This window comes from Methyloversatilis discipulorum (genome assembly GCF_018780585.1).
GTDB classification, from domain to species: Bacteria; Pseudomonadota; Gammaproteobacteria; order Burkholderiales; family Rhodocyclaceae; genus Methyloversatilis; species Methyloversatilis discipulorum_B.
Window position 1 is genome coordinate 1 of sequence record NZ_JADMJL010000065.1, and the last position, 46,143, is coordinate 46,143.

The 46,143-nt window shown below is 67.5% G+C and carries 50 protein-coding genes; 32 read left to right on the forward strand and 18 right to left on the reverse strand.

Translation table 11 applies throughout. The features are described 5' to 3' along the window. Nucleotides 1-202: 202 nt before the first annotated feature. Nucleotides 203-1,333, reverse strand: a complete 1,131-nt coding sequence (locus IV112_RS20530) for an aminotransferase class V-fold PLP-dependent enzyme (RefSeq protein WP_304006872.1) — start codon at nucleotides 1,331-1,333, stop codon at nucleotides 203-205. A gap of 766 nt (nucleotides 1,334-2,099) precedes the next feature. On the opposite strand from IV112_RS20530, the gene IV112_RS20535 reads away from it, so the two are divergent. From IV112_RS20535 to IV112_RS20690, 32 genes are all read left to right on the forward strand, one after another. After that, the gene (locus IV112_RS20535) at nucleotides 2,100-3,188 is read left to right on the forward strand and encodes a hydrogenase small subunit (protein ID WP_304006874.1); all 1,089 of its coding nucleotides are present in this window, start codon (nucleotides 2,100-2,102) and stop codon (nucleotides 3,186-3,188) included. Nucleotides 3,189-3,212: 24 nt separating this feature from the next. Next, on the forward strand, nucleotides 3,213-5,069 hold the full coding sequence (locus tag IV112_RS20540; protein WP_304006875.1) for a nickel-dependent hydrogenase large subunit: 1,857 nt from the start codon (nucleotides 3,213-3,215) through the stop codon (nucleotides 5,067-5,069). Nucleotides 5,070-5,104: 35 nt separating this feature from the next. Beyond that, a complete protein-coding gene (locus tag IV112_RS20545; RefSeq protein WP_304006877.1) occupies nucleotides 5,105-5,695 on the forward strand; it encodes a HupE/UreJ family protein in 591 nt (196 codons plus the stop codon). A 25-nt stretch (nucleotides 5,696-5,720) separates the two neighbouring features. After that, nucleotides 5,721-6,449 (forward strand): Ni/Fe-hydrogenase, b-type cytochrome subunit, encoded by a 729-nt coding sequence (gene cybH, locus IV112_RS20550; protein ID WP_304006878.1) that lies wholly within the window; start codon nucleotides 5,721-5,723, stop codon nucleotides 6,447-6,449. Between the two features lie 4 nt (nucleotides 6,450-6,453). Next, nucleotides 6,454-6,879 carry a HigA family addiction module antitoxin gene (locus IV112_RS20555; RefSeq protein ID WP_304006879.1) on the forward strand — a complete coding sequence of 142 codons (426 nt, stop codon included), beginning with the start codon at nucleotides 6,454-6,456 and terminating at the stop codon, nucleotides 6,877-6,879. Nucleotides 6,880-6,903: 24 nt separating this feature from the next. Beyond that, on the forward strand, nucleotides 6,904-7,578 hold the full coding sequence (locus IV112_RS20560) for a HyaD/HybD family hydrogenase maturation endopeptidase (RefSeq protein ID WP_304006881.1): 675 nt from the start codon (nucleotides 6,904-6,906) through the stop codon (nucleotides 7,576-7,578). A gap of 3 nt (nucleotides 7,579-7,581) precedes the next feature. Further along, nucleotides 7,582-7,923 (forward strand): HypC/HybG/HupF family hydrogenase formation chaperone, encoded by a 342-nt coding sequence (locus IV112_RS20565; protein WP_304006883.1) that lies wholly within the window; start codon nucleotides 7,582-7,584, stop codon nucleotides 7,921-7,923. After that, nucleotides 7,920-8,414, forward strand: coding sequence for a hydrogenase (locus IV112_RS20570; RefSeq protein ID WP_304006885.1), 495 nt, complete (start codon nucleotides 7,920-7,922; stop codon nucleotides 8,412-8,414). Before IV112_RS20565 ends, IV112_RS20570 begins: the two co-directional genes overlap by 4 nt. A gap of 14 nt (nucleotides 8,415-8,428) precedes the next feature. Next, on the forward strand, nucleotides 8,429-9,304 hold the full coding sequence (locus tag IV112_RS20575; RefSeq protein WP_304006886.1) for a hydrogenase expression/formation protein: 876 nt from the start codon (nucleotides 8,429-8,431) through the stop codon (nucleotides 9,302-9,304). Between the two features lie 2 nt (nucleotides 9,305-9,306). Then, the gene (locus IV112_RS20580) at nucleotides 9,307-9,528 is read left to right on the forward strand and encodes a rubredoxin (RefSeq protein WP_020162830.1); all 222 of its coding nucleotides are present in this window, start codon (nucleotides 9,307-9,309) and stop codon (nucleotides 9,526-9,528) included. Nucleotides 9,529-9,561: 33 nt separating this feature from the next. Further along, nucleotides 9,562-10,068: a [NiFe]-hydrogenase assembly chaperone HybE gene (gene hybE / locus IV112_RS20585; protein WP_304006888.1), complete on the forward strand. Its 507-nt coding sequence runs from the start codon at nucleotides 9,562-9,564 to the stop codon at nucleotides 10,066-10,068. Then, the gene (locus IV112_RS20590; RefSeq protein WP_304006890.1) at nucleotides 10,065-11,156 is read left to right on the forward strand and encodes a hydrogenase formation protein; all 1,092 of its coding nucleotides are present in this window, start codon (nucleotides 10,065-10,067) and stop codon (nucleotides 11,154-11,156) included. The genes hybE and IV112_RS20590 overlap by 4 nt, the downstream gene beginning before the upstream one ends. Next, the gene (gene hypA / locus IV112_RS20595) at nucleotides 11,149-11,493 is read left to right on the forward strand and encodes a hydrogenase maturation nickel metallochaperone HypA (protein ID WP_019916015.1); all 345 of its coding nucleotides are present in this window, start codon (nucleotides 11,149-11,151) and stop codon (nucleotides 11,491-11,493) included. The genes IV112_RS20590 and hypA overlap by 8 nt, the downstream gene beginning before the upstream one ends. Before the next feature lie 189 nt (nucleotides 11,494-11,682). Further along, entirely contained in the window at nucleotides 11,683-12,651 is a 969-nt protein-coding gene (gene hypB / locus IV112_RS20600) for a hydrogenase nickel incorporation protein HypB (protein ID WP_304006892.1), read from the forward strand. Continuing rightward, entirely contained in the window at nucleotides 12,648-13,793 is a 1,146-nt protein-coding gene (locus IV112_RS20605; protein WP_304006894.1) for a Kae1-like domain-containing protein, read from the forward strand. The genes hypB and IV112_RS20605 overlap by 4 nt, the downstream gene beginning before the upstream one ends. Continuing rightward, a complete protein-coding gene (locus tag IV112_RS20610) occupies nucleotides 13,784-14,026 on the forward strand; it encodes a HypC/HybG/HupF family hydrogenase formation chaperone (protein ID WP_304006895.1) in 243 nt (80 codons plus the stop codon). Before IV112_RS20605 ends, IV112_RS20610 begins: the two co-directional genes overlap by 10 nt. Then, nucleotides 14,023-15,162: a hydrogenase formation protein HypD gene (hypD, locus tag IV112_RS20615; RefSeq protein ID WP_304006896.1), complete on the forward strand. Its 1,140-nt coding sequence runs from the start codon at nucleotides 14,023-14,025 to the stop codon at nucleotides 15,160-15,162. The genes IV112_RS20610 and hypD overlap by 4 nt, the downstream gene beginning before the upstream one ends. Further along, nucleotides 15,159-16,235, forward strand: coding sequence for a hydrogenase expression/formation protein HypE (hypE, locus tag IV112_RS20620; protein ID WP_304006898.1), 1,077 nt, complete (start codon nucleotides 15,159-15,161; stop codon nucleotides 16,233-16,235). Before hypD ends, hypE begins: the two co-directional genes overlap by 4 nt. 6 nt (nucleotides 16,236-16,241) lie before the next feature. Next, entirely contained in the window at nucleotides 16,242-16,703 is a 462-nt protein-coding gene (locus IV112_RS20625) for a hypothetical protein (RefSeq protein WP_304006900.1), read from the forward strand. Beyond that, a complete protein-coding gene (locus IV112_RS20630; protein ID WP_304006902.1) occupies nucleotides 16,700-18,445 on the forward strand; it encodes an enoyl-CoA hydratase-related protein in 1,746 nt (581 codons plus the stop codon). Before IV112_RS20625 ends, IV112_RS20630 begins: the two co-directional genes overlap by 4 nt. Beyond that, a complete protein-coding gene (locus IV112_RS20635) occupies nucleotides 18,442-19,890 on the forward strand; it encodes a sigma-54-dependent transcriptional regulator (protein ID WP_304006904.1) in 1,449 nt (482 codons plus the stop codon). The genes IV112_RS20630 and IV112_RS20635 overlap by 4 nt, the downstream gene beginning before the upstream one ends. Next, nucleotides 19,890-21,722 carry an NAD(P)H-dependent oxidoreductase subunit E gene (locus tag IV112_RS20640; protein WP_304006905.1) on the forward strand — a complete coding sequence of 611 codons (1,833 nt, stop codon included), beginning with the start codon at nucleotides 19,890-19,892 and terminating at the stop codon, nucleotides 21,720-21,722. Before IV112_RS20635 ends, IV112_RS20640 begins: the two co-directional genes overlap by 1 nt. Then, complete coding sequence (locus IV112_RS20645; RefSeq protein WP_304006907.1) at nucleotides 21,719-22,411, forward strand: 2Fe-2S iron-sulfur cluster-binding protein; 693 nt, start codon at nucleotides 21,719-21,721, stop codon at nucleotides 22,409-22,411. Before IV112_RS20640 ends, IV112_RS20645 begins: the two co-directional genes overlap by 4 nt. Then, nucleotides 22,408-22,956 carry an NADP oxidoreductase gene (locus IV112_RS20650; RefSeq protein WP_304006909.1) on the forward strand — a complete coding sequence of 183 codons (549 nt, stop codon included), beginning with the start codon at nucleotides 22,408-22,410 and terminating at the stop codon, nucleotides 22,954-22,956. Before IV112_RS20645 ends, IV112_RS20650 begins: the two co-directional genes overlap by 4 nt. A gap of 4 nt (nucleotides 22,957-22,960) precedes the next feature. Beyond that, entirely contained in the window at nucleotides 22,961-24,481 is a 1,521-nt protein-coding gene (locus IV112_RS20655) for a Ni/Fe hydrogenase subunit alpha (RefSeq protein WP_304006910.1), read from the forward strand. Then, nucleotides 24,478-24,972 (forward strand): hydrogenase maturation protease, encoded by a 495-nt coding sequence (locus tag IV112_RS20660; protein ID WP_304006912.1) that lies wholly within the window; start codon nucleotides 24,478-24,480, stop codon nucleotides 24,970-24,972. Before IV112_RS20655 ends, IV112_RS20660 begins: the two co-directional genes overlap by 4 nt. Next, on the forward strand, nucleotides 24,969-25,964 hold the full coding sequence (locus IV112_RS20665; protein ID WP_304006914.1) for a HupU protein: 996 nt from the start codon (nucleotides 24,969-24,971) through the stop codon (nucleotides 25,962-25,964). The genes IV112_RS20660 and IV112_RS20665 overlap by 4 nt, the downstream gene beginning before the upstream one ends. Continuing rightward, nucleotides 25,961-26,224 (forward strand): hypothetical protein, encoded by a 264-nt coding sequence (locus tag IV112_RS20670; RefSeq protein ID WP_020162848.1) that lies wholly within the window; start codon nucleotides 25,961-25,963, stop codon nucleotides 26,222-26,224. Before IV112_RS20665 ends, IV112_RS20670 begins: the two co-directional genes overlap by 4 nt. Nucleotides 26,225-26,255: 31 nt before the next feature. Beyond that, entirely contained in the window at nucleotides 26,256-27,719 is a 1,464-nt protein-coding gene (locus tag IV112_RS20675) for a nickel-dependent hydrogenase large subunit (RefSeq protein WP_304006918.1), read from the forward strand. Nucleotides 27,720-27,825: 106 nt separating this feature from the next. Next, nucleotides 27,826-29,238 carry a Fic family protein gene (locus IV112_RS20680; protein ID WP_304006920.1) on the forward strand — a complete coding sequence of 471 codons (1,413 nt, stop codon included), beginning with the start codon at nucleotides 27,826-27,828 and terminating at the stop codon, nucleotides 29,236-29,238. 1 nt (nucleotide 29,239) lies between these two features. After that, nucleotides 29,240-29,740, forward strand: a complete 501-nt coding sequence (nikR, locus tag IV112_RS20685; RefSeq protein ID WP_304006922.1) for a nickel-responsive transcriptional regulator NikR — start codon at nucleotides 29,240-29,242, stop codon at nucleotides 29,738-29,740. 149 nt (nucleotides 29,741-29,889) lie between these two features. Continuing rightward, nucleotides 29,890-32,016 (forward strand): TonB-dependent receptor, encoded by a 2,127-nt coding sequence (locus IV112_RS20690; protein WP_304006923.1) that lies wholly within the window; start codon nucleotides 29,890-29,892, stop codon nucleotides 32,014-32,016. A gap of 366 nt (nucleotides 32,017-32,382) precedes the next feature. Here IV112_RS20690 and dbpA read toward each other — a convergent pair whose 3' ends face one another. From dbpA to IV112_RS20775, 17 genes are all read right to left on the reverse strand, one after another. Further along, the gene (gene dbpA, locus IV112_RS20695; RefSeq protein ID WP_304006925.1) at nucleotides 32,383-33,789 is read right to left on the reverse strand and encodes an ATP-dependent RNA helicase DbpA; all 1,407 of its coding nucleotides are present in this window, start codon (nucleotides 33,787-33,789) and stop codon (nucleotides 32,383-32,385) included. Between the two features lie 98 nt (nucleotides 33,790-33,887). After that, on the reverse strand, nucleotides 33,888-34,400 hold the full coding sequence (sodC, locus tag IV112_RS20700; protein ID WP_304006927.1) for a superoxide dismutase [Cu-Zn] SodC: 513 nt from the start codon (nucleotides 34,398-34,400) through the stop codon (nucleotides 33,888-33,890). 103 nt (nucleotides 34,401-34,503) lie between these two features. Then, complete coding sequence (locus IV112_RS20705; RefSeq protein WP_304006928.1) at nucleotides 34,504-34,980, reverse strand: pyridoxamine 5'-phosphate oxidase family protein; 477 nt, start codon at nucleotides 34,978-34,980, stop codon at nucleotides 34,504-34,506. 4 nt (nucleotides 34,981-34,984) lie between these two features. Further along, nucleotides 34,985-35,353: a cupin domain-containing protein gene (locus IV112_RS20710; protein WP_304006930.1), complete on the reverse strand. Its 369-nt coding sequence runs from the start codon at nucleotides 35,351-35,353 to the stop codon at nucleotides 34,985-34,987. A 99-nt stretch (nucleotides 35,354-35,452) separates the two neighbouring features. Beyond that, nucleotides 35,453-35,857: a cupin domain-containing protein gene (locus IV112_RS20715; protein WP_304006932.1), complete on the reverse strand. Its 405-nt coding sequence runs from the start codon at nucleotides 35,855-35,857 to the stop codon at nucleotides 35,453-35,455. An 87-nt stretch (nucleotides 35,858-35,944) separates the two neighbouring features. After that, nucleotides 35,945-36,415, reverse strand: coding sequence for a DM13 domain-containing protein (locus IV112_RS20720; RefSeq protein WP_304006934.1), 471 nt, complete (start codon nucleotides 36,413-36,415; stop codon nucleotides 35,945-35,947). 48 nt (nucleotides 36,416-36,463) lie between these two features. Then, complete coding sequence (locus tag IV112_RS20725; RefSeq protein WP_304006936.1) at nucleotides 36,464-36,892, reverse strand: hypothetical protein; 429 nt, start codon at nucleotides 36,890-36,892, stop codon at nucleotides 36,464-36,466. Nucleotides 36,893-36,936: 44 nt separating this feature from the next. Continuing rightward, nucleotides 36,937-37,215 (reverse strand): hypothetical protein, encoded by a 279-nt coding sequence (locus tag IV112_RS20730; RefSeq protein ID WP_304006938.1) that lies wholly within the window; start codon nucleotides 37,213-37,215, stop codon nucleotides 36,937-36,939. 393 nt (nucleotides 37,216-37,608) lie between these two features. Continuing rightward, nucleotides 37,609-38,307 carry a class I SAM-dependent methyltransferase gene (locus IV112_RS20735; protein WP_304006940.1) on the reverse strand — a complete coding sequence of 233 codons (699 nt, stop codon included), beginning with the start codon at nucleotides 38,305-38,307 and terminating at the stop codon, nucleotides 37,609-37,611. Nucleotides 38,308-38,700: 393 nt separating this feature from the next. Next, nucleotides 38,701-39,177: a DUF695 domain-containing protein gene (locus IV112_RS20740; RefSeq protein ID WP_304006941.1), complete on the reverse strand. Its 477-nt coding sequence runs from the start codon at nucleotides 39,175-39,177 to the stop codon at nucleotides 38,701-38,703. 58 nt (nucleotides 39,178-39,235) lie between these two features. Next, nucleotides 39,236-39,793: a hypothetical protein gene (locus IV112_RS20745; protein ID WP_304006943.1), complete on the reverse strand. Its 558-nt coding sequence runs from the start codon at nucleotides 39,791-39,793 to the stop codon at nucleotides 39,236-39,238. Between the two features lie 426 nt (nucleotides 39,794-40,219). Further along, nucleotides 40,220-41,536 (reverse strand): DUF2254 domain-containing protein, encoded by a 1,317-nt coding sequence (locus IV112_RS20750; RefSeq protein WP_304006944.1) that lies wholly within the window; start codon nucleotides 41,534-41,536, stop codon nucleotides 40,220-40,222. 78 nt (nucleotides 41,537-41,614) lie between these two features. Continuing rightward, complete coding sequence (locus IV112_RS20755; RefSeq protein WP_304006946.1) at nucleotides 41,615-41,941, reverse strand: hypothetical protein; 327 nt, start codon at nucleotides 41,939-41,941, stop codon at nucleotides 41,615-41,617. A 10-nt stretch (nucleotides 41,942-41,951) separates the two neighbouring features. Continuing rightward, nucleotides 41,952-42,404, reverse strand: coding sequence for a hypothetical protein (locus IV112_RS20760; RefSeq protein WP_304006948.1), 453 nt, complete (start codon nucleotides 42,402-42,404; stop codon nucleotides 41,952-41,954). Nucleotides 42,405-43,039: 635 nt separating this feature from the next. After that, nucleotides 43,040-44,578, reverse strand: a complete 1,539-nt coding sequence (locus IV112_RS20765) for a transposase (protein ID WP_304006950.1) — start codon at nucleotides 44,576-44,578, stop codon at nucleotides 43,040-43,042. 155 nt (nucleotides 44,579-44,733) lie between these two features. Then, nucleotides 44,734-45,711, reverse strand: a complete 978-nt coding sequence (locus IV112_RS20770; RefSeq protein WP_304006953.1) for a hypothetical protein — start codon at nucleotides 45,709-45,711, stop codon at nucleotides 44,734-44,736. A 123-nt stretch (nucleotides 45,712-45,834) separates the two neighbouring features. Continuing rightward, nucleotides 45,835-46,143 (reverse strand): Imm32 family immunity protein (locus IV112_RS20775; protein ID WP_304006955.1); only part of this gene is annotated, 309 nt, incomplete at its 5' end.

Sequence of the window (46,143 nt, forward strand, 5' to 3'; positions counted from 1 at the left end):
TATGTCCCGAAACAGCACGAAAACGCTTGCGCCGGAACATAGAATCTCCCACGAATCCCGGCTTCCGCCGCCGATTGCGCGATCCCTGTGGGAGCGGCCTTGGCCGCGACGCAGCCGCTGCGGTCCGCAGGCTTCGGTGCAGGCTGCTGTCAGGGTCAGACGACCCCGCCCACAGAACCCGACCTCGCCTGCGGCCGGGTTCTCAGCCGGCGACCTTGTCCAGCGCCGCCTTGAAGCTCTGCACGGTGCGCTCGACGTTCTGCAGCTTGTCCAGACCGAACAGGCCGACGCGGAAGGTGCGGAAGTCGGCCGGTTCGTCCACCTGCAGCGGGACGCCGGCGGCGATCTGCAGGCCTTGCGTCGTGAATTTCTTGCCCGACTGGATATCCGGATCGCTGGTGTAGCTCACCACCACGCACGGCGCCTTGAAGCCTTCGGCGGCGACGCTGTCGAAGCCCTTGGCTTCCAGCAGCGCGCGGATCTGGCGGCCCAGTTCGATCTGGTTGGCCTTCACCTTGTCGAAGCCGTAGCGCTCGGTTTCCAGCATCACGTCGCGCAGTTTCGTCAGCGCGTCGGTCGGCAGCGTCGCGTGATAGGCGTGGCCGCCGTTCTCGTAGGCTTCCATGATCTGCAGCCACTTCTTAAGGTCGGCGGCGTAGCTGGTGCTGGTGGTGCCGTCGATGCGCGCACGGGCGCGTTCGCCCAGCATGACCAGACCGGCGCAGGGCGAACCGCTCCAGCCTTTCTGCGGGGCCGACACGACGATGTCGATGCCGAGTGCGCCCATGTCCACCCACAGCGTGCCGGCGGCGATGGCGTCGACCACGAACAGGCCATCGACCTCGCGCACCGCGGCAGCGACTTCACGCAGGTAGTCGTCCGGCAGCAGCATGCCGGCCGAGGTTTCGACCTGCGGCGCGAACACCACGGCGGGCTTCTGTTCGAGGATGGCGGCGACCACTTCCTTGACCGGCGCCGGCGCGAACGCCTTCTGCGAACCCGGCTCCGGCTGGCGCGCCTTCAGCACGATCTGCTCCGACGGGATGCGGCCCATGTCGAAGATCTGCGTCCAGCGGAAGCTGAACCAGCCATTGCGGATCACCATCACCTTCTGGTCGGTGGCGAACTGGCGCGCCACGGCTTCCATGCCGAAGGTGCCGCTACCCGGCACGACGACGGCCGACTTGGCGTTGTAGACCTGCTTCAGAACGCGCGAAATGTCCTTCATGACGCTCTGGAAGGCGGCGGACATGTGGTTCAGCGCACGGTCGGTATAGACGACCGAATATTCGAGCAGTCCCTCGGGATCGACATTGGGCAGAAGGCCGGACACGGTGATCTCTCCGTTTCAGTGGGGTAGACGACAGATTTGCACCCCCGCTTGTGGCGGCGGCTGGACAGAACCTGCGGGTGTTCCGGGCGGACGGGTCCGTTCGGAGGGTCGGGATTCTAATCCACTGAGGCAGCTTGCCGGTATGTCGGGTTTCCGCTGTTGCCGCCCGGGCTGCCTTCGCCGATGGGGCGGCCGACCTGTCGGCGCCAGCGCCGGTTCTCTGTGGGAGGGGTCTTGACCCCGACGGCGGCGCATAACGAAGCCGGCGGACAGCGGAGGCCCTGTCGCGGCCAAGGCCGCTCCCACAGTGGAGGGCGCACGACTTTCGGCCGGAGCTCGGGCCAAGGTTCTGTGGGAGGGGTCTTCTGACCCCGACAGCGGCCTGAAGTGAAGCCGACGGACGGCAGCGGCCCCGTCGCGGCCAAGGCCGCTTCTACAGTGGAGCGCCCGGTGGAAGCGTGCTTGCCAGACGCTGGCGGAAATCGGCAGATCTGCTTGCAACGCCGCCCGTCGACGCCCCGTCGCACCGTTCTCTCCGCGCATATCTTTTCCGATGCAGATCAATGCTTTGATCTGCATCAATATTTTTGCTGCGGCGCAGAAAATCCGGCTGGCCCGCAACTTGTTAGTAGCCACCACCCACCCGTGCGAATCGACGGTTCGTCCGAGGTGTTTCGAGGTCCGTGAGCACACGGCTCGCCGGAAACATGGCGTGCGGCGCAGGCGAGGGGCCCCAGACAACAAGAAGCACAGGAGAGAGACCAGGATGGAAACCTTCTATGAGGTGATGCGCCGGCAGGGCATCTCGCGCCGCAGTTTCCTTAAGTACTGTTCGTTGACCGCCACCTCGCTCGGCCTCGGCCCGGCCTTCGTGCCGCAGATCGCCCACGCGATGGAAACCAAGCCGCGCACCCCGGTGCTGTGGCTGCACGGGCTGGAATGTACCTGCTGTTCCGAATCCTTCATCCGCTCGGCCCACCCGCTGGCGAAGGACGTGGTGCTGTCGATGATTTCGCTCGACTACGACGACACGCTGATGGCCGCCGCCGGGCACCAGGCCGAAGCGATCCTCGAAGAGATCATGACGAAGTACAAGGGCAACTACATCCTGGCGGTCGAGGGCAACCCGCCGCTGAACCAGGATGGCATGAGCTGCATCATCGGCGGCAAGCCCTTCATCGACCAGCTCAAGCACGTCGCCAAGGACGCCAAGGCCATCATCTCCTGGGGTTCCTGTGCCAGCTGGGGCTGCGTGCAGGCGGCCAAGCCGAATCCGACGCAGGCCACGCCGGTGCACAAGGTCATCTTCGACAAGCCCATCATCAAGGTGCCGGGCTGCCCGCCGATCGCCGAGGTGATGACCGGCGTCATCACCTACATGCTCACCTTCGACCGCATCCCCGAGCTGGACCGCCAGGGCCGGCCGAAGATGTTCTACAGCCAGCGCATCCACGACAAGTGCTACCGCCGCCCGCACTTCGACGCCGGCCAGTTCGTCGAGGCCTGGGACGACGAGTCCGCGCGCAAGGGCTACTGCCTCTACAAGGTCGGCTGCAAGGGCCCGACCACCTACAACGCCTGCTCCACGGTGATGTGGAACGAGGGCACCAGCTTCCCGATCAAGGCCGGCCACGGCTGCATCGGCTGCTCGGAAGACGGCTTCTGGGACAAGGGCTCGTTCTACGACCGCCTGACCGACATCCACGCCTTCGGCATCGAAGCCAACGCCGATGAGATCGGTGGCACGGCGGCCGGTGTGGTGGGTGCCGCGGTCGCGGCGCACGCCGCCATCTCGGTGGCCAAGCGGGCACGCGACAAGGCCGTCGAGGCCAAAGCGGCGTCCACCAACAGCTGATCCAGACACACGAGGAAGAACACCATGGGTGCTTACGAAACACAGGGCTTCAAGATGGACAACACCGGCCGGCGCATCGTCGTCGACCCGGTCACGCGCATCGAGGGCCACATGCGCTGCGAGGTCAACCTCGACAGCAACAACGTGATCCGCAACGCGGTCTCCACCGGCACCATGTGGCGTGGTCTGGAGGTGATCCTCAAGGGCCGCGACCCGCGCGACGCCTGGGCCTTCGTCGAGCGCATCTGCGGCGTCTGCACCGGCTGCCACGCGCTGGCCTCGGTGCGCGCGGTGGAAGACGCGCTGGACATCCGCATCCCGCTCAACGCGCACCTGATCCGCGAGATGATGGCCAAGACGCTGCAGGTGCACGACCACGCGGTGCACTTCTACCACCTGCACGCGCTGGACTGGGTCGACGTCGTGTCCTGCCTGCAGGCCGACCCGAAGAAGACCAGCGACCTGCAGCAGATGGTGTCGCCCGCGCACCCCATGTCGTCGCCCGGTTATTTCCGCGACGTGCAGAACCGGCTGAAGAAGTTCGTCGAGAGCGGCCAGCTCGGCCCGTTCGCCAACGGCTACTGGGGCTCCAAGGCCTACGTGCTGCCGCCCGAGGCCAACCTGATGGCCGTGACCCACTACCTGGAGGCGCTGGACCTGCAGAAGGAATGGGTCAAGGTGCACACCATCTTCGGCGGCAAGAACCCGCACCCGAACTACCTGGTCGGCGGTGTGCCCTGCGCCATCAACATCGACGGCGACGGCGCCGTCGGCGCCCCGATCACGATGGAACGCCTGAACTTCGTCGAGGCGCGCATCAAGGAAATGATCGAGTTCAACAACAACGTCTACATCCCGGACGTGCTCGCCATCGGCACGATCTACAAGCAGGCCGGCTGGCTGTACGGCGGCGGTCTGGCGGCGACCAACGTGGCCGACTACGGCACCTACGAGAAGGTGCCGTACGACCACAGCACGCATCAGCTGCCGGGCGGCGTCATCCTCAACGGCAACTGGGACGAGATCCACGAAATCGACCCGCGCGACCCGGAGCAGGTGCAGGAGTTCGTCAATCACAGCTGGTACAAGTACGCCGACGAATCCAAGGGCCTGCACCCGTGGGACGGCGTGACCGAACCGAACTACGAGCTCGGCGCCAAGACCAAGGGCACGCGCACCAACATCGAGGAGATCGACGAGAGCGCCAAGTACTCGTGGATCAAGTCGCCGCGCTGGCGCGGCCACGCAGTCGAGGTCGGCCCGCTGTCGCGCTACATCCTCGGCTACGCGCACGCCGCCAAGGGCAACAAGTGGTGCCAGCGCGTGAAGCAGCAGATCGACGAGTCGGCGGTGGCGATCAACAGCGCCATCCCGAAGGCGCTCGGCCTGCCGGAGACGAACTTCAGCGCCAAGCAGCTGCTGCCCACCACCATCGGCCGCACGCTGGCGCGCGCACTGGAAAGCCAGTACGCCGCCGAAATGATGATGGACGACTACAAGCAGCTGATCGGCAACATCAAGGCGGGCGACACCAGCACCGCCAACGTCGAGAAGTGGGACCCGAAGACCTGGCCGAAGGAAGCCAAGGGCGTGGGCACCGTCGCCGCACCGCGCGGCATGCTGGGCCACTGGATCCGCATCAAGGACGGCCGCATCGAGAACTACCAGTGCGTCGTGCCGACCACCTGGAATGGCAGCCCGCGTGACACCAAGGGCCAGATCGGCGCCTTCGAGGCCAGCCTGATGAACACGCCGATGGTGAATCCGGAACAGCCGGTTGAAATCCTGCGCACGCTGCACTCGTTCGACCCCTGCCTCGCCTGCTCGACGCACGTGATGAGCGAGGACGGCCAGGAACTGACCACGGTGAAGGTGCGCTGAAGCGCGCCCACGACATAACGAAATCAGGAGGAAACATGAATACGTCCCTCGTTCGCCGCGCCTCCGTCGCGGCCGCCCTGGCGCTGGCAGCCGGTGTCGCCCAGGCGCATGAAGGTCACGGCGCACACGGCCTGGCCGCAGGCCTGGCGCATCCCTTCGCCGGCCTTGATCATCTGCTGGCGATGATCGCCGTCGGTCTCTGGTCGGCCGCCGTGCTGCCCGCCGCACAACGCCTGGCCGGCCCGGCCTTCTTCCTGCTCGCGCTGCTGGCCGGTGCCTTCGTCGGCGTGCAGACGGGTGCCGGCGTCTTCATCGAAGCCGGTGTCGCGCTCAGCGTCGCACTGTTCGGCGTGCTGCTGCTGGCGCGCCGCCAGCTGCCCGCGGTGGCTGGCTTCGCGCTGATCGCCGCGGCCGGTGCGCTGCACGGCGTCGCGCACGGCGCCGAGTGGGCGGCGGGCTCGTCCTTCGCCGCATACGCGGCCGGCTTCGTGCTCGGCTCGGCGCTGCTGCACGCCGCCGGTCTGATCGCCGGCAGCTGGCTGGCGCGTGTGCCGGCCTGGGTCTGGCGCGTGCAGGCGGCAGGGGTCGGTGCCGCCGGCCTGTTCATGTTCGCGTCGCGCATCTGAAGCACCCAACCGCGGGAGACGACAGATGTCCGCAACTACTGAAAAGCTTTCCCACGCCACCGGCATCGACGAGGGGGCGGTTGCTCACGGCCGCTCGATCAAGTCGGTCTACGTGTATGAAGCGCCGGTGCGCGTGTGGCACTGGATCAACGCGCTGGCGATCACGGTGCTCGCGCTGACCGGCTACTTCATCGGCTCGCCGCTGCCGACGCAGCCGGGCGAGGCCAGCGCCAACTTCCTGATGGGCTACATCCGTTTCGCCCACTTCGCCGCCGGCTACGTGCTGGCGGTCGGTCTGCTCGGCCGCACCTACTGGGCCATCGTCGGCAACCACCACGCACGCGAGCTGTACTGGGTGCCGCTGCTGACCAAGGCCTACTGGGTCGAGGTGCTCGGCATGCTGAAGTGGTATGCCTTCGTCAGCCCGCGGCCGGGCCGCTACGTCGGCCACAACCCGCTGGCGCGTTTCGCGATGTTCTTCGGCTACCTGCTGCTCACGCTGTTCATGATCTGCACCGGCTTCGCGCTGTACGGCGAAGGCGCGCAGATGGGATCGTGGCAGGACCTGATGTTCGGCTGGGTCATTCCGCTGTTCGGCCAGTCGCAGGACGTGCATACCTGGCATCACCTCGGCATGTGGGGGCTCATCGTGTTCATCATCCTGCATGTCTATGCGGCCATCCGCGAAGACATCATGGGTCGCTCCAGCGTGGTGAGCACGATGATTTCCGGCCACCGCACCTTCAAGGACTGAGGCCATGTCCGCCGCCACCTCGCTTGCAGCCAGCACCGCAGCGGCGGACACGCCCACCGCCTCCTCGCGCGAAAGAAGGCTCGTTGTGCACCCCTTGCGTCCCGGACGGTCACCCCTGCAACGCGTACCCGCCGGCATTCCGGTGCGTGCGCCGTGGCATCCGGGACGATTTCTTTCGCGCAATTTCCTCGAACCGCTCGGCATGTCGCAGAGCGAAGCCGCCCGCGCGCTCGGCATGTCGCGCCGCCGTCTGCACGAGATCGTGCACGGCCAGCGCGCGATGACGCCCGACACCGCCATCCGCTGCGCCCTGCTGTTCGGCACTGACGCCGCCTTCTGGCTGGCGCTGCAGTCCGCCTGGGACAGCTTCCACGCCTGGAAGGCGCTGCGCGCCACGCCTCACGCCACGCTTCCGCGCGGCACTCACTGATTTTTTCCGAAGGAAGGTCCGACCATGAACCCGAATCCGTCCGGATGCAGCTGTCACCCTCCCCGTGACAGCATCGTCGTGCTCGGCATCGGCAATGTGCTGTGGGCTGACGAAGGCTTCGGCGTGCGCTGCGTCGAAGCGCTGCAGCAGCGCGTCGAGTTCGACGAAGGCGCCGGCGACGCCCCGGAGGTGCAGCTGATCGACGGTGGCACGCAGGGGCTCTACCTCGTGCAGCACGTGCAGGCGGCCGACTGCCTGCTCATCTTCGACGCCATCGACTACGGCCTCGAGCCGGGCACGCTCAAGTGCATCGCCAACGACGACGTGCCGCGCTTCATGGGCGCGAAGAAGATGAGCCTGCACCAGACCGGTTTCCAGGAGGTGCTGATGCTGGCACAGCTGACCGGCCAGTACCCGCGCGAAGTGCTGTTGATCGGTTGTCAGCCGGAAGAGCTGGAGGACTACGGCGGCAGCCTGCGGCCGTCGGTGCGCCGGGCGATGGACGACGCGCTGGCGCTCGGCCTGGACACGCTGCGCCGCTGGGGCGCGCGGCCGGTGCCGCGCACCACGCCGCTGACCGAGCGCGAGTGCATCACCTTCGCCGAACTCGAACTGACGCGCTACGAAGGCGAACGTCCGCCGGAAGAGCTCGCCTGCCGCAGCGGTGACGCCCGCTTCTTTCCTTCGCTGGAGGGCTGAGCCGTGTGTCTGGGCATACCGATGCAGGTGATGGCCCTCGAACCGGGCCACGCGCGCTGCGTGGGCCGGCTCGGTCTGCGCCGCGTGCGCACTGCGCTGGTCGGCGATGTGGCGGTCGGTGACTGGCTGCTGGTCTTCCTCGACAGCGCGCAGGAACGCATTACGGTCGAGCGGGCGCAGGAGATCGACGCCACGCTGGACCTGATCGAATCCGTCATGCAGGGCGAGGCCGGTGACGGCGCTGCCGCCTTCGCACTGCCGTCGGCAATGAGCAGCGAACAACTGCGGGCGCTGTCCGGCGCCCGTGCGGACACGCAGGACAACACGCAGGGAGAAATCGCATGAGCATCGAAACCGCATCATCCGAAGCGGTCGTCACGTTGCCGGTCGCCGCGCCGGCCCTCGTGTCGCCGCTGATCGACCGCCTGGTCAGCGCGCACGGCGCGATCTGGCTCACCGCCGATAATGTCGCCGACTGGGCGGCCGCCGGCGGCGACCGCGTCATCCTGCTGGCCGGCGACCCGGTGCGCTTCCCCGAAGCGCTCGACGTCGCGGTGGTGCTGCCCGAACTGCGCCAGCATTTCGCGCAGCGCTTCGCCGTCGGCGTCGCCACCCGCGAACACGAGGACGCCATCGCCAAGCGCTACGGCTCGATCCGCTGGCCGGCGCTGGTGTTCGTGCGCGACGGCCAGTACGTCACCGTGCTGTCCGGCATGCTCGACTGGGACGTCTATGTCGAGCGCGTCGCTGAGGCGCTGGCGATGCCCGCGTCGCGCGCACCCACCATAGGCATCCCGGTGCGCAATGGCAGCGCATCCGATTCTTCCTGTCACTGAGCGGAGTACGGCACGTGAAAGAGTTTCCCGCATTTCCCATTCCGGTCGCCGTCATCGGCCCCGGCACCCAGGTCGAGGACGAAACGCTGCAGTACATCAACATGCCGCAGGGCATGGAAACCTTCCGCCCGCCCGTCCTGCCCGAGCCGGAAGAGCTGGTCGGCCACGAACAGGCGCATCTGGCGCTGCGTGACGTGCTGGCCTGCCTCGGCGCCACCCGCAGCGACGGCCGCAACCGCAGCATCGACCTGACCCGGCTGCCGGCCGAAGACCTGAAGCTGATCAACCAGGTCATGGGCGAGGGCGAGGTCAGCGCACAGGTGCGCACCGAAGGCGATGCCGCCCACCACGTGGCGGTGCAGGAGTCGGTGTTCGCCGGCGTCTGGCGCGTCATCGTCAGCGACAACGGCAGCGTCCTGTCCGACACGATAGAGGTGGGCGCCATCCCGCAGGTGCTGCGCACTTCGGCCGCCGACGACCTGTGGTTTACCGTGCCGCGCTGGCAGGGCGCGCTGCCGCCCAATGTGCAGAACGCGCCGGCGCTGCTGGCCGAGATCGAGGACCAGTGGCGCGGCTGGAAGCCGGGCAAGCCGGCGCATGTGGTGAATCTGACGCTGCTGCCGATGTCGAACGAGGACATCGGTTTCATGGACCACCACCTCGGCACCGGGCGCGTGCTCATCCTGTCGCGCGGCTACGGCAACTGCCGCATCACCAACACGCGCGTGCCCAACACCTGGCGCGTCGTCTATTACAACTCGCAGGACGTGGTCATTCTGAACACGGTCGAGGTGACCGCGCTGCCGGAAGTCGCGATGGCGGCGAAGGAGGATCTCGAGGATTCATTCGAGCGTCTGACCGAAGTGCTGGCCTGGGTGGAAGGCGACTGATCATGTCGGCCAATGTGCGCTTCGAAGGCAGCTATCTCGGCGATGCCGGCAAGTTGCCGGACAATGCGAAACTCGAATGCAAGATCTGCTGGTGGGTGTATGACCCGCAGCAGGGCGACCCGGTGTGGCAGATCGCGCCGGGCACCGCATTCACCGACCTGCCGCCGCACTGGCGCTGCCCGCAGTGCGACGGTGACGCCGACCAGTTCATGGTGATCGACTGAGGTTGATCGCCTCACCGCACCTGAGCGACCGACATGGCCACCGACCCGATGCTCGCCTACCGCATCAGCGCCCTCGAAGCGCTGTTCCGTCAGATCGCCGACACCCGCATGGCCGGGCTGCCGATCATGAACGCGGCGCTGCGCGTCGAGGTGGTGGGTTTCGAGCTGTGCCCGTCGGAGCCCGACCTGCCGGCGGCAGCCAGCGGCGTGCTGGTGACGCCATGGTTCATGAATCTGGTGCGCCTGCCGCTGGCCCGCGAGGACGATCTCGGGCGCGTCGGCGTCACGCGCCGGCTGGCGGTCGGGCGCGAGCGCTTCGACTTCATCGGCGCGCACGAAGCCGCCATCGGCACCTTCGACGCCTGCTCGCTGTTTTCGCCGATGTTCGATTTCGCGTCGCAGGACACCGCCGTCGCCACCGCGCAGGCGGTGCTGGTACGACTGCGCGAACCTTTGCCCGACGTGGTGAAGGATGCGGCGGAACAGCCGGAACGCCCGGCCCGCCGCGGCTTCCTGTTCGGGCGGAGCCGCACGCCATGATGTCGCTCGACGCACTGGCCGGTGTGCTGCGCGTTCAGCCGGGTGCCCAGCGCCCGGCCGCGCTGAGCGGCCAGCGTCCGGACTGGGCGGCGCGGCTGGCTGTCGGTCGCCCGGCGCAATCGCTGCCCGACCTGCTCGGCGCCGTGTTCAGCCTGTGCAGCCACGCCCACCGGCTGTGCGCGCGGGCTGCGGTCGACGCCGCGCTCGGCGTCGATGCGCCGCTGCCGGACACCTTGCGCGGCGAAACGCTGCGCGAACACCTGCGCCGCGTCCTGCTCGACTGGCCAGCACTGCTGACGGCCGGGCCGTCGGCCGACGCAGCGTGCGCGCTGGCCGCCTGCCCCGTGCTGCGCGCCGACGGCCGTGACGCCGCGTGTGCCGCCAGCATGCCGGACTGGATCGAACGCCATCTGCTCGGCGTCGCACCGGCCCGCTGGCTGGCCGCCTTCGAGCGCGCGCCGCAGCAGGCCTTTGCCGACTGGCGCGACGCGGGCCAGACCTGGCTCGCCCGCGGGCTGCGCGACAGCGCCGCGCTGGCCGATGCACCGGTCGCCGCGGCATCGGCGCTGCACGTGCATGCCAGTGAAGCGGCGCTGCGCACGCTGGCCGCCGCGATGACGCAGGACCCGGCCTTCACCCGTCGTCCGCGCATCGACGGTGCCTGTGCCGAAACCGGCTGCTGGACGCGTCTGGCCGACGCCGCGCTGCTCCGCTCGGCCTCCGATCGCTTTGCGGCGCGGCTGGCCGAACTGGTGCGCCTCGCGCTGCCGGGCGGCGAAGGCCGCCTGCGCAGCGGCCGTATCGAGCTGGCGCCGGGCGAGGGGCTGGCCTGGGCGGAGATGGCGCGCGGCCTGCTCGTCCACTACGTACGGCTGGATGGTCGCGGCGACGAGGCGCGCATCGACGCCTGTCACGTGCTGGCGCCGACCGAATGGAATTTCGATGCCGACGGTGCGGTGGCTGCCGCACTCGAAAAGCTGGACCCGGCGGCGCCCGATTGCACGCGCCGTGTCGCGCTGCTGATGGCGGCGTACGACCCCTGCGTGCGCTACGAGATGGCAGGCCGGCAGGAGGTGTCCCATGCATGAAGCCAGCCTGGCCGGCGGCATCCTGCAGCTGGTCGAGCGCACTGCCGAGCGCGAGCGCTTCGCCCGCGTCACGCATCTGCGGCTGGAGGCGGGCCAGCTGGCCGGCGTCGAGTCGCGCGCACTGCGCTTCGCGCTCGAAGCCATCGCCCCCGGCACGCTGCTCGACGGCGCGCGCATCGATATCGACGAACCACCGGGCGAAGCCTGGTGCATGGACTGCAGCCTCACCGTGCAGATCGCGCAGCGCGGCGACGCTTGCGCGCACTGCGGCGGCTACCGGTTGCAGCCGACCGGCGGCACCGAACTGAAGGTGATCGACATGCAGGTAGAGGACTGAGAGCTGGTCTGGATTCTGTAGGAGCGGTCTTCTGACCGCGACAGGGCGGTTGATCACGCGCCAACTGCCGATCCGTCGCCGCGGTCGCGGTCAGAAGACCGCTCCTACAGGAGCGTTGGCGCGCAAGGCATCGCGCTTGGCAGGATTGCACGACCCGGCTCAGACCGGGCAAGGACTGAGGAGACCGATATGTGCGTAGTGTGTGGATGTGCCGGTGACGGCAGCCAGGTGACGATGGAGGGGCACGGGCACGTCCATCCGCCCAGTCCTTATTCACCCGCGGCGCGGCGGGTGAAGTCCGGTGCGCCGGCGATCCGGCGGGCGGAACCGGCGCATGCGGGGGCCTCGCACGTCGCGGTGGACCCGGCCAGCGGCGACCTGCATTTCGGCGCCGGTGCGGCCAAGGTGTCGGTGCCCGGCATGAGCCAGGCACGCGCCATCCGGCTCGAAACCGACATCCTCGGCGAGAACGACCGCGTGGCGGCGCAGAACCGCGCGCACTTCGCGGCGCACGGCGTGACCGCGCTGAACTTCGTGTCCAGCCCCGGCTCCGGCAAGACCACGCTGCTGTGCGCCACCATCGAGGCGCTGAAGACACGCGCGCCCGGACTGCCGGTGGCGGTGATCGAGGGCGACCAGCAGACCTCCTTCGACGCCGACCGCATCCGTGCAACCGGCGCGCCGGCGCTGCAGGTGAACACCGGCAAGGGCTGTCACCTCGACGCGCCGATGGTGGCCGAGGCCTTCGCCCGCCTGCACCGCCACGATCACGGTGAGGAGCGCAGCCTGCTGTTCATCGAGAACGTCGGCAACCTCGTCTGCCCGGCCATGTGGGACCTGGGCGAGGCGGCGAAGGTGGCCATCCTGTCGGTCACCGAAGGCGAGGACAAGCCGCTCAAGTACCCGGACATGTTCGCCGCCAGCACGCTGATGCTGGTGAACAAGATCGACCTGCTGCCCTACCTTAACTTCGACGTCGAGCGCTGCATAGCCTTCGCGCGCCGCGTCAATCCGGCCATCGAGGTGATCCGGGTGTCGGCCACCACCGGCGAAGGCATGGGCGACTGGCTGACCTGGATCGAATCGCGACTGAAGGCCGACGCCGTGGCGGGCCTGCAGGCCGGCATCGACGACATCGTGCGGAGCGTCGCGTCATGAGCCCCCGGCTCCCCACCGTGCTGGCGGCCGGCGCCTGGCTAAAGAACGCCGCCTGCCTGTTCGAGGATGGCCGCGCCGTCTGGTCGCCGATGCACGGCGACCTCGGCGACCCGGCCGCCTGCGTCGCGCTCGAACAGTCGCTCGACCATCTGCGCGCGCAGTCCTGTACGCCGATCGAGGCGATCGCGCACGACCTGCACCCCGACTTCTACAGTACCCAGCTGGCGGTCGCGCTGGCCGACCGGCTGGGCGTGCCGGCCGTCGGCGTGCAGCATCACCACGCGCACATCGCCGCCGTGATGGCAGAGCATGGACTGACCGAACCGGTGGTCGGGCTGGCGCTCGACGGCGTCGGCCTCGGCACCGACGGCGTGGCCTGGGGCGGCGAACTGCTGTGGGTCGCCCCCGGCGACTGGCGCCGGCTCGGCCACCTGTGGCCGCTGCGACTGGCCGGCGGCGACGTCGCCGCGCGCGAGCCCTGGCGGATGGCCGCAGCGGCGATGCAGACGCTGGGTCGCGGCGCCGACATCGAGGCACGCTACACCGCCGCGGTCGGCGCGCAGGCGGCGCGCACCGTCACGCGCATGCTGGACAGCGGCCTCAACAGTCCGCCGACCACCAGCACCGGCCGCTGGTTCGACGCCGCTGCCGGCGCGCTCGGTTTGAGCGTGCGCCAGTCGCACGAGGCCGAAGCCGCCATTGCGCTCGAATCGGCCGCCAAGCGCTGGTTTGCCGTGCACGGCGAACCGACGCTGGACAGCGTCATCGAGGTCGCGGGCGACAGCATGCTCGATCTGCGTCCGCTGCTCGCCCGTCTGCTCGATTGGCCGGACGGCGAAAATCGATGCGACGAAGCCGCCGCCTGGTTCCACGTGGCGCTGGCCGACGGCCTCGCGCAGTGGGCGATCGCCGCCGCGCAGCGCACTCAGGTCGATACCGTCTGCCTCGGCGGCGGCTGTTTCATGAATGCGCTGCTGACGCGTCGCGTCACGCTGCGGCTGCAGAGCCGCGGCCTGCGCGTGCTGCGGCCGCAGGCCACATCCTGCGGCGATGCCGGTCTGGCCCTGGGCCAGGCGTGGGCGGTCGCGCAGCAGATCCATCTCGCACCCGGCGTGCTCACGGAGTCCCTGTCATGTGTCTAGCCATCCCCGCCAAACTGGTCGAACTGCGCGAGGACGAACGCGCGGTGGTGAACCTCGGCGGCATCCGCAAGGAAGTGTCGATCGAACTGGTGCCCGAGGCGCAGGTCGGCGACTACGTCATCGTCCACGTCGGTCACGCCATCGGCATGATCGACCCGGAAGAGGCCGAGCGCACGCTGGCACTGTTCGGCGAAATGTCGGCAGCGATGGCCGCGACGGAGTCCGCCGCATGAAGTACATCGACGAATTCCGCGACGGCGACGTCGCCCGCAAGATCGCCGACCGTCTGGCCGTTGAAGCGCGCGGTGATCGCCCCTACAGCTTCATGGAGTTCTGCGGCGGCCACACGCACGCCATTTCGCGCTACGGCGTGAGCGAACTGCTGCCGGCCAATGTGCGCATGATCCATGGCCCCGGCTGTCCGGTCTGCGTGCTGCCGATCGGCCGCGTGGACATGGCGATCAAGCTGGCGCTCGAACACGATGTCATCGTCTGTACCTACGGCGACACGATGCGCGTGCCGGCCTCCGACAGCCTGTCGCTGACCAAGGCGAAGGCGCGTGGCGGCGACATCCGCATGGTGTATTCGGCGGCCGACGCGCTCACTGTCGCGCGCGACAACCCGGAGCGTCAGGTGGTGTTCTTCGCCATCGGCTTCGAAACGACGACGCCGCCGACCGCGCTCGCCATCCTGCGCGCGCAGCGCGAGGGGCTGAAGAACTTCAGCGTGCTGTGCTGCCACGTGCTGACCCCGTCCGCCATCACCCACATCCTGGAATCACCGGAAGTGCGCCAGTACGGCACGGTGCCGATCGACGGCTTCATCGGCCCGGCGCACGTGAGCATCGTCATCGGTGCCGCACCCTACGAGCACTTTGCCGAGGAATACCGCAAGCCGGTGGTGATTGCCGGCTTCGAGCCGCTGGACGTGATGCAGGCCATCCTGATGCTGGTGCGCCAGGTGAACGAGGGCCGCGCCCACGTCGAGAACGAATTCACCCGCGCGGTCGACCGCGACGGCAACCTCGCCGCGCAGCAGAAGGTGTCCGAAGTGTTCGAACTGCGACCCAGCTTCGAATGGCGCGGCCTGGGCGAAGTGCCGTACAGCGCGCTGAAGATACGGCCGGCCTTCGCCGAATTCGACGCCGAGCGCCGCTTCGACGTCGGCTACAAGCCGGTGGCTGACAACAAGGCCTGCGAGTGCGGCGCCATCCTGCGCGGCGTCAAGAAGCCGACCGACTGCAAGATTTTCGGCACCGTATGCACGCCGGAAAACCCGGTCGGTTCCTGCATGGTGTCGAGCGAGGGGGCGTGCGCGGCGCACTATGCGTACGGAAGATTCAAGGACATTCCGGTGGTGACCGCATGAACGCGAGAGACGACAGCAAGGGCGGCGCCGTGCGCGCCGGCTATGTCCGGCCGCTGGACATCCGCAACGGCCGCATCGACATGGGCCACGGTGCAGGCGGCCGCGCTGCCGCGCAGCTGATCGAGGAAATCTTCCTCGCCGCCTTCGACAATCCCTTCCTGCGCCAGGGCAACGACGGTGCGTCGCTGGCCATTCCGCAGGGCAGCCGTCTGGTGATGGCGACCGACGCGCACGTCATTTCGCCGCTGTTCTTCCCCGGCGGCGACATCGGTGCGCTCAGCGTGCACGGCACGGTGAACGACGTGGCGATGATGGGCGCGACGCCGCTCTATCTGTCGGCCAGTTTCATCCTCGAAGAGGGTTTTCCGCTGGCCGATCTGAAGCGCATCGTGCAGTCGATGGCGGCGGCGGCGCGCGAAGCCGGCGTGGCGGTGGTCACCGGCGACACCAAGGTGGTGGAGCAGGGCAAGGGCGACGGCGTGTTCATCAGCACCACCGGCGTCGGCGTGGTGCCGCACGGCATCGACGTGTCGGGCGCGAACGCGCGGCCGGGCGACGTCATCCTGCTGTCGGGCACCGTGGGCGATCATGGCGTGGCGGTGCTGTCGCAGCGCGAATCGCTGGAGTTCGAAACGACCATCGTGTCGGACACCGCGGCACTGAACGGGCTGGTCGCCGACATGCTGGCGGTTTGTCCGGCGATCCGCACGCTGCGCGATCCGACGCGTGGCGGTGTCGCCACCACGCTGAACGAGATCGCCCGCCAGTCAGGCGTCGGCATGCTGCTCGACGAAGCAGCGATACCGGTCAAGCCGGAAGTCGACGCGGCCTGTGAACTGCTCGGGCTGGACCCGCTCTACGTTGCCAACGAGGGCAAGCTCATCGCCATCGTGCCGGCCGAACACGCCGACGCCGCGCTGGCGGCGATGCGCGCGCATCCACGCGGCGCGGATGCCGCTCGCATCGGCGTCGTGCAGCAGGACGCGCACCACTTCGTGCAGATGAACACCCGCTTCGGTGGCCGGCGCGTGGTCGACTGGCTGAGCGGAGAGCAGCTGCCGCGCATCTGCTGAACCGCGATGAGCGCCGACCGCGTCTATGCCAAGACCGACAAGGGCCGCGCCGAACTGCTGTCGCGCACCGGCACGCTGCGCGGGCGACTGCGGGCCGCGCTCATCGTCGTCAATGGCCAGGCACCGCTGTCCGCGCTGCAGGAGGTGATCGGCGATGGCGCGGCCGGTCTGCTCGAAGAGCTGCGCAGCCTGGGCCATATCGAGGCGGTCAAGCCCGCTGCACTGCCGGCCGCCGGCGCAGGTGAAGCGCCGGCCGACACGCTGCTCGAAATGCGGCGCGCCGACGCGATGTCCCGGCTGGCACCGCACTTCGGTCCCGACGTGGCGCTGGTCGCTCGCCCGCTGCTGGCGGCCGACGACGCGACCGCCTTCGACAGCGCGCTCGACGCGATCGAGCGCACGCTCGCGCTCTACATGGGCCGCCGCGACGCCGCGCGCACGCTGGCCGGACTGAGGTTCTCGCGATGACGGCGCCGCTGCGCATCCTGCTGCTATGCCACAGCTTCAACAGCCTGAGCCAGCGCCTGTACGCCGAACTGACGGCGCTCGGTCATGTGCTGTCGGTGGAGCTGGACATCGCCGACGCGGTGACCGAGGAGGCGGTCGCGCTGTTCCAGCCGGACCTCGTGCTGGCCCCTTTCCTGAAGCGGCGCATCCCGGCGTCGGTGTGGCGCACCCTGCCCTGTTTCGTCGTGCATCCGGGGCCGCCGGGCGACCGCGGCCCGGCGGCGCTCGACTGGGCCATCGTCGAGGGGCAGCGCGAGTGGGGCGTCACCGTGCTGCAGGCGGACGGCGATTTCGACGCCGGCCCGGTATGGGGAGCCGCGACCCTCCCGCTGCGTGCGGCGTCCAAGGGCGCGATCTACCGGCGCGAGGTGACCGAGGCGGCGGTCGCGGCGACCTTGCAGGCGCTCGCCCGCTTCACTGCCGGCGATGCGCCGCAGAAAAGTGTGCCCGCCGCCGACGGCTGGCGCGGCGTGCTGCCGCAGTCGCGCCGCGCGATCGACTGGTCGCACGACGACAGCGCAACGGTGCTCGCGAAGATCCGCGCCTCCGACGGCCAGCCGGGCGTGGTCGACGCGCTGTTCGGCCAGCCCTGCCGGCTGTTCGACGCGCACCCGGCGACGCAGCAAGCGCTGGCCGGTCTTGGCGGTGCGCCGGGCGATGTGCTGGCGCAGCGCGACGGCGCGCTGCTGCTGCGGACCGTCGATGGTGGCGTCTGGATAGGCCGCGTGTCGATCGCCCTTGGCGACGCCGCATCGCCGATCAAGCTGCCGGCAACGCAGGCCTTTGCCGCGGCGGCCGCGACGCTGCCCGAACGTGCGGTGCCGCTCACGCGGGCGGCCGACGAATGGGGCGAGTTGCGCTACACCGAGCACGGCGAGCGCGGGGCCCGCGTCGGCGTGCTCAGTTTCGACTTCTGCAATGGCGCGATGTCCACCGCGCAATGCCAGCGCCTGCGCGACGCGCTGGTCGAGGTGAAGCGGCGCGACACGCAGCTGCTGCTGATCGCTGGCGGCGACGGCTTCTTCAGCAATGGCATCGACCTCAACTGCATCGAGGCGGCGGCGCACCGCGACGGCGACAGTGCGGCCGACGAATCGTGGCGCAACATCAACGCGATGAACGACGTCGCGCTGGAAATCATCACCTGCACCGACCGCCTCACCGTGTCGCTGCTGCGCGGCAACGCCGGTGCCGGCGGCGCCTTCCTCGCGCTGGCGGCGGACGAGGTGTGGGCGCAGCGCGGCGTCATGCTGAACCCGCACTACAAGAACATGGGCAATCTGTACGGCTCGGAGTACTGGACCTACCTCGCGCCGCGCCGGCTCGGCGCCGACGGCGCGCGCGCGCTGATGCAGAGCCGGCTGCCGCTGTCCGCACCCGAGGCGCTGCGCATCGGCTTCGTCGACCGTTGCCTCGACGTGCCGGCCGGTGAGGTACTCGATGCGGCGGTGCAGGAAGCCCGGCTGCTGGCCGCGTCGTACAATCTGCGCGATCGCGTCATGCGCAAGCAGACCGAGCGCGCGGCCCACGAAGCCGAACGTCCGCTCGCCGATTACCGCAAGGAAGAACTGTCCCGCATGCACCGCAATTTCTACGGCTTCGACCCCAGCTACCACGTCGCGCGCCACCACTTCGTGCACAAGCTTCCGCATGCCTGGACGCCGCGTCATCTGGCCGTGCACCGCGAGGTGGCTGCGCGATGAACGCCAGCCTGCGCGTGCCCACCGTGCTGGTGGTCGATGACGAGGTCCGCTCGCAGGACGCGATGCGCCGCACGCTGGAAGAGGACTTCACCGTACTCACCGCCAGCGGCGCCGACGACGCGCGCCAGCAGCTGGAGCGGCACGAGGTGAACGTCATCCTGTGCGACCAGCGCATGCCGGGCCTGACCGGCGTGCTGTTCCTGAAGGAGGTGCGCGAGCGCTGGCCCGACGTCGTGCGCATCGTCATTTCCGGCTACACCGATTCGGAAGACATCATCGCCGGCATCAACGACGCCGGCATCTATCAGTACATCCTGAAGCCCTGGGTGCCCGATCACCTGCTGGCCACCGTGCGCAACGCCGCCGAGGCGCAGACGCTGCAGCAGGAAACCGCCCGCCTCGACCTCGAACTGCGCACCGCGACGCCGGTGCTGCGCCAGCGCGCGGCGCACAAGCTGGAGCGCGCGCGCCGCACCTTCGGCTTCGACCGCATCGAGCGCTCCACCGGCAGTCCGCTCGATTCGGTGTGCGAAATGGCGGCGCGTGTCGCCCGCTACGACCTGTCGGTGCTGGTGCTCGGCGAATCCGGCACCGGCAAGGAACTGCTGGCGCGCGCCATCCACTACGCCAGCCCGCGTGCCAATGGCGCCTTCGTCGTCGAGAACTGCGCGGCGATACCGGAAACCCTGCTCGAATCCGAACTGTTCGGCCACAAGCGCGGTGCCTTCACCGGCGCCTACGAAGACCACATCGGCCTCTTTCAGCGCGCCGACGGCGGCACCGTGTTCCTCGATGAAATCGGCGAAACCTCGCCCGCCTTCCAGGTGCGCCTGCTGCGCGTGCTGCAGGAAGGCGAGGTGCGCCCGGTCGGCGGCACCCGTGCGGTGCCGGTGGACGTGCGCGTGATCGCCGCCACCCACCGCGACCTTGAGCAGCGGGTGCGCGACGGCCTGTTCCGCGAGGATCTGTACTACCGCATCGCCGGCGCCACCTTCACCGTGCCGCCACTGCGCGAGCGGGTGGGCGACATCGAGCCGATCGCCCGCCGCGTGGTCGACGAAGTGGGCATCGAACTGGGCCGCCCCGGCGCCTCGCTGACCGACGAGGCGATGGCCTGTCTGATGGGCTATCCGTGGCCTGGCAACATCCGCGAACTGCGCAACGAACTGGCGCGCGCGCTGGCGCTGAGCGACAGCGAACGCATCGAGGCGCAGTCGCTGTCGCTGCGCGTGCTGCACGGCCAGGCCGGCCTGACCGCCACCGCCAGCGCGACGCCCTTGCCGGCCAGCGGCACGCTGGCCGAGCGGCTGGACGCGATCGAAGCCATGGTGTTGCGCGAAACCCTGCTCCGTCATCGCTGGAACAAGACGCGCGCCGCCAAGGAACTGGGTCTGTCCCGCGTCGGTCTGCGCGGAAAGATGGTGCGCTTCGGTCTGGAGGGCTGATGGGCGACGCTGCGGACATCATGAGCGAGGCGGCGCGGGCGGCCGCCGACGCGGTGCTCGACCGCTGGCAGCGCGATCCGCACGCGCTGGTGCAGGTGCTGCGCGAAACGCAGGCGATCATGCACTGGCTGTCGCGCCCGCTGCTCGCCCATATCGCCGCCGCGCTCGGCCTCACGCGGGCTCAGGTCGAAGGCGTGGCCGGCTTCTACCGCTTCTTCCACACCCGCCCGGTCGGCCGCACGCGGCTGCTGTTTTCCGACAACATCACCGACCGCATGCTGGGCAGCGAAGCGCTGCTGGCGCAGCTGTGCGCCCGCCTCGGCGTTGCACCGGGCGAAGTCGATGCGCAGGGGCGCTTCAGCGTCGACCGCTGTTCCTGTACCGGACTGTGCGACCAGGGGCCGGCATTGCTGGTGAATCACCATCAGGTCATTACGCGACTGGACGCGACACGCGTCGACGCGCTCGCCAATCTGCTGCTCGCCGACACGCCGGTCGAGCAGTGGCCGGCTGCGTGGTTCACCGTGGTCGATGGCGTGCAGCGCGCTGACGTGCTGCTGAGCGGTCTGGCCGCCGACGCGCCGACGCTGCCGGCGGTGCTCGCGCAGTCGCCGCAGGCCCTGCTCGACGAAGTGGCGCAGTCCGGCCTGCGCGGCCGCGGCGGTGCCGGTTTCCCGACTGCGCGCAAATGGCAGGCCTGTCGCGACGCCGCTGGCGACTTGCGCGTCGTCGTCTGCAATGCCGACGAGGGCGAGCCCGGCACCTTCAAGGACCGCGTGCTGCTGGCCTTTCACGCCGACGCCGTGTTCGACGGCATGACGGTGGCGGCGCGTGCGGTCGGTGCGCAGCAGGGCTTTCTCTACCTGCGCGGCGAATACCGCTACCTGTTGCCGCAGCTCGAAGGCGTGCTCGCGCGCCGCCGCGCGCAGGGCTTGCTCGGCCGTGATGCGTGCGGCGTCGCCGGCTTCGGTTTCGATATCGCCATCCACCTGGGCGCCGGCGCCTATGTCTGCGGCGAAGAATCGGCGCTGATCGAATCGCTCGAAGGCAAGCGCGGCACGCCGCGCATCCGCCCGCCCTTCCCGGTGCAGGCCGGCTATCTCGGCCGGCCGACCGTGGTGAACAACGTCGAAACCTTCTGCGCGGTGGCCCATATCGCGCGCCGCGGCGGTGCCTGGTGGGCCGGCATCGGCACCGCCCAATCGACCGGCACCAAGATCCATTCGGTGTCCGGCGACTGCGCGCGACCCGGCCTGTACGAATACCCGCTGGGCACGCCCATCGCGCAGATCCTCGACGACTGCGGTGCCCGCGACGTGCAGGCGGTACAGGTCGGCGGGCCGTCCGGCACCTGCGTGCCGGCGGCGGATTTCGGGCACACCATCGCCTTCGAGGACGTGCCGAGCGCCGGCGCCTTCATGGTGTTCGACCGCACGCGCGACCTGTTCGAAGTGGCGCGCCACTTCGCCCGCTTCTTCGCGCATGAAAGCTGCGGCCTCTGTACGCCCTGCCGCGTCGGCACCGAACTGGTGGTGCGGCGTCTGGACAAGCTGGCGCACGCGCGCGGCGCCGGCAGCGCGTCCGCTTTCGATATCGAGCGCCTGCACGATCTCGATACGGTGCTGCACAGCGGCACCCACTGCGGTCTCGGCGCCTCGGCCTGCAACCCGCTGCGCGACACGATGCGGCATTTCGGCGCCGCCTACGCGCAGCGCGCGACCGCGCCACAGTTCCAGCCGGACGTCGACCTCGACGCCGAACTGTCGGCGGCGCGCCGCGTGACCGGACGGACCGACGCCGGCGCGCATCTGCACACGGACACACCGGCATGAGCGGCGTCGATCCGACCTTCGACCTTGACGGCCAGCCGGTCGCGCTGCAGCCGGGCGACACGATATTGACGGCGGCAGCGCGCGCCGGGCTCGACATTCCGCACCTGTGCTGGAGCGAAGAGGTATCGGGCAGCGCGTCGTGCCGGCTGTGCACGGTGCTGGCCGACGGCCGCCCGGTGGCCGCCTGCGTGACGCCGGCGGTGGCCGGCCAGAAGGTCGACTGCCGTACCGCCTCGCTGGCCACGCAGCGCCTGCGCCTGCTGCAGATGCTGTTCGTCGAGGGCAATCACTTCTGCCCCGGCTGCGAAAAGAGCGGCAACTGCGTGCTGCAGGTACAGGCCGAACGCGCCGGCATGACCGACCTGAACTTCGAGGTGCTGAACCCGGAGCGGCCGGTCGATGCCAGCCACCCCGACGTGCTGTTCGAACCGAACCGCTGCATCCTGTGCCAGCTGTGCGTGCGTGCCAGCGACGAGATCGACGGCAAGCGCGTGTTCGCCATCGGCGGCCACGGCATCGCCACCCGGCTGCTGATCGACAGCCCGAGCGGCCGGCTCGGCGACAGCGCGCTGTCGGTGGATGATCGCTCCGCCCACATCTGCCCGGTCGGCGCGCTGCTGCCCAAGCGGGTCGGCTTCGCGGTGCCGATCGGCCAGCGCCGCTTCGATACCGAGGACACGCGCGGATGAATGCGCCGCCCGCATCGACGCCGCCGCGCAAGCTGCGCGTCGCCACCGTGTCGCTGGCCGGCTGTTTCGGCTGCCACATGTCGCTGCTCGACATCGACGAGCGGCTGTTCGATCTGGTCGAGCGGATCGAATTCGACCGCTCGCCGCTGACCGATATCAAGACCGTCGGTGAGGTCGAGCAATGCGACATCGGTCTGGTCGAAGGCGGCCTGTGCAATGCCGAGAACGTCGAGGTGCTGCGCGCCTTCCGTGCTCGCTGCACCGTGCTGGTGGCGGTCGGTGCCTGCGCCATCACCGGCGGCCTGCCCGCGCTGCGCAATCATCTGGACGTCGGCGACATCCTGCAGTCGGTGTATGGTCGGGTGCCGGACGACCCGGAACTGCCGCTGCCGCTGAACCGCGTGCTGCCGATACACGAGGTGGTGCATATCGACCACGCGCTGCCCGGCTGCCCGCCGCCAGCCGACGCCTTCTGGCAACTGCTGCAGGACCTGATGGCTGGCCGCACGCCGGTGCCGGCACCCGGCCTCATCCGCTACGACTGAAGCCATGGATACGCGCCCGCTCGAAACCGCCGACAACCCTGCAGGCCTGCGCCGCATCGCGATCGATCCGCTGTCGCGCGTCGAAGGCCATGGCAAGGTGACGCTGCTGCTCGACGACGACAACCGCGTGCGGCAGGCGCGGCTGCACATCGTCGAATTCCGCGGCTTCGAGAAGTTCATCGAAGGCCGGCCCTACTGGGAAGTGCCGGTCATGGTGCAGCGGCTGTGCGGCATCTGCCCGGTGTCGCATCATCTCGCCGCGTCGAAGGCGCTCGACCGCGTGGCGGGCGGCTGGCCGGTGCCGCCGGCGGCCGACCGCATCCGCCGGCTCATGCATTACGGCCAGATCGTGCAGAGCCACGCGCTGCACTTCTTCCACCTCGCCTCGCCCGACCTGCTGTTCGGCTTCGACGCCGGGGTCGACCAGCGCAACATCGTCGGCGTGGCCGCCGCCTTTCCGGACGCTGCGCGTCAGGGCGTCATGCTGCGCAAGTTCGGCCAGGAGGTGATCCGCATCACGTCGGGCAAGCGCATTCATGGCACCGGCTCGATACCCGGCGGCATGAACCGTGCGGTCGACCCGGCCGAGCGCGACGCGCTGCGCGCCGAATTGCCGCAGGTGCTGGCCTGGGCGCAGGACGCGGTGTCGCTGGCCCGCCGGCTGCACGAGAGCCTGCCGGCGCGCTACGCCGACTTTGCCGACATCCCGGCCGCCATGATGTCGCTGGTCGGCCGCGACGGCGCGATGGAGCTGTACGACGGCGTGCTGCGGCTGCGCGAGTCCGACGGGCGCATCGCGGTCGACGGTTTCGACGACCAGCGCTACCGCGAACTGATCGCTGAAGCGGTCAAGCCCTGGACGTATATGAAGTTCCCCTACCGCCGCGACCTCGGTGTCGACGACGGCTGGTACCGCGTCGGCCCGCTGGCGCGCGTGCAGAACTGCGATTTCATCCCGACCCCGCGCGCCGAAGAGGCGCGCCAGACCTTTGTCGCCGCGCACGGCGGCCGGCCGGTGCACGCGGTGCTGGCCACTCACTGGGCGCGCATGATCGAACTGCTGCACGGCGTCGAGACGGTCGCCGCGCTGCTCGACGACGCGCTGATCACCGGCGGCCCGCTGAAGGCCGAGGGGCCGCGCCAGCGCTCCGGCATCGGCATCATCGAAGCGCCGCGCGGCACGTTGATCCACGAATACGAGGTCGGCGACGACGATCTGGTCACGCGCTGCAATCTGATCGTATCGACCACGCACAACAACCAGGCGATGAACGAGGCGGTGCGCGCGGTGGCGCTGCGCTATCTCGACGGCGAAACGATTACCGAAGGCCTGCTCAACCACATCGAGGTGGCGGTGCGCGCCTACGACCCCTGCCTGTCCTGCGCTACGCACGCGCTCGGCCAGATGCCGCTGGCGGTGAGCGTGCGCGCAGCCGACGGCCGCGTGCTCGACCACGTGCTGCGCAACTCGACCGGCGAACTGCTGCGCGACGGCCCGGCGCACGACGCCGAGGCGGCGCAATGACGGCGCCGCTGCTGGTGCTGGGCTGGGGCAACCCGAGCCGCGGCGACGACGCGCTCGGCCCGATGCTGGTCGATGCGCTGGCGGCGTATGCCGGACGCGCGCTGCCCGCGGGCAGCGTGGACTGCCTCAGCGACTACCAGCTGCAGATCGAACACGCGCTCGACCTGGTCGGGCGCGAACGCGTGCTCTTCGTCGATGCCGCGCGCGGGCTGGATGCCGCCTGTCAGATGCGCAGGGTCGAGCCGCAGCGCGAGCGCCAGATCACCAGCCACGCGCTGTCGCCGGAAGCACTGCTGCAGGTATTCGTCGATCTGCAGCGCCGCCCACCGCCGGTGTGTGATGTACTGGCCATCCGCGGCCGCCACTGGGAACTGGGCGAGCAGCCGGATGCGCAGGCCGTGGCCGATCTCGAACAGGCGCTCGCCCGGGCGCGCGGCTGGCTGCACGACGCCGTCGCTCGCGGCGCGCACACCGAAGGAGTGAATGCATGAACGTGCTCTGGTTGCAGTCCGGCGGCTGCGGCGGCTGCAGCATGTCGCTGCTGTGCGCCGACACCGACGATTTCCACGGCCAGCTGCGCGATGCCGGCATCGATCTGCTGTGGCATCCGTCGCTATCGCTGGACAGCGGCAGTGAAGTGACCGCGCTGCTCGGCCGCATCCTCGACGGCGATCTTCCGCTGGACGCGCTGTGCGTCGAAGGCTCGCTGCTGCGCGGGCCGAATGGCACCGGCCGTTTCCACGTCATGGCCGGCACCGGCCTGCCGATGATCGAATGGGTGCGCAAGCTCGCCGCAAAGGCGCGTCACGTGATCGCCATCGGCAGCTGCGCTGCCTGGGGCGGCGTCACCGCCGGCGGTGACAACCCGACCGACGCCTGCGGCCTGCAGTACGAGGACGACGTGCGCGGCGGCCTGCTGGGCAGCGATTTCCGCGCCGCGGGCGGCCTGCCGGTGATCAATATCGCCGGCTGTCCGACCCACCCGAGCTGGGTGCTGGACACGCTGATGGCGCTGGCCGCCGACGGCTTCACCGAAACCGACCTCGATACGCTGGGCCGGCCGCGCTTCTACGCCGACCAGCTGGTGCACCACGGCTGCACGCGCAACGAGTACTACGAGTTCAAGGCCAGCGCCGAGAAGCCCTCGGACCTCGGCTGCATGATGGAAAACATGGGCTGCAAGGGCACGCAGGCACACGCCGACTGCAACACGCGGCCGTGGAACGGCGAAGGCTCCTGCACCCGCGGCGGCTACGCCTGCATCAGCTGCACCGAACCTGGCTTCCAGGAACCGGGCCACCCCTTCCACGCCACCCCCAAGCTGGCCGGCATCCCGATCGGCCTGCCGACCGACATGCCCAAGGCCTGGTTCGTCGCGCTGGCGTCACTGTCGAAGTCGGCGACGCCGAAGCGGGTCAAGGTGAATGCGGTGTCGGACCACGTCGTGGTGCCGCCGGTGGCGCGAAGGACAAGATTGAAGTGACAGTGTTTCTGACCGCCACCTCGCCGTTCCGGGCCAAGGCGGATCTCATCGGCGAGCCGGTGGGCCTTCTGTTCGAGTTCATTGCGCGTTTCCTGTTCAGGATCATGTCCACCCTTTTCGGCCCGGAGGGCCAGGACGGTTATGGTCTGTCTGACTGGATACTGTTGATTGCGTTGTTGACCGGGGTGGCGATCGGGATCGCGTGGGCGGCGATGACGTTGATCCGCGTAACGCACAAGAAGGGAAAGGAAAGACGTTGAGGGTTACTGATAGCAAGAGGGCACTCTCCGCATGACCCGCCTCCTCGTCGGTCCCTTCAACCGCGTCGAGGGCGATCTCGAAGTGACGCTGGACGTCGCCGACGGCCGCGTCGCGTCGGCGCACGTCAATGCGCCGATGTACCGCGGCTTCGAGCAGATCCTGCGCGGGCGCGAGCCGCATGACGCGCTGGTGTATGTGCCGCGCATCTGCGGCATCTGTTCGGTGTCGCAGTCGGTGGCGGCCGCGCGTGCGCTGGCCGATCTCGGCGGCATCACGATGCCGGCCAACGGTCAGCACGTGACCAATGTGATCCTCGCCACCGAAAACCTGGCCGATCACCTGACTCACTTCTATCTGTTCTTCATGCCGGATTTCGTGCGGCCGGTGTATGCCAGCCGGCCCTGGCATGCCGAGGCGGTGCGCCGCTTCACGCCGCAGACCGGCGAACAGGTGCGCGCCGCGATCGCCGCGCGCCAGCGCTGGTTCACGCTGCTCGGCACATTGGCCGGCAAGTGGCCGCACACGCAGAGCATCGACCCCGGCGGCTCGACGCGCGCCATCGACGCCGCCGAACGGGTGCGCCTGCTGGCCCGCGTGCGCGAATTCCGACGCTTCCTCGAAACCCACACCTATGCGGCGCCGCTGGAACAGGTGGCCGCGCTCGATTCGGAAGCCGCGCTCGACGCCTGGCATCACTCGGCACCACTCGCCGACCCGCTGAACGGCGACCTGCGCTTCTTCCTGACCGTCGCGCGCGATGCGGCGCTGGCCACGCTTGGCGCCGGCCCCGGCCGCTTCCTCAGCTACGGCGCCTACCCGCAGCCCGAGGGCGGCACGGCGCTGGGCGCAGGCGTCTGGCACGCCGGCGCGCTGTCACCGCTCGACCCGGCCGCCATCCGCGAAGACGCCACGCACGCCTGGCTGAGCGATGCCGGCGGCCCGCAGCATCCGCGCAGCGGCGTCACGCTGCCGGAACCGGACAAGCCCGGCGCCTACACCTGGAACAAGGCGCCGCGGCTGGCCGGCGCAGTGGTCGAAACCGGCGCCATCGCGCGCCAGCTGGCGAGCGGCCATCCGCTCATCACCGATCTGGTCGGCCGTTACGGTGGCACCGTCTACACGCGGGTCGTCGCCCGCCTGCTCGAACTGGCGCGCGTGGTGCTCATGATGGAAGACTGGCTGCGCGCCGTGCGGCCGGGCGAACCCTTCTGCACCCCCGGCCGGCTGCCCGACGAAGGCAGCGGCGCCGGCCTCGGCGAAGCGGCGCGCGGCAGCCTGGGCCACTGGATTTCGGTGCGCGACGGCCGCATCGCCAACTACCAGATCGTTGCGCCCACCACCTGGAACTTCTCGCCGCGCGACGCCGCCGGCCGGCCCGGCGCGCTGGAGTCGGCGCTCGAAGGCGCGCCGGTGCGCGACGGCGAAACCACGCCGGTGGCGGTGCAGCACATCGTGCGGTCCTTCGATCCGTGCATGGTGTGCACGGTGCACTGAGTGGGTGGCAGGAGAAGCGGCGTATCGAATCGCGCCATATCCCGGTTGGCGCGATTCCCTTTTTTGTGCCAATATAGTGGCGCGATAATAGGATTGCGCCACTTAAATGACCCGGCCTCGATCGTCCATTGATCCGCATACGCTCGCCGCACTGATCGCCCGTCACGAAGAGGGCGTCGGTGTGGACGGTCTGCTGCGCGTGCTCGGCGACGGCGTTGCACGCCGTACGCTGCAGCGCCGACTGGCCGAACTGGTTGCGCAGGGCCGCGTGCTGACGCGCGGCGAGGCGCGGGCGCTGAAGTATTTCCCGGCGCCGGCGGGTTCTGCATTGACGGAGATGGAGCCCCTGCCGTCCGCCGCGCCGGCGCCTTATGTGACGGTGTCGGCCGAGGGCGCCGAGCTGCGCGACCTGGTGCGCCGGCCGCTGCATCTGCGCCGCCCGGTCGGCTACGACATCGGCTTCGTCGAGCGCTATCGCGCCAATGACACCTTCTATCTGCCCGAGCCGCTGCGCGCGCAACTGCACGCGCTCGGCCGCTCACCGGTCGGCGAAGCGGCGGCGGGTACCTTCGCCGGCGACATCCTGAACCGGCTGCTGATCGATCTGTCCTGGGCCTCGTCGCGGCTGGAGGGCAATACCTATTCGCGGCTCGATACCGAACGTCTGATCGAACTGGGCGAGATCGCCGAGGGCAAGGACGCGCTCGAAACGCAGATGATCCTGAACCACAAGGCGGCCATCGAGTATCTGGTGCATGGCGCCGGCCGCATCGGCGTCGATCGCGAAACGCTGCTGTCGCTGCACGCGCTGCTGTCCGACGGCCTGCTGCACGATCCCCAGGCCGGCGGCCGGGTGCGCAGCCGCGCGGTCGAGATCAGCGGCTGCGTGTATCGGCCGCTGGCGCTGCCGCAGCAGCTCGACGAACTGTTCGGCATCGTCACCGACATCGCTGCCGACATCGAAGACCCCTTCGAGCAGGCCTTTTTCCTGATGGTGCATCTGCCCTATCTGCAGCCCTTCGAGGACGTGAACAAGCGGGTGTCGCGGCTGGCCGCCAACATTCCGCTGATCCGCACCAATCTGTGCCCGCTGTCCTTCATCGACGTGCCGCAGCAGGCCTATGTCGATGCGATGATTGCGGTCTACGAGCTGAACCGCATCGAGCTGCTGCGCGACGTATTCGTCCAGGCCTACGCGCGCTCCTGTCAGCAGTATGTCGCCGTCAAGCAGCAGCTGGTGCCGCCCGACACCTTCCGCCTGCGCCACCGCAAGGCGCTGACCGACGCGGTGCGCGCCATCGTGCTAGGCGCGCGGCCGGCGAGTGCGGCGGCCGCGCGCGAGGCGACGCCGGCCGCTGTGGCGGCGGACGACCGGGCGCGCTTCGTCGAACTGGTGCTGCAGGAGTTCCGCTCGCTGCACGAGGGCAATGCGGTCCGCTTCGGCCTGCGTCCGCTGGAATTTGCCGACTGGCTGGCCACACACGGCGGGTCGATCAACACGAGCTCATCGGAGTCATGACATGCAGCGCTTCACCATTTCCCTCGACGACCAGCTGGCCGCGCAGTTCGACGACTGGATCGCGCAGCGCGGCTACGGCAATCGTTCGGAGGCGGTGCGCGACCTGTTCCGTGCCGAACTCGACCGCACGGCGCAACAGACCGGCAGCGCGACGCACTGCGTGGCCTGCCTGTCCTATGTGTTCAACCACCACGAACGGGACCTGGCCGAGCGCATCATCAGCCTGCAGCACGCGCACCACGACCTCACGGTGTCGTCGATGCACGCCCACCTCGACCACGACTACTGCCTCGAAACCGTCATCCTGAAAGGCGAGATCACCGCAGTGCGGCAGTTCGCCGACGCGGTGTGCGCCGAGCGCGGCGTGCACCACGGCAAGATCAATGTGATCAGTGTCGAGCTGGACGCCGGCCACCACCACGCGGGCCCGGGCGGGCATCGCTACACACGGCGGCACGAGCGTGGCGGACACGGCCACGTGCACATCAAGCCCAGCACCTGACGCCAGCGCCGCTGCCGCAGCATCGATCGGAATGGCAGCGCGCTGACCACCGCACGACCGACCGTCGCGCCGAAACGCTTGCCCGGCGTGGTGCGGCGACTGGCACGCTTCTCGCGTATGAAGACTGTTCCAAATCTTCATACAAAAAGATGAACGCGAAAAAAGACTTGTCCGGGAAGGTGTTGCGGGCGCCATCGGCGTCCGTGCAGGGATTTCTGCCGCTGCTGTGCGTGCCCGTCATCGGGGCATGGGGCACCGCGCTGGCGCACGAAGCGGCGCCGTCGGCCCACCACCTCGACGCGGTGACCATCGAGGGCCATTACGACAACGCGATCGGCACGTCCGATGCCGCCAGCCAGGGCCGCGTCACCGCGCGGCTGATCGAAAACCGGCCGACGTTGCGTCCTGCCGAGGTGCTGGAATTCGTGCCCGGCGTCATCGTCACGCAGCACAGTGGCGGCGGCAAGGCGAACCAGTACTTCCTGCGCGGCTTCAACCTCGACCACGGCACCGACTTCGCCACCTATATCGACGGCATGCCGGCGAACATGCCGACGCACGCGCACGGCCACGGCTATACCGACCTGAACTGGCTCATCCCGGAACTGGTCGGCCGCATCGACTACCGCAAGGGCCCGTACTACGCCGAAGAGGGCGATTTCGCGTCCGCCGGTTCGGCGCGGCTGCGACTGGTCGACCGCCTCGACTACGGCACCGCCGAAGTTACCCTCGGTCAGGATGGCCACCGGCGCGGCCTGCTGATGAATTCGCACGCGCTGGGCGCCGGCACGCTGCTGTACGCGCTCGAAACCTCGCGCAGCGACGGCCCTTGGGACAACCCGGAAGACTTCCGCCGCATCAACGGCGTGCTGCGCTACACGCTGGGCGAGGGTGCGGACCGCACCGCATTCACCGCGATGGCCTACACCGCGCGCTGGGACTCGACCGACCAGATCCCGCTGCGCGCCGTGCAGTCCGGCCTGATCGGCCGCTACGGCACGGTGGACCCGACCGACGGCGGCAAGACGCAGCGCTACAGCCTGTCGGTCGACCATCAGCGCGCCTACGACGACGGCGCCTTCCGCTTCAACGCCTACGCCATCCAGTCGGAGCTGGACCTGTGGTCCAACTTCACCTACTTCCTCGAAAACCCGGCCGACGGCGACCAGTTCCGTCAGTCCGAACAGCGCACCGTGCTCGGCATGGCGATGAGCCGCAGCTGGGACGGCCAGTTCGCCGGCCGGCCGATGACCAACACGCTGGGCGTGCAGCTGCGGCACGACCGCCTGAGCCCGGTCGGGCTGTATTCGACGGTCGCGCGCAGCACCACCGGCGTGATCCAGCAGAGCCGCGTGCGTCAGACCAGCGTCGGTCTGTTCGGCGAGAACAGCGTGCAATGGACGCCCTGGCTGCGCAGCCTCGCCGGCCTGCGCATCGACCGCTACGACTTCGACGTCGCCAGCTCGATCGCCGCCAACAGCGGCGACGCCTCCGACCACATCGCCTCGCCCAAGCTGTCCTTCGTGTTCGGGCCGTGGGCGCGCACCGAGTACTTTGTGAACTACGGCTACGGCTTCCACAGCAATGACGCCCGCGGCACCACGGCGCGCGTCACCGCCAAGGGCGGGCTGCCGGCGGACCCGGTCGACGCGCTGGTGCGCACCAAGGGTGGCGAAGTCGGCGTGCGCACCGAGTGGGTTCCCGGGCTGCAGAGCTCGCTTGCCGTGTGGACGCTAAAGCTGGATTCGGAACTGCTGTTCGTCGGCGACGCTGGCGAAACCGAGCCCAACCGCGCCAGCAAGCGCAGCGGCATCGAGTGGAACAACCGCTGGACGATGCGACCCTGGCTGCTGCTGGACCTCGACATCGCCGCCTCGCGCGCCCGCTTCACCGAGGACGACCCGGCCGGTAACCATGTGCCGGGCGCCGTCGACCGCGTCGTCGCCGCAGGCGTGAGCCTGACCGAAGACAACCCGCTGGCCAACGGCTGGTTCGGCCACCTGCAGCTCAGGCATGTCGGCCCGCGCCCGCTGGTCGAGGACAACGCGGTGCGTTCCGACTCGACCACGCTGGCCTATCTGCGCGTCGGCCACCGCCTCACCCGCGACCTGCGGCTGATGCTGGACGTGTTCAACCTGTTCGACAGCGGCGACAACGACATCGAGTACTTCTACACCTCGCGCCTGCGCGGCGAAGCGGCAGGCGGCGTCGATGACCGCCATTTCCATCCGGTCGAGCCACGCAGCGTACGGCTGACCCTGAATGCGCGGTTCTGAGTGCTTGAACTGTGCGGGCGGCCGGAGCTCGGGTGGGTGTGGGAGGGGTCTTGACCCCGACAGCGGCCGGTATCGGAGTCTGAGGCCTGTCGCCGCTGCGTCGCGGCCAAGGCCGCTCCCACAAGGATCGCTCCCTGTTCGCCGCCGGAGCGGGGTTTTGTGGGAGCGAGCTTGCTCGCGATTGCGGCTCGAATCGAAGCCGCCGGCCCGCCAGCGCCGCATCGCGACCAAAGGTCGCTCCCACAGGGGCTGAGCCCGATCCGTCGCCGAAGCCTGGGCGCGGGTTCTGTGGGAGGTGTCTTGACCCCGACAGCGGCCTGAATCCAAGCCTGCAGACAGCAGCGGCTGTGTCGCGACCGAGGCCGCTTACTCCTCCACCAGCTTCACCTTCACGTACCGCCCCTTCACCATGCCGCCATCCAGCCGCAGCACCGCCTCCTTCGCGATGCTGCGGTCGACGGCGACGAAGGTGAGGTAGTCGGTCACGTCGATGCGGCCGATCTGTTCGCGGGTGAAGCCGGCGTAGGCGGTGAGCGCGCCGAGCACGTCGCCGGGGCGCATCTTTTCCTTGCGGCCGCCCAGTATCTGCAGCGTGGCCATCGGCGGTACCAGCGGTGCGTCGCTGGACGCTTCGAGTTCGGCCAGCACTCCCCACTCCAGCGGACGACCCTGCGCTTCCTCGATGCGCTGCGCGCGCACTTTCTCGAACGGGGCGACCAGCGCCCAGGCCGCGCCTTCGGCGTCACCGCGGCCGGTGCGGCCGATGCGGTGCACGTGTACTTCGGGGTCGGGCGTCAGTTCGACGCTGATCACCGCGTCCAGCGCGTCGATGTCCAGCCCGCGCGCAGCGACGTCGGTCGCCACCAGCACCGACACGCTGCGCTGGGCGAAGCGCAGCAGCGCGCGGTCGCGGTCGCGCTGTTCGAGGTCGCCCGACAGTTCGATCGCCTCGATGCCGGCTTCGCGCAACGCCGCCACCACCTCGCGGCAGCGCCGCTTGGTGTTGCAGAAGGCGATGGTGCTGACCGGCCGGTAATGGCGCAGCAGGCGCAGCACCGCTTCCGGTCGCTGTGCCTCGTCGACCTCGAAGAAGCGCTGGCGGATCTTGTGTTCGGCGTGCTGCATCTCGACGGTGATGCGTTCCGGTGCGCGCAGGAACTGCGCCGCAAGGCGTTCGATGCCGTCCGGAAAGGTGGCCGAGAACAGCAGCGTCTGCCGCTCGCGCGGGCACTGGCGCGCGACGTGCGTGATGTCGTCGACGAAGCCCATGTCCAGCATGCGGTCGGCCTCGTCGAGCACCAGCGTATTCACGCCGCGCAGGTCGAGCGTGGCGCGTTCGAGGTGGTCGATGATGCGACCCGGCGTGCCGACGATGACGTGCGCGCCGTGCGACAGGCTGTCGACCTGCGGGCCGATCTTGCTGCCGCCGCACAGCGTGAGCACCTTGATGTTGTCGTTACCGCGCGCCAGGCGGCGGATTTCCTTCGCCACCTGGTCGGCCAGTTCGCGCGTCGGGCACAGCACCAGCGCCTGCGGCGAGAACCAGCGCGGGTTCAGCCGGGCCAGCAGCGGCAGCGCGAAGGCGGCGGTCTTGCCGCTGCCGGTCTTCGCCTGCGCGATCAGGTCGCGCCCGGCCAGCGCGACCGGCAGCGCGGCGGCCTGCACCGGCGTCATCGCGTCGAAACCGAGCGTGCGCAGGTTGGCGAGGGTGTCGGGCGACAGCGGCAGGCTGTCGAAGGCGGTGTCGGGGGAGGGGGAAGCAGCAGAGGTCATGCCGGATTATCCGCGATCCGGCGTCGCGGCGCCCCTGGTCAACTGTCGCAGCCCTGCCGCATGCAGCGGGGCTGCGACCGAGTGAGCGGCAATGCCGCTCAGCGGATGACGCCGCAGGCCACGCGGGCGCCGCCGCCACCGAGCGGGGCCGGGTGGTCGGCGTGGTTGTCTCCGCCGGCGTGCACCATCAGCGAACGGCCGGCCACGTCGGCCGCTTTCAGCCGCGGTGCGAGCACCGGGTTGGTCGCGTTGCCGGCCGCGTCGACATAGAGCGGCGGCAGATCACCCAGGTGACCGTCGCCCCAGGGCGTACCGTGCTTACCGCTGGCGGCTGGATCGTAATGGCCGCCGGCCGCCAGCGCCGGCACCTTCTTGCCATCCTTGTCCATCGGCTCGCAGCTCGGGTTCTGGTGCACATGAAAGCCGTGCAGTCCCGGCGGCAGGCCCTGCAGTGCCGGCGTGAACACCAGACCGTAACGCGTTTCCGAAATCGTCACATTGCCAACCGGCGTGCCGACGCCCTTTTCGTCCACCACGCTGACCGGAACCACGACATCGGCGCTGGCCGCGCCGCTCGCGGCCATCATCAACGCAAGAATCATCTTTTTCATCTGACATCCTCCTTGAGCTCGTCCTTCGGATGCGACGCCATCGAACCGCGCGCGTCGTGCGACAAGCATATCGTCATCAAGCCGCAAGGCGGACGACAATCTTTCAGGCGCGACCGGCGACGATGTCGGCTAAGCCCGCTGCCGTGAGCGAGTACGCCTGCGCGAAGCCGCCGACGAAGCGGGCCGACAGCACCGTGATCATGAACAGCGAGAAGTCGCCGAAGGAAAACAGCTCCTCGCTCTCCGGCAATCGGGCGAGATAGGCAGCGCGCGCCGCTGCGTAGCCGGGCGCTCCGGGCGGACAGGGTTCCGCCCGCCCGCGTACGCTCAGCCGCGGCAGCGCCAGCGGTGAATCGCCGTGCGCAAGCGGCGCCGTCACCAGCAGCGATACTTCGGGATGCGCCCGCATGTCGGCGGTGTGTGCGGCCAGCCCGCTTACGTGGATGACGAAGCGGGCGTCCTCGCTCACGGCCCAGGGCACCATGGACACCGCCGGTTCGCCGTCGTGCAGGGTGGCCAGTGCGGCCACCGGCTGCACGGCCAGCAACTGCCGCAGCGCGTCGGCCTGTTCGGTGTTCATGACCTCAGGCGCGCCAGGGCAGGTCCATCACCGTGCCGTCAGGCAGCGACACGGCGCCGCCGAGCGGCATGGCCGACACGAACTCGCTGTGCGTTTCGGCGAAGATCTGGTGCACGGCGTGTGCCGGCAGGATGAGCGTATCGCCCGCCGCGTAGCGCACCTCCTCTCCGTCCACCGTGGCCCGTCCGCTGCCGCTCAGGAAGAGCACGACTTCCTCGCCATCGTGGCGGTGCGGCGGCGTGGCCGAGCCGGCGTCCATGCTGCCGCGCCACAGCTCGACCTGCTGCGCGCCGCTACCCGGCGTGGCGACGCCGGCGATATGGTTGCCGCCCATCGAGTGGGTGCGATTCCGTGCATGCGGAAAGACGATCATGAGAGGTCTCCGTAAGGGGGCTCAGAACCGGCGCCAGTGTGCCCGGCGCGGACGCTCGATGCCGTGAAACGCGCCACGGCCGGCGGGTGCGACCTTCTTTCAGGGGGATACGCCCGGCCAGGGCGCCACCTTGTCCTGTTCGGCCGGGTCGTTGCGGGCGACCACCGCGCGTGCCGGCCGGGTCGGACTGAGATTCACCGCCTCGTGCGGCACCCCGGGCGGTACGAACAGGAATTCCCCGGCGCGGCTGATCACCTCATGTTCGAGCGCCTCGCCCCAGCGAGTGAGCACCTCGCCTTCCAGCACATAGATGCCCGTCTCGTAGCCGAGGTGCACGTGCGGCGTCGAGCGCGCGCCCGGCGGAATCACCACCAGATGCATCGACAGGCCAGTGGCGCCGACGGACTGCCCGGAAATGCCGACGAAATAGGGCAGGCGCTGCGCGGTGGCGACTTCGACCGTCGGCACGACGGTCTGCACGCGGGGTGAATCGGCGGTGTGCATGGCATGCTCCCTGAGGGCTCGGTGACGCGCCGCCGTCCGCGCTCGGCGGAGAGGACGCAGCACGCCCGACCGCGGGCGTGCCCGTCGCTAGCGGTAGCGGGCGGCCGTGATGAACTGGTTGAAGGTTTCGCACCACACGATCACCGTCGAATAGGCGGACGGATCGACCGAGGCAGGCAGCGGCACGACGAAGTTGCGGAAGGTACGGACATCGCCGACCCGCACCATGCGCGCCTTCAGGCGCTGGAAGTCGGCTTCGGTCTCGACGAATTCCGGCGACAGATAGAGCTTGTAATCCGGGCCGGGCGCCAGCTCGCCCTCGAACACGATGGCCTCCGCGCCGATCGACACCTTGCCCTCGCCCCAGTGCAGTGCATCGCTGTCTTTCAGATCGCGACGGAACTGCGCTTCGTACCGGGCCGAGGTCGCCTGCGCGGCCACCTCTTCGGCCGATGGCGCAGGCGGCGCGATCAGGATGGGCAGCGCGTAGATGCCGAGCGCGAAGCCGGCCGCGGCCGACAGGGCGTGCGTCAGGGCGAGGAGCAGCGATTTCTTCATGGCGTGTCCGGTCATCAGGGCGGCGGCATCACGGAGCCGCCATCGGCGTCAGCGCCCGCAGCCGCATGGCGTGCGGCCGCGGCCGTTACAGAAAGTGCAGGGCACGTACCGGCCGAGCACCAGGCCGGCGCTGCCCGGTCCCTCGCCCGAACCATGGCAGATGCCGCAGAGCACAGAGCCGCTGTTGCCGCAGCGCTTGCAGTCCGGGGTGCCCGCTGACATGCTGCGCCCGCGGCGGCCCGTCCGCGGGCGCTCGCCGATGCGCAGGCCGAGCTTCTCGGCAATCAGGCCCGATACCGCCAGCAGTGCGACGGTGAGTACGCCCTTGAGCCAGACGGGCGGCATGTCGGCTGACCAGATCAGTCCCAGGCCGCCGAAGACTGCACAGACGACCAGCAGCTCGAGCAGGGTGCGCCAGAACAGCAGGATCAGGCACGCGCCGGCAAGGGTGAGGGCGACGAGGGCTTCGGGCGTCATGATGACCTCCGTCAGGGCACGGGTCGCGTGGCGGGCCAGCCGCGCTATTCGTCCTTCTTCGGCTCCAGCACGAACACCATGCCCAGCGCGCCGACCGAGATCGTGCGTTCATTTACCGTCGTGTAGGACGCGATGCCGAAGGGATGATACGTCGACGTGAAGGCCGTCAGTGCCCCGATGCCGAGCACGCCGGCCAGCGGGCTGCGTTCGGCGATGACCTCCTTGATCTTCGTGCGGTGCTGCTCGGGCGAAGGATTGAGCAGAAACGCGGCGGCGGTCACTGCCGTCGCGACCACTGCGGAAATGACTGCGGTCTTGGCCATGGCGAAGTGGGCGGAGCGATTGAGAGTAAGGGGCAAGGCAGTGCATCGACCGATAAGCGTGCGCGGGGTCGGAAACAGCGCGGAAGGCGCCAGCGAGCGCCCGTGCCCCCCTTCGGTGCCTGGGTCAGCGGCACTGCATGGCGGTGAACCTTACCGCGCAGTTGATCCGGTGTCTCCCCTGACATCGTCCGCCGATATGGACGGCTCGACGCGTGGCGCCCGCGTGGGCGCGGCGCTGCAATCGGACACTACCGCCGGAAAGAAAGCCGAAAAGCCGCTGGCGCCGTTACCCGCGCGCGATCTTCTTGGGACTCGACGCTACCGTTCACCCGCGGTCCGGTTGCCGCGAACTGGCGAGGGCAACCGGACTGGAAACGACCGTCTCACGGTATTTCACGTCGAGCGCCTTGCGCACCACGCATGGACGAAACCTGCCTGGTAGAACTGGACAGGACGGCTGAAGCCACCGCGTCCGATAATGGCCTCGATCTCTGCCGGCGGGAGGATGGCCACATCCTTCTCCCATGCCTTGTGTGTTCTCTCGATCGCGTCCGCGGGTACGTTGGCTGCGTGAAGCATGCTCACCCAGGCTTTCAGCAAGGCCTTGTATGCCGGTGAGCCGACTGTCGACGACAGATCTGCGCTGGCCAGAATGCCCTCAGGGCGCAGCCTGGCAGCGATGGACTGGAAAAAGCGGGCACGCTCGTCCTTAGCAAGAAAGAACTGCGAAACCATGAAGCAAGTCGCTGCGTCGTGGGGTTCAATCGCGGGAAGCGATTCCAGATAGCCTTCGTGAAACGTGCAGCGCGAGGCGAACGACTCCTTCTCCGCTCTCTGTCGACAGACATCGAGCATCGCTCCGGAAGGCTCCACTGCCGTGAAGCGCCAATGCGGGAATTTTCTGGCCAGATAGGAAAGCTCCGCACCGGCTCCCAGGCCGACGCAGAGTATCCGAGCGTTCTCAGGCAGCTCGGAAAATATCCATTCGAGCTGGAAATGAAGGCCTTCGTGAACGGGCGCAAGTTTCTGCTGCTGCTGTTCATAGCCGGAAGCCTGCTGATCAAACACGGCTCTCAGTTCGTCTTGGTTCATATCGCCTCGTCTTTGTCATATCGAACAAACCAGCTACGAATCACTTACTGCGAGGTGACGCCGCGAACGGACTTTCGCAGCGTGTGCGCCGTCGCGGCGCCTACGGCAAGTCGTGCGTACAGCGCAGTCATCTCTTCAGTGCATGGCGACCCCGGCGCACTTGGAGGCCCAACCTTGTCGGCACAGGGCGGCGTGCGCTCGGCGCAAGACGTCTCTCGAGGCAGGGGCAACGGTGCGCTCCGACCGGAGCGCACTCGCGCGAGGCGCTGAACCGGTACTGCGTTTACGACTTGCTATCTCGCACCTGCTTCAGCTTCGCAGCGCCAAAATTCTGTTGGAAGCGTTTGTCTGCGACCGCGGCTCGTCCGCTCCAGCGAGGCGTCAGGCCTGCCGCTAATGCCGCAGTCGATCCAGGAACGCCTGATAGTTCGACCACTTTGGGTCATCTGCGATGTGGATTTCGATTGGAAACGGCGGCTGCGCCCCAAGCGCCTGATTCAGTCGAGCGAAGAACACTTCCTCGGACTTTGCGTAGTAGATCCACTCACGCAAATCCTCGCCTGTGGATACCAACGCGAGCGTCGCGAATCCGTCCACTTCCACGACGGGCCCAAGAAGATCTTCCATCGCGTCCATACGCTCTCGTTCGCGCGGCACAGGCATTCCATTTGCACCCTTGTACTTCCACAGGATAATGGCTCGAACCGGCTGACTGGCACGATTGAAGCCGGGCTCAAAGTCGCTGACATATCGAAAGATGATGACGCGTCCAGTCTCGTTGTTCTTCGAGGTTGCTGTGCCCCACGTCTCGGCCATCACCATCCCGCTGAAAGTCAGTGCGACGGCCATCGGGATCAGAAGACGTTTCACGGCAGGCCCAACGCCTTCTTGAGCAGCGAGGCAGTCCGCTGGAACACATCGTTGGGCGTCACCATTCGTAGCTGTCCAGCTTCACCGTATTGCCAGTCTGGCGGACGACGCGGAGCTTCGAATTCTTCACATCCAAGTGCCAGTCGGCGTTGCTTGGGACGACAGCGACCTGTTTCAGATTGGCCCCCGTTTTGTCAGCGACATAGAGGATCGTGCTCTTGTTGTCCTTGTCACGCACCGCCGCGAGTAGCTTGGCCTTCGGTTCTCGTTTCGAGATGCCATGGTTGTTCTTGATGTAAGGCGCGTGCTCTCCGCCAGAAAACACCATGGCGCCGTCCTTGAAGCCCGCTTCGAAGACGACGACTTGGACCGCGCCAGGAGCCCGCTCCTTGAAGAGCAAAGAGACCGCTCCGTTGCTCGGGTCAAAAACGGCGATGTTCACGGCTTGGGAGCCACCCTTGCTGTCCAACGTAAAGCCGCGGTCGCCCTCCGTCACAACGGCTCTGTAGTAAAGCCCTGTCACAGGGTCGTATGTGTCGATCCGATCGAAGCCGTAATAGTCAGCACCGGCGGGGACGACGACGAGCAGGAGGCTTAGTGCGAGGATGCGGATCATGGCTTTTACCTGTGACGCCGAACGTCGCAGTTGTGCGGACGCCGGAGCGCGGTCCGCTCGAACGCAGTGTTGGACGGCACCGCGACCGTCAGCGAAGGCACGTTGTGCATGGCGAAGCCCTTGCCCCTACAATTGATCTGAACTGAAACGGGCCAGCAGCGCTTGCGACGCCTCGCCGCCCTGAATGCCCCGAAACACTAGCACAAGGGCATGGCGTAACAAGGGGCGAACGCACTTCTGCACGGAGTGCGGCGCTTGCCAATCGCACATAGGGTTGCGGGCGCCTGCTCGGGCATGAGACGCCGACTTGGACCGCCCGCCAGAAACACCAAGAACCGGTGACGTTCAACGCCTGCGCTCAGCGGCGGGCGAAGCCCGTTCGCTGGAGCGCTTTGTTAGGCGGCGTGAGGTGAGAGTCAAGCATTGTCAGTCCCGATCCAACGATGCAGCGCGCTCAGCCTCTGACGAGGCATCTGCCTCTGTGAGCTGCGCCGCGTCCCGAACGGCCGCCACGTCCTCCGCCAGTTTCAGCGCCATTTGCGCTCGCTTCAGCGCGAGCTGCGCGTGGTACTGGGCGGCCTCTCGCATTTCCGCATGGCCGACCGATGCAAGAGAGCGCAGCGCCTTTTGCAGCCGCACTGATACCTCGACCACCCCAGCGCCGTCACGGGCAATCGCCGTGAAAGCGTCATCGAACATATCCCGCACCGAGACTTCGGGTACTTCTACGCGGTCGTATTTAGGCGCATCTTCACCGTCATCCGTCGCGGGCTCCCCCAAAAGAGAGAACAGACGCACCAGTGTTCCGACGATATCGATCGCCGTGCCGGGATCATTGACGGCGGGCGACAGGGCACGACCGGCGATCTCCGACAGGACCACCAGACCAAATCGTGGGTCGTCGTCGAAACGACGATCACTTCCGATCAGGAATGACTCGACGACACCCTTGCAATCAATCCGGTTCCGATCTCCTGGGCGGGTACTGACGTACGCCAGTGCTCGGCCAGAGGCGGCGAATGTGCCCGGCAAGGCGGCTACTGCCACCCGCACCTCGTTCTCCTCCGCCCACGTCTGAAGCGCGGCGATGTCGATGTGCTGCACGTAACCCACGCTCGTCGCGAAAACTGCTTGGCCGCGCACCTGCGACCTCGCAGGCGCCCCGTGAAGGGTTGGCGCATCCCGTCGCCGCTTCAGTGCGGCCGCAGTCGCCTTTTCAACCTTGTCGATCGTCGACCCCATTCGCCCGAGGCGGGCGATGCTGTCAACCCAGCGCACAAACGTAAGGATGACGATGCTGAATACGATCACTGTCAGCATGAACAGGATAAACAGACCTGCCGTCCCGAAGTACTCGTTCTTAGCCGCCGTGAGAGCCACGATGCTGAAAATGAATGCACCGACAAAGGTCGAAAGGGCGTTCTGGGATGTGTCGTCGGCAACGATCAACGTGAATGATCTCGGAGTCGCCGTGCTACTTGCTGAGGCATACGCCGATACCATCGACGCCACCGAGAAGGTGGCAATCACCAGCATGCTGGAGGCCATGATGGACAGCAGGGTCTCGATGGAGTCCGCTTCGATCTCAGGCACGACCCGCGCCAGCGTAGTGCCATCAGCAAGCTTCGCGGCGAATACCGTCGCGATCGATAGCAGGCAGACTGCCAAAGGCCTCACCCAAAGTCGTTCGCGAACCCGATTAAGGAGAACCCTGACGCGGTCCGCCGAAACTATGGAAGCCATCTCAATCTCCCCTGCGCCGCCTAACGTGGAAGCGAGCGGCGCGCGCGGCTTTTCGCGGCGGTCCGATCGACGGCAGTGTTATGTGTTTTTGCCAAACATTGCATTGAGAATTCCGTACACCATTTCATGTGTTGTCGAGTTACCGCCGAAATGAATCAACTCGTCATCTTTCGAGAGGAAAGCCAAGTACGGATGCGCCTCAACTCCATCGAACTCGACACCGGATACATCGTCAATCATGCAGGCAATCTCAAAGGCGAGCTTTCCGGTTAACTCTTTAAGTTGGTCACCCATGACGCCCGCATCCTCAAGGTGATCTGCGATACGGGCGATCATTTCACCGGTGAAGACTTCCTGCTGCTTCAGATAGGCTTCTGGATCAGTGTTCAGCTTCATATTGCTCACGCATAACGTGCTAGCTCACGGGCGCCGCCGGCTTTCCGGAAGGCATCCCTTGGAGCGGCGGGGTAGCCGCCGATGCCTGCCATATGAGCAGCTTGGCGGCGAGGAAGGACGAGACAAATGAGAGCAAGGCGAGAACGAGAAGTCGAAAGTCTTGCTCTACGCCAAGCTGCCCCAGATAACCAGCAAGATAAGTGAGTCCGCCAAAAACCAAGGTATAGGCGGAACTGAGGAAGAATGGCTTCCACCATGGCAAGGAAGCTGAGAGTTGCTTAGCGCCCAGAGAAAAGCCAACCGCAACAACGAAGGCAGCGACGGTGATGATCCAGAGGACAACCTGATATGACGGCCCTCGACCCAATGCACGTTCGTACTGGTCGAACCCGTAGACGGAAACAGCCATTGCCCCGGCGGCCCAGCCTACGAAGCCGAAAGTGAAGGTGGCGATTGTCTTGAGGCGGCTCATACGTAGGCGGCTAACGTGGAAGTGATCGGCCTGCGCGGTTTTGCGCGTAGGTCCGGTCGACGGAAGGGTTAGGCGTCGCTTGTGCCCAGCTGATGCGATTGCCTTCTGCTTCGGAATTCATGTTGAGTTCCCACTTCGAGCGTGGCCAGATTGCCGGCTACCAGCCAATGGCTGAATCGCCTGGTTCAACTCCGTCTAGCACCAGAGGTAGTTCTTGGATGCTTGTTCGCTCGTACATCGGATCAGACGGTAGGTGAATCTCTGACCAGAGAAATCTGTCTTCGTCGCCCCTTGAGGCACGCTTCTTTGCTAGGTGATCACCCCATGATCTCGCCCTCTCAGCTGATTCAGCAGCGATTGAGAGGACAGCGACCCATTCGTAGTCCTGATCGTCCGGCTCGGCCAGGAGATTGCGAAACCAACCGACGTACACCCAGCGGTTCATTTTGCGACGCCTAACGACGCTGTAGAAAAACCCCATTCGGGGGCAAGCGGCTGCTGCCGGCCTTGGCCGGATTGAAGTCGTTCATCCTCATTTCAGCCTTCCGATCTTCGCTTCATCGTCGTCCCCTGACGTCAGCCCCGGCCGCTGCCCGGCGCGCTCGAAATGGCGTCGGCTTCTCCCGCCAGCTTACCTAATTCGCGTATCCATGGTGCCCGAGCTTTTCGATGTTGTGCACCATGCAGTACAGCTTCCACTGCCCATCCACCTTTGTGCGCCCGCGCAGCGTGAATCGGGCGAGCCGTTTGTTGTGCCGAAGGTTGCCGAACACCGGTTCGACGGTGGCGAAGCGCGCGGCGATCATCCGTTTGCCCTCAATTGAATCGATACGCCGCTTCATCCGCTCGGTGTGTGACTCAGTTGAGTCGCGCTTGCCGCGGAAGAAGGCGACCTGTCGCACCTTCGTCGTCTCCGGCGTGCGCAGGCAGCGGCTGCGCTGATCGCACGGCACGCAGTCGCGGGCCGCACCGGTGTACTTGGTGGCGGCGTATCCGTTGATCGTGCATTCGCCGCCGTCGCGATACAGCCGTTTGCCCGCAGGGCAGATGCAGTGGCTGCGGTCCTGCGCTTCGGTGAAGTCGATGTTGGCGTAGGGCCGGGTCTTGCCTGCAGCGCGTGCCCGTTTCGCCTTCTCGCTCTTGTCCCACAGCGCATCGGGCTTGGCCTTGTGCCGGGCCTGATCGGCGTACCGTGGGTCGCGTTGCCGGTAGCCGTTGTCGCACACCCAGGCGGGGATGTTCCGGCTATCCAGTCCAGCGAGGTTCTTCTCGGAGTGGTAGCCCGCGTCGGCGCAGATCGCCGTGTGCTGTTCTCGCTGAGTGAGGATTGCGTCGACCACGGGCAACAGCAGTTCCTGTTCCGACCCGGTGCCGTGCGCCTGGGCATCGACCACGATCTGGTGCGCGGCATCGACGGCGGCCACGCCCGTGTAGCCCTGGATCACGCCCTTGGCGGTGGCCATCTTGGCCGAGTCATTGTCGGTGCGGTTGCTCAGGCGCACGGCGCCTTTGGCGCCGCGCCGCTCGTCCGGATTGCGCGCGAGCCAGTCGCGGATCTTTGCTGCTTCGTGGCTCAAGCGTTCGCGGGTGCGCTGCGCGCGGGCGGCCTCGTCGTCGCAGCTGGCGGCATCGCGCGCCTTCTGCTCACCGATCATGCGCTGCACGGCCGCTTCCATCTTCACCGCCTCGCGCTCGAAGTCGGCACGTGTGCCGCTCTTCACTTTCGATGCGTTCGACGGCAGCTTCACGCCGTCGATGGCGAAGAGCTCGCGCCCGATCAGCCCCTGGCGGTCGCACACCAGCAGGACCTCGGTGAAGAGCATCTGCGCTTCATCGCCCAGACTGCTGACGAAGTGCGCGACGGTGGTGAAGTGCGGAGCGCTGTCACCGGACACGGCCATGAACAGCACGTTGTGGCGGCACGCGCTGGCGATAGCGCGCGAACTGATCAGCCCGCGCGAGTAACCGAGCAGCACGATCTTGAGCAGCACCGCAGGATCGAAGGCCGGGGCACCGCCCGCGTCATTGGCGTAACGGGCGCGCAAGGCCGACAGATTGAGCTCGGTGTCGACCAGGTGGCAGAGCGCGAACTCGAAGGTGCCGGGCAGCACCTGCTGCGCGAAGTCGACGGGGATGAGCTTTAGGCCGTAGTCGGCTGTCTTGAATCGCGGCATCGCAGGGCTCCGCAGAGGCGATGACCGATCATAACAACGGCATGTGAACGGCGGCGGGGTGTGAGGGGTTTTTCTACAGCCTCAACGTTTGACATGAGGGGGGCATGAAGGTCGTAGGCCGGAGTGCGTCCCCTCGATGGAAGAGTTGGGCGTCATCATGCGAGCTGTGCGCCAGAGAGGGCTTGAGATTCACGGTCATGCAGATCGACTACCGACTTGAGGGATTCATGGACGACACCAGAACCCATTGACTCAATGTAGCGACAAGCGGCAAAGGCCGCGGCCTTTGCCTCGTAGCCGGCAATCCACTGATTGCGAACTGCGACTGACTCAGATCGGACTGGCCAAACTCCAGGGCGCGGCCGCATGTGTGCGGAGATACCGATGCGCCATGGTTTAGCAGTGAGCCTTGCACGAAAGCAGTTTTGATTTGTACACATGCGGGCGTAGACGGGGTCGACAGACACCTTGGTGAAGAAGCGTTGAACTTCTTCGGCTGTGGCTTCAAACGTTCGATGCGTTGCCAGCACGCGATACCCTGCTGGAGTTCGGTATAGACGTAAGTTCCAGGTGGGATTCTCTGCAATGAAGCTGGCGATCCGTTCGCGTGCAATGCGCTCCGATCCTCCGCCCGCCAGTACAGCCAAGCGGGCGAACAGATTTGCTATCGGTGCGGCGGCGACGAGAGAGGCAAACAACAGACCAAAAGTTGTGCCCCAGCTTCGCAGAGAAATTCCAATTGTCACTGATGCGACAGATAAGGCAACAAAGGTGAAAAGCGCTGGCTTGGCGCTCCGTTCGGGCGTGAAGTCTATGTCCGCGAACAGAGCACTCGGAGAGTTGAGGCAATGCGCTCCGTAAGCGTTGCGAGTGATGACGACTTCTCCATGACGGGCCAGGACCTCTTCTCGGATTGGGATGCCTGCCGCGCCGTTGTATGCAACTTTGCGCTCTCTCCGCTCTAGCTGTTCTCCTGCGACGATGCGTTGGAGAGCTTCGTCAGCACGTGCCTCAGCGATGAGTCGTGCGTCAGCTTGACTGGACATGGACCAGCCGTACCTGCGAACGGTGACTTGCTTGGCGGAGGTTTTGTACTGCCTTCGGGCTTCGGCCCAATACTCGGGAACGATCATCTTTTTATATGCCGGAGGAGGTGCAGATTATGACGCCCAATGTGAAGGTGAGGGGCGACGGGCCGCCCCCCCCCGGCACGGCCTCCCAGCGGCGAAGCCGCGCCTCGACCGGCAGGTTAGAGGTCATTGGCAGCACTCCGGGTTAAACACAACAAAGTGCGGTGAGCCCTCGAACGAATGGTCACTGTCCGAAAGATGTTCGTGCTCCCAAGCCTTGCGACGGGTCTCCATTCCGTTCGCACAAGACACAAGAAACTTGGCAATACGACGCAGTTCGTCGGAAGTTGCGACGAGGGTGATTTCTGCGAGCTCGGCGGGAACAATGTCCTCACTGGCGCGACCTTCGTCAGCGTAACCGTGGATTTTCACCGTGACCTCTAACGACGCTGTAGAAAAACCCCATTCCGGGGCAAGCGGTTGCTGCCGGCCTTT

Coding starts and splice junctions, on each gene's coding strand:
- IV112_RS20630 (WP_304006902.1), top strand. CDS start 16,700: ATGACGGCGCCGCTGCGCATCCTGCTGCTATGCCACAGCTTCAACAGC.
- IV112_RS20610 (WP_304006895.1), top strand. CDS start 13,784: ATGTGTCTAGCCATCCCCGCCAAACTGGTCGAACTGCGCGAGGACGAA.
- IV112_RS20705 (WP_304006928.1), bottom strand. CDS start 34,980: ATGAACACCGAACAGGCCGACGCGCTGCGGCAGTTGCTGGCCGTGCAG.
- IV112_RS20560 (WP_304006881.1), top strand. CDS start 6,904: ATGAACCCGAATCCGTCCGGATGCAGCTGTCACCCTCCCCGTGACAGC.
- IV112_RS20715 (WP_304006932.1), bottom strand. CDS start 35,857: ATGCACACCGCCGATTCACCCCGCGTGCAGACCGTCGTGCCGACGGTC.
- IV112_RS20660 (WP_304006912.1), top strand. CDS start 24,478: ATGACGGCGCCGCTGCTGGTGCTGGGCTGGGGCAACCCGAGCCGCGGC.
- IV112_RS20645 (WP_304006907.1), top strand. CDS start 21,719: ATGAGCGGCGTCGATCCGACCTTCGACCTTGACGGCCAGCCGGTCGCG.
- IV112_RS20770 (WP_304006953.1), bottom strand. CDS start 45,711: ATGATCGTTCCCGAGTATTGGGCCGAAGCCCGAAGGCAGTACAAAACC.
- dbpA (WP_304006925.1), bottom strand. CDS start 33,789: ATGACCTCTGCTGCTTCCCCCTCCCCCGACACCGCCTTCGACAGCCTG.
- IV112_RS20710 (WP_304006930.1), bottom strand. CDS start 35,353: ATGATCGTCTTTCCGCATGCACGGAATCGCACCCACTCGATGGGCGGC.
- IV112_RS20640 (WP_304006905.1), top strand. CDS start 19,890: ATGGGCGACGCTGCGGACATCATGAGCGAGGCGGCGCGGGCGGCCGCC.
- IV112_RS20730 (WP_304006938.1), bottom strand. CDS start 37,215: ATGGCCAAGACCGCAGTCATTTCCGCAGTGGTCGCGACGGCAGTGACC.
- IV112_RS20540 (WP_304006875.1), top strand. CDS start 3,213: ATGGGTGCTTACGAAACACAGGGCTTCAAGATGGACAACACCGGCCGG.
- IV112_RS20725 (WP_304006936.1), bottom strand. CDS start 36,892: ATGACGCCCGAAGCCCTCGTCGCCCTCACCCTTGCCGGCGCGTGCCTG.
- hypD (WP_304006896.1), top strand. CDS start 14,023: ATGAAGTACATCGACGAATTCCGCGACGGCGACGTCGCCCGCAAGATC.
- IV112_RS20735 (WP_304006940.1), bottom strand. CDS start 38,307: ATGAACCAAGACGAACTGAGAGCCGTGTTTGATCAGCAGGCTTCCGGC.
- IV112_RS20675 (WP_304006918.1), top strand. CDS start 26,256: ATGACCCGCCTCCTCGTCGGTCCCTTCAACCGCGTCGAGGGCGATCTC.
- IV112_RS20760 (WP_304006948.1), bottom strand. CDS start 42,404: ATGAGCCGCCTCAAGACAATCGCCACCTTCACTTTCGGCTTCGTAGGC.
- IV112_RS20625 (WP_304006900.1), top strand. CDS start 16,242: ATGAGCGCCGACCGCGTCTATGCCAAGACCGACAAGGGCCGCGCCGAA.
- IV112_RS20535 (WP_304006874.1), top strand. CDS start 2,100: ATGGAAACCTTCTATGAGGTGATGCGCCGGCAGGGCATCTCGCGCCGC.
- IV112_RS20765 (WP_304006950.1), bottom strand. CDS start 44,578: ATGCCGCGATTCAAGACAGCCGACTACGGCCTAAAGCTCATCCCCGTC.
- IV112_RS20590 (WP_304006890.1), top strand. CDS start 10,065: ATGATGTCGCTCGACGCACTGGCCGGTGTGCTGCGCGTTCAGCCGGGT.
- cybH (WP_304006878.1), top strand. CDS start 5,721: ATGTCCGCAACTACTGAAAAGCTTTCCCACGCCACCGGCATCGACGAG.
- IV112_RS20665 (WP_304006914.1), top strand. CDS start 24,969: ATGAACGTGCTCTGGTTGCAGTCCGGCGGCTGCGGCGGCTGCAGCATG.
- hybE (WP_304006888.1), top strand. CDS start 9,562: ATGGCCACCGACCCGATGCTCGCCTACCGCATCAGCGCCCTCGAAGCG.
- IV112_RS20635 (WP_304006904.1), top strand. CDS start 18,442: ATGAACGCCAGCCTGCGCGTGCCCACCGTGCTGGTGGTCGATGACGAG.
- nikR (WP_304006922.1), top strand. CDS start 29,240: ATGCAGCGCTTCACCATTTCCCTCGACGACCAGCTGGCCGCGCAGTTC.
- IV112_RS20650 (WP_304006909.1), top strand. CDS start 22,408: ATGAATGCGCCGCCCGCATCGACGCCGCCGCGCAAGCTGCGCGTCGCC.
- sodC (WP_304006927.1), bottom strand. CDS start 34,400: ATGAAAAAGATGATTCTTGCGTTGATGATGGCCGCGAGCGGCGCGGCC.
- IV112_RS20655 (WP_304006910.1), top strand. CDS start 22,961: ATGGATACGCGCCCGCTCGAAACCGCCGACAACCCTGCAGGCCTGCGC.
- IV112_RS20680 (WP_304006920.1), top strand. CDS start 27,826: ATGACCCGGCCTCGATCGTCCATTGATCCGCATACGCTCGCCGCACTG.
- IV112_RS20605 (WP_304006894.1), top strand. CDS start 12,648: ATGAGCCCCCGGCTCCCCACCGTGCTGGCGGCCGGCGCCTGGCTAAAG.
- IV112_RS20555 (WP_304006879.1), top strand. CDS start 6,454: ATGTCCGCCGCCACCTCGCTTGCAGCCAGCACCGCAGCGGCGGACACG.
- IV112_RS20580 (WP_020162830.1), top strand. CDS start 9,307: ATGTCGGCCAATGTGCGCTTCGAAGGCAGCTATCTCGGCGATGCCGGC.
- hypE (WP_304006898.1), top strand. CDS start 15,159: ATGAACGCGAGAGACGACAGCAAGGGCGGCGCCGTGCGCGCCGGCTAT.
- IV112_RS20750 (WP_304006944.1), bottom strand. CDS start 41,536: ATGGCTTCCATAGTTTCGGCGGACCGCGTCAGGGTTCTCCTTAATCGG.
- hypA (WP_019916015.1), top strand. CDS start 11,149: ATGCATGAAGCCAGCCTGGCCGGCGGCATCCTGCAGCTGGTCGAGCGC.
- IV112_RS20745 (WP_304006943.1), bottom strand. CDS start 39,793: ATGATCCGCATCCTCGCACTAAGCCTCCTGCTCGTCGTCGTCCCCGCC.
- IV112_RS20720 (WP_304006934.1), bottom strand. CDS start 36,415: ATGAAGAAATCGCTGCTCCTCGCCCTGACGCACGCCCTGTCGGCCGCG.
- IV112_RS20690 (WP_304006923.1), top strand. CDS start 29,890: ATGAACGCGAAAAAAGACTTGTCCGGGAAGGTGTTGCGGGCGCCATCG.
- IV112_RS20545 (WP_304006877.1), top strand. CDS start 5,105: ATGAATACGTCCCTCGTTCGCCGCGCCTCCGTCGCGGCCGCCCTGGCG.
- IV112_RS20570 (WP_304006885.1), top strand. CDS start 7,920: ATGAGCATCGAAACCGCATCATCCGAAGCGGTCGTCACGTTGCCGGTC.
- hypB (WP_304006892.1), top strand. CDS start 11,683: ATGTGCGTAGTGTGTGGATGTGCCGGTGACGGCAGCCAGGTGACGATG.